The organism is Ruegeria sp. BHSC276, from assembly GCF_059612945.1.
The window spans coordinates 1-56660 of record NZ_JBXWRP010000009.1 but is presented as its reverse complement, the minus strand read 5'-3'; the positions used below and the strand labels follow the sequence as shown (position 1 = coordinate 56660).

The 56660-nt window shown below is 56.5% G+C and carries 52 protein-coding genes and 1 pseudogene (1 of these 53 running past the window's edge); 27 read left to right on the top strand and 26 right to left on the bottom strand.

Translation table 11 applies throughout. The features are described 5' to 3' along the window. Together AC2FMD_RS15135 and AC2FMD_RS15130 are read right to left on the bottom strand one after the other, a co-directional pair. Positions 1-284, bottom strand: the beginning of a protein-coding gene (locus AC2FMD_RS15135; protein ID WP_496795209.1) for an efflux RND transporter permease subunit. 2896 nt of this gene lie to the left of the window's left edge; the window shows 284 of its 3180 coding nt (coding positions 1-284); it begins with the start codon at positions 282-284; its stop codon lies beyond the left edge, outside the window. Further along, positions 281-2713, bottom strand: coding sequence for an efflux RND transporter periplasmic adaptor subunit (locus tag AC2FMD_RS15130; protein WP_496795208.1), 2433 nt, complete (start codon positions 2711-2713; stop codon positions 281-283). The genes AC2FMD_RS15135 and AC2FMD_RS15130 overlap by 4 nt, the downstream gene beginning before the upstream one ends. Before the next feature lie 547 nt (positions 2714-3260). Here AC2FMD_RS15130 and AC2FMD_RS15125 point away from each other — a divergent pair. From AC2FMD_RS15125 to AC2FMD_RS15115, 3 genes are all read left to right on the top strand, one after another. After that, complete coding sequence (locus AC2FMD_RS15125; RefSeq protein ID WP_496743024.1) at positions 3261-3470, top strand: hypothetical protein; 210 nt, start codon at positions 3261-3263, stop codon at positions 3468-3470. Positions 3471-3783: 313 nt separating this feature from the next. Further along, a protein-coding gene (locus AC2FMD_RS15120) for an IS5 family transposase (protein ID WP_496795207.1) occupies positions 3784-4541 on the top strand; the annotation gives its coding sequence in 2 pieces (ribosomal slippage) (positions 3784-4120 and positions 4120-4541; 759 coding nt in all). Between the two features lie 33 nt (positions 4542-4574). Further along, complete coding sequence (locus tag AC2FMD_RS15115; protein WP_496743021.1) at positions 4575-4880, top strand: ATP-binding cassette domain-containing protein; 306 nt, start codon at positions 4575-4577, stop codon at positions 4878-4880. Between the two features lie 44 nt (positions 4881-4924). Here AC2FMD_RS15115 and AC2FMD_RS15110 read toward each other — a convergent pair whose 3' ends face one another. Genes AC2FMD_RS15110 through AC2FMD_RS15090 form a run of 5 tightly spaced genes read right to left on the bottom strand, consistent with a single transcriptional unit; the run spans position 4925 to position 10693 of the window. Beyond that, a complete protein-coding gene (locus AC2FMD_RS15110; protein ID WP_496795206.1) occupies positions 4925-5935 on the bottom strand; it encodes an Ldh family oxidoreductase in 1011 nt (336 codons plus the stop codon). Between the two features lie 15 nt (positions 5936-5950). Then, positions 5951-6583, bottom strand: coding sequence for a DUF3726 domain-containing protein (locus AC2FMD_RS15105; RefSeq protein WP_496743019.1), 633 nt, complete (start codon positions 6581-6583; stop codon positions 5951-5953). Further along, the gene (locus tag AC2FMD_RS15100) at positions 6580-8217 is read right to left on the bottom strand and encodes a hypothetical protein (protein WP_496743037.1); all 1638 of its coding nucleotides are present in this window, start codon (positions 8215-8217) and stop codon (positions 6580-6582) included. Before AC2FMD_RS15100 ends, AC2FMD_RS15105 begins: the two co-directional genes overlap by 4 nt. A 44-nt stretch (positions 8218-8261) precedes the next feature. Next, positions 8262-9242 carry a membrane dipeptidase gene (locus tag AC2FMD_RS15095; protein ID WP_496687286.1) on the bottom strand — a complete coding sequence of 327 codons (981 nt, stop codon included), beginning with the start codon at positions 9240-9242 and terminating at the stop codon, positions 8262-8264. After that, positions 9242-10693: an aldehyde dehydrogenase family protein gene (locus tag AC2FMD_RS15090; protein WP_496743018.1), complete on the bottom strand. Its 1452-nt coding sequence runs from the start codon at positions 10691-10693 to the stop codon at positions 9242-9244. Before AC2FMD_RS15090 ends, AC2FMD_RS15095 begins: the two co-directional genes overlap by 1 nt. A 19-nt stretch (positions 10694-10712) precedes the next feature. On the opposite strand from AC2FMD_RS15090, the gene AC2FMD_RS15085 reads away from it, so the two are divergent. Then, positions 10713-11000 (top strand): helix-turn-helix domain-containing protein, encoded by a 288-nt coding sequence (locus AC2FMD_RS15085; protein ID WP_496743017.1) that lies wholly within the window; start codon positions 10713-10715, stop codon positions 10998-11000. A gap of 165 nt (positions 11001-11165) precedes the next feature. Here the strand turns inward: AC2FMD_RS15085 and AC2FMD_RS15080 are convergent, their stop codons facing one another. Beyond that, positions 11166-11366, bottom strand: coding sequence for a hypothetical protein (locus tag AC2FMD_RS15080; protein WP_496743016.1), 201 nt, complete (start codon positions 11364-11366; stop codon positions 11166-11168). A 65-nt stretch (positions 11367-11431) separates the two neighbouring features. Between AC2FMD_RS15080 and AC2FMD_RS15075 the strand changes: the two genes are divergently transcribed. The 3 genes from AC2FMD_RS15075 to AC2FMD_RS15065 all read left to right on the top strand — a co-directional run bounded on the left by AC2FMD_RS15075 (position 11432) and on the right by AC2FMD_RS15065 (position 13820). Further along, positions 11432-11656 (top strand): hypothetical protein, encoded by a 225-nt coding sequence (locus AC2FMD_RS15075; protein ID WP_496687290.1) that lies wholly within the window; start codon positions 11432-11434, stop codon positions 11654-11656. Positions 11657-12184: 528 nt separating this feature from the next. Continuing rightward, complete coding sequence (locus AC2FMD_RS15070) at positions 12185-12877, top strand: methyltransferase family protein (RefSeq protein WP_496795205.1); 693 nt, start codon at positions 12185-12187, stop codon at positions 12875-12877. A 103-nt stretch (positions 12878-12980) separates the two neighbouring features. Continuing rightward, the gene (locus AC2FMD_RS15065; RefSeq protein ID WP_496795204.1) at positions 12981-13820 is read left to right on the top strand and encodes a cation efflux transmembrane domain-containing protein; all 840 of its coding nucleotides are present in this window, start codon (positions 12981-12983) and stop codon (positions 13818-13820) included. 125 nt (positions 13821-13945) lie between these two features. Here the strand turns inward: AC2FMD_RS15065 and AC2FMD_RS15060 are convergent, their stop codons facing one another. Both AC2FMD_RS15060 and AC2FMD_RS15055 read right to left on the bottom strand, forming a co-directional pair. Then, entirely contained in the window at positions 13946-14803 is an 858-nt protein-coding gene (locus AC2FMD_RS15060) for a glutathione S-transferase family protein (RefSeq protein ID WP_496795203.1), read from the bottom strand. Positions 14804-14808: 5 nt separating this feature from the next. Then, the gene (locus AC2FMD_RS15055) at positions 14809-15252 is read right to left on the bottom strand and encodes a cupin domain-containing protein (protein WP_496795202.1); all 444 of its coding nucleotides are present in this window, start codon (positions 15250-15252) and stop codon (positions 14809-14811) included. A gap of 111 nt (positions 15253-15363) precedes the next feature. Here AC2FMD_RS15055 and AC2FMD_RS15050 point away from each other — a divergent pair, with 111 nt between their 5' ends. Further along, positions 15364-16293: a LysR family transcriptional regulator gene (locus tag AC2FMD_RS15050; RefSeq protein ID WP_171619941.1), complete on the top strand. Its 930-nt coding sequence runs from the start codon at positions 15364-15366 to the stop codon at positions 16291-16293. Positions 16294-16671: 378 nt separating this feature from the next. On the opposite strand, the gene AC2FMD_RS15045 is transcribed toward AC2FMD_RS15050, so the two are convergent. Next, positions 16672-17739: an IS110 family RNA-guided transposase gene (locus tag AC2FMD_RS15045; RefSeq protein WP_496795201.1), complete on the bottom strand. Its 1068-nt coding sequence runs from the start codon at positions 17737-17739 to the stop codon at positions 16672-16674. A gap of 251 nt (positions 17740-17990) precedes the next feature. Here AC2FMD_RS15045 and AC2FMD_RS15040 point away from each other — a divergent pair, with 251 nt between their 5' ends. The 3 genes from AC2FMD_RS15040 (at position 17991) to AC2FMD_RS15030 (ending at position 20939) form a co-directional block, all read left to right on the top strand. Then, positions 17991-18902 carry an N-acyl homoserine lactonase family protein gene (locus AC2FMD_RS15040; protein ID WP_496795200.1) on the top strand — a complete coding sequence of 304 codons (912 nt, stop codon included), beginning with the start codon at positions 17991-17993 and terminating at the stop codon, positions 18900-18902. Then, positions 18899-20446, top strand: a complete 1548-nt coding sequence (locus AC2FMD_RS15035) for a phytoene desaturase family protein (RefSeq protein WP_496795199.1) — start codon at positions 18899-18901, stop codon at positions 20444-20446. Before AC2FMD_RS15040 ends, AC2FMD_RS15035 begins: the two co-directional genes overlap by 4 nt. A 193-nt stretch (positions 20447-20639) precedes the next feature. Then, on the top strand, positions 20640-20939 hold the full coding sequence (locus tag AC2FMD_RS15030; RefSeq protein WP_496795198.1) for a hypothetical protein: 300 nt from the start codon (positions 20640-20642) through the stop codon (positions 20937-20939). 675 nt (positions 20940-21614) lie between these two features. Here the strand turns inward: AC2FMD_RS15030 and AC2FMD_RS15025 are convergent. The 3 genes from AC2FMD_RS15025 to AC2FMD_RS15015 form a co-directional block, all read right to left on the bottom strand. Then, positions 21615-23477 (bottom strand): adenylate/guanylate cyclase domain-containing protein, encoded by a 1863-nt coding sequence (locus tag AC2FMD_RS15025; protein ID WP_496795197.1) that lies wholly within the window; start codon positions 23475-23477, stop codon positions 21615-21617. Between the two features lie 135 nt (positions 23478-23612). Further along, the gene (locus tag AC2FMD_RS15020) at positions 23613-24989 is read right to left on the bottom strand and encodes an adenylate/guanylate cyclase domain-containing protein (protein WP_496795196.1); all 1377 of its coding nucleotides are present in this window, start codon (positions 24987-24989) and stop codon (positions 23613-23615) included. A gap of 149 nt (positions 24990-25138) precedes the next feature. Then, the gene (locus tag AC2FMD_RS15015; RefSeq protein ID WP_496795195.1) at positions 25139-26176 is read right to left on the bottom strand and encodes a GlxA family transcriptional regulator; all 1038 of its coding nucleotides are present in this window, start codon (positions 26174-26176) and stop codon (positions 25139-25141) included. Between the two features lie 122 nt (positions 26177-26298). Between AC2FMD_RS15015 and AC2FMD_RS15010 the strand changes: the two genes are divergently transcribed. From AC2FMD_RS15010 to AC2FMD_RS15000, 3 genes are all read left to right on the top strand, one after another. Beyond that, positions 26299-27108, top strand: coding sequence for a class I SAM-dependent methyltransferase (locus AC2FMD_RS15010; protein ID WP_496795194.1), 810 nt, complete (start codon positions 26299-26301; stop codon positions 27106-27108). Between the two features lie 880 nt (positions 27109-27988). After that, a complete protein-coding gene (locus tag AC2FMD_RS15005) occupies positions 27989-28180 on the top strand; it encodes a hypothetical protein (RefSeq protein WP_496795193.1) in 192 nt (63 codons plus the stop codon). Positions 28181-28217: 37 nt separating this feature from the next. Beyond that, a complete protein-coding gene (locus tag AC2FMD_RS15000) occupies positions 28218-28982 on the top strand; it encodes a DUF6538 domain-containing protein (protein ID WP_496795192.1) in 765 nt (254 codons plus the stop codon). Between the two features lie 3 nt (positions 28983-28985). Here the strand turns inward: AC2FMD_RS15000 and AC2FMD_RS14995 are convergent, their stop codons facing one another. Genes AC2FMD_RS14995 through AC2FMD_RS14970 form a run of 6 tightly spaced genes read right to left on the bottom strand, consistent with a single transcriptional unit; the run spans position 28986 to position 36773 of the window. Beyond that, on the bottom strand, positions 28986-29915 hold the full coding sequence (locus tag AC2FMD_RS14995) for a DUF6339 family protein (RefSeq protein ID WP_496795191.1): 930 nt from the start codon (positions 29913-29915) through the stop codon (positions 28986-28988). Then, positions 29915-30829 carry a hypothetical protein gene (locus AC2FMD_RS14990; protein ID WP_496795190.1) on the bottom strand — a complete coding sequence of 305 codons (915 nt, stop codon included), beginning with the start codon at positions 30827-30829 and terminating at the stop codon, positions 29915-29917. Before AC2FMD_RS14990 ends, AC2FMD_RS14995 begins: the two co-directional genes overlap by 1 nt. Then, positions 30826-32688 (bottom strand): hypothetical protein, encoded by a 1863-nt coding sequence (locus tag AC2FMD_RS14985; protein ID WP_496795189.1) that lies wholly within the window; start codon positions 32686-32688, stop codon positions 30826-30828. Before AC2FMD_RS14985 ends, AC2FMD_RS14990 begins: the two co-directional genes overlap by 4 nt. Then, positions 32688-33695: a PD-(D/E)XK motif protein gene (locus tag AC2FMD_RS14980; protein WP_496795188.1), complete on the bottom strand. Its 1008-nt coding sequence runs from the start codon at positions 33693-33695 to the stop codon at positions 32688-32690. Before AC2FMD_RS14980 ends, AC2FMD_RS14985 begins: the two co-directional genes overlap by 1 nt. Then, complete coding sequence (locus tag AC2FMD_RS14975) at positions 33685-36330, bottom strand: Z1 domain-containing protein (protein WP_496795187.1); 2646 nt, start codon at positions 36328-36330, stop codon at positions 33685-33687. The genes AC2FMD_RS14980 and AC2FMD_RS14975 overlap by 11 nt, the downstream gene beginning before the upstream one ends. Next, positions 36327-36773: a hypothetical protein gene (locus AC2FMD_RS14970; protein WP_496795186.1), complete on the bottom strand. Its 447-nt coding sequence runs from the start codon at positions 36771-36773 to the stop codon at positions 36327-36329. The genes AC2FMD_RS14975 and AC2FMD_RS14970 overlap by 4 nt, the downstream gene beginning before the upstream one ends. Before the next feature lie 19 nt (positions 36774-36792). Between AC2FMD_RS14970 and AC2FMD_RS14965 the strand changes: the two genes are divergently transcribed. From AC2FMD_RS14965 to AC2FMD_RS14935, 7 genes are all read left to right on the top strand, one after another. Beyond that, positions 36793-38097, top strand: coding sequence for a site-specific DNA-methyltransferase (locus AC2FMD_RS14965; protein WP_496795185.1), 1305 nt, complete (start codon positions 36793-36795; stop codon positions 38095-38097). Then, on the top strand, positions 38094-38504 hold the full coding sequence (locus AC2FMD_RS14960) for a DUF5681 domain-containing protein (RefSeq protein ID WP_496795184.1): 411 nt from the start codon (positions 38094-38096) through the stop codon (positions 38502-38504). Before AC2FMD_RS14965 ends, AC2FMD_RS14960 begins: the two co-directional genes overlap by 4 nt. Next, positions 38494-39912, top strand: a complete 1419-nt coding sequence (gene terL / locus AC2FMD_RS14955; RefSeq protein WP_496795183.1) for a phage terminase large subunit — start codon at positions 38494-38496, stop codon at positions 39910-39912. The genes AC2FMD_RS14960 and terL overlap by 11 nt, the downstream gene beginning before the upstream one ends. Positions 39913-40164: 252 nt before the next feature. Then, positions 40165-41391 (top strand): DNA (cytosine-5-)-methyltransferase, encoded by a 1227-nt coding sequence (gene dcm, locus AC2FMD_RS14950; RefSeq protein WP_496795182.1) that lies wholly within the window; start codon positions 40165-40167, stop codon positions 41389-41391. Positions 41392-41422: 31 nt separating this feature from the next. Continuing rightward, positions 41423-41866 (top strand): very short patch repair endonuclease, encoded by a 444-nt coding sequence (locus AC2FMD_RS14945; RefSeq protein WP_496795181.1) that lies wholly within the window; start codon positions 41423-41425, stop codon positions 41864-41866. Further along, the gene (locus AC2FMD_RS14940) at positions 41863-43113 is read left to right on the top strand and encodes a type II restriction endonuclease (protein ID WP_496795180.1); all 1251 of its coding nucleotides are present in this window, start codon (positions 41863-41865) and stop codon (positions 43111-43113) included. Before AC2FMD_RS14945 ends, AC2FMD_RS14940 begins: the two co-directional genes overlap by 4 nt. Before the next feature lie 71 nt (positions 43114-43184). After that, positions 43185-43724: a hypothetical protein gene (locus tag AC2FMD_RS14935; RefSeq protein ID WP_496795179.1), complete on the top strand. Its 540-nt coding sequence runs from the start codon at positions 43185-43187 to the stop codon at positions 43722-43724. Between the two features lie 201 nt (positions 43725-43925). Here AC2FMD_RS14935 and AC2FMD_RS14930 read toward each other — a convergent pair whose 3' ends face one another. Further along, positions 43926-45503, bottom strand: a complete 1578-nt coding sequence (locus tag AC2FMD_RS14930; protein ID WP_496795178.1) for a reverse transcriptase domain-containing protein — start codon at positions 45501-45503, stop codon at positions 43926-43928. A gap of 482 nt (positions 45504-45985) precedes the next feature. Between AC2FMD_RS14930 and AC2FMD_RS14925 the strand changes: the two genes are divergently transcribed. From AC2FMD_RS14925 to AC2FMD_RS14905, 5 genes are all read left to right on the top strand, one after another. Beyond that, complete coding sequence (locus AC2FMD_RS14925) at positions 45986-46249, top strand: DUF3489 domain-containing protein (protein ID WP_496795177.1); 264 nt, start codon at positions 45986-45988, stop codon at positions 46247-46249. After that, a complete protein-coding gene (locus AC2FMD_RS14920) occupies positions 46246-46659 on the top strand; it encodes a DUF2924 domain-containing protein (protein ID WP_496795176.1) in 414 nt (137 codons plus the stop codon). The genes AC2FMD_RS14925 and AC2FMD_RS14920 overlap by 4 nt, the downstream gene beginning before the upstream one ends. Then, complete coding sequence (locus AC2FMD_RS14915) at positions 46659-48287, top strand: recombinase family protein (protein ID WP_496795175.1); 1629 nt, start codon at positions 46659-46661, stop codon at positions 48285-48287. Before AC2FMD_RS14920 ends, AC2FMD_RS14915 begins: the two co-directional genes overlap by 1 nt. A gap of 765 nt (positions 48288-49052) precedes the next feature. Continuing rightward, positions 49053-49556, top strand: a complete 504-nt coding sequence (locus tag AC2FMD_RS14910) for a ParB/Srx family N-terminal domain-containing protein (RefSeq protein ID WP_496795174.1) — start codon at positions 49053-49055, stop codon at positions 49554-49556. After that, positions 49504-49698 carry a hypothetical protein gene (locus AC2FMD_RS14905; RefSeq protein WP_496795173.1) on the top strand — a complete coding sequence of 65 codons (195 nt, stop codon included), beginning with the start codon at positions 49504-49506 and terminating at the stop codon, positions 49696-49698. The genes AC2FMD_RS14910 and AC2FMD_RS14905 overlap by 53 nt, the downstream gene beginning before the upstream one ends. Positions 49699-49970: 272 nt before the next feature. Here AC2FMD_RS14905 and AC2FMD_RS14900 read toward each other — a convergent pair whose 3' ends face one another. Together AC2FMD_RS14900 and AC2FMD_RS14895 are read right to left on the bottom strand one after the other, a co-directional pair. Continuing rightward, positions 49971-51593, bottom strand: coding sequence for a M28 family peptidase (locus AC2FMD_RS14900; RefSeq protein WP_496795172.1), 1623 nt, complete (start codon positions 51591-51593; stop codon positions 49971-49973). Positions 51594-51760: 167 nt separating this feature from the next. Then, the gene (locus tag AC2FMD_RS14895; RefSeq protein WP_496795231.1) at positions 51761-53251 is read right to left on the bottom strand and encodes an amidase; all 1491 of its coding nucleotides are present in this window, start codon (positions 53249-53251) and stop codon (positions 51761-51763) included. Between the two features lie 308 nt (positions 53252-53559). Between AC2FMD_RS14895 and AC2FMD_RS14890 the strand changes: the two genes are divergently transcribed. Next, positions 53560-54882, top strand: coding sequence for a DUF1214 domain-containing protein (locus tag AC2FMD_RS14890; protein ID WP_496795171.1), 1323 nt, complete (start codon positions 53560-53562; stop codon positions 54880-54882). Positions 54883-55227: 345 nt separating this feature from the next. Here the strand turns inward: AC2FMD_RS14890 and AC2FMD_RS14885 are convergent, their stop codons facing one another. The 3 genes and pseudogenes from AC2FMD_RS14885 to AC2FMD_RS14875 all read right to left on the bottom strand — a co-directional run. Next, positions 55228-55536: a hypothetical protein gene (locus AC2FMD_RS14885; RefSeq protein WP_496795170.1), complete on the bottom strand. Its 309-nt coding sequence runs from the start codon at positions 55534-55536 to the stop codon at positions 55228-55230. A gap of 37 nt (positions 55537-55573) precedes the next feature. Further along, positions 55574-55876, bottom strand: a pseudogene (locus tag AC2FMD_RS14880) (DUF5765 domain-containing protein). Between the two features lie 241 nt (positions 55877-56117). After that, the coding region (locus tag AC2FMD_RS14875; protein WP_496795169.1) for a Crp/Fnr family transcriptional regulator at positions 56118-56660 on the bottom strand (543 nt) is incomplete at its 5' end.

The window sequence follows — 56660 nt, the reverse complement described above, 5'->3', positions numbered from 1 at the left end:
ACATAGACGAAGCTGTCCCCAAAGAACGAAAAGCCGCGCACGTCCTGCGCGCCTGGCACAGCCAGCATCGCCGTGGCCAGTGGATAAGTGATCTGGTTCTCGACCACCTGCGGCGCCTGACCCGGATAAGGCGTGCGCACGATCACCTGCACGTCGGACAGGTCGGGGATCGCGTCCACCGGTGTCTCGCGGATGGCCCAGACTCCGGCCGCCGCCATCATGAGCGCGAGCGCCACGATGATGAAGCGGTTCGCAATCGAGGCGCGGATGATGGCCGGAATCATTGAGAGACACTCCGAGCGGCGGAGGTGCCCACGAGGGTCATCGAGAAGTCGGGGTTGCGATGCAAAAGCAGGATGAGTTCTTCACCTGTGGGCAAGGCAGTCGGATCAATGTCATCAGCGATGGCGAAATCCATGGTCATGCCCGGCATGCCGATCTCGACCATGGGTCCATGGGTGATGTTGGCCATCCGAGCGTCCGGGTCGACTGCGTTGATGGTGCCCGAGACCTCCATCGGCGGTTGCACGGGCTCAGCCCCCGCCAAAACCATCGTCATGCCGTCTGGGCGCGCAAAGGTAAGCGACACTTCCATCCCGGTCGGCAAAGAGGTCGGGTCGAGATCGGCATCGACGGAAAACTCCATTGTCATCCCTGGCATCCCGATCTCCATGATCGGCCCGTGGGTTATGGTCGCCCGCCCGGCCTCGGCATCGACGGCGTCGATGGTACCGGTGACGGTGATTGGCGGCGCACTCGGGACGACAGGCTCGGCGGCCGCCAGCACCATGGTCATTCCATCCGGCCTTGCGAAGGTGAGGGTCATCTCCTGATCTGTTTCGGTTCCAGAGAGGTCCAGTTCCGGGGCCACTGCGAATGCCATCGTCATGCCTGGCATGCCGATTTCAGTGATCGGTCCGTGGGTGATCGTTGCCTGTCCCGTTGCCGGGTTGATGGCGTCAATCGTTCCTGAAACGACGATTGGAGGAGCCGCCGCGGTCGGCGTCTCGTCAACTTCCTCCACCGCCGGTGCATCTTCGCCCTCGGCGCGCACCGCGATAATGGAGAACATGCCGTTCTCATCCTTGGCGAGATCGAACTCGATTGGCGTATCGAGTGGCACGCTCGCGGGATCGATGCCGGCCAGATCAAGATCCATCTGCATGGCAGGCCAGCCCAGGTCTGGAATAGGGCCATGATCGAGCGTTAGCTTGCCTTCGGGCGTCACGGCCAGCGCCATGCCTGTTCCCGTCGCAGCGACACCATCATCGGGACCCAGTTCGATCAGGCCAAGCAGACCGTCGGCGCCGCGTGCGGCGCGGAACGACACCTCCTCTCCCTCCCGCAGCCGGTCCAGCGACACGTCCGCGCGCACCGGGAACTCGGACGTCATTGCCGGCCAGTCGAGGCTTTCCAGGGCACCATGGCGAAGCGTCGCGACCCGCCGGTCACGGTCCAGCGCGACAAGCGTGCCTGTCCCACGAGCCGGCTCTTCATCGGTCGGCGCCATCCGTATGAAGCCCGCACTCAGGGCGCTTTCGCTGTCGATCAGAAATTGCGCCGAGGCGACGACCTCCTCACCCGGAGACAAGCCTTGTAGGATTTCCGTGCGGCCACCTTCTCCGAAACTGTCGCGAAGGCCCGTCGTGACGAGCCGCGGCCGGAATGTTCCCTCGCCCGTCTTCAGGATGACCCGCTCCGCCGATCCGGTGCGGATCACAGCCTCGGACGGAACTGTAAGTGCCTGACGGCTTGTATTGGGAAGGAGGCTCACGTTGCCGAACATGCCGGGCCGAAGCAGGCCTTCCGCATTGTCGAACCGCAGGCGGACGGGAAGAGTGCGCGTGCGCGGGTCGAGCTCGGGATAGATGTAGTCGATCCGGCCCTCGAAGATCCTGCCGGGAAGATGCTCGAAGCGGGCGACAGCAGTCATGTCTTCGGACAGGCGCGAGATGTCACGCTCGAACACATCCACGATCAGCCAGACTTGGCTCAGATCGGTGATCGAGACCGCCTGGGTGCCGGGTTGCAGGAACATGCCATCCGCAGCCTCAAGGGCCACCACGATGCCATCTCTTGGAGCTTCTACGGTGATGCGGCGCGCAATTTCGCCGGATGCCTCGATCTCTGCAATCTGTCTGTCGGTAGCCCCATGGCTGCGCAATTTGTTAGGCGCAGCCTCAAGGGACAGGCCGGTGCCTCGCTCAAGCGAGCGCAGGAAATCGAAGCTCGCGACGCCGAATTCCGGAGAAAAGAGCTCGAACAGCACGTCGCCTTTTCGTACGACGTCGCCAACCGCCCTGACGTTCAGAACCTCGATCCATCCATCGACGCGCGTGTGGACATGGCTGGTCAGATGCTCGTCGTAGCTGACAAATCCGACGGTTTCGATCCTTGGCGCCACATCCGTCATCCGAGCTAGCGCGGTCCGTACCCCGATGGCGTTGATCTCGGCCGCGCTGAGCGAGACCTCTGACGGGTCGTCGGAAGGTTCCTGCCCGGCATAAACCGGGATCAGATCCATTCCCATGGGCGACTTGCCCGGGCCGGGTTGCCGGAAATTCGGGTCCATCGGAGCGACCCAATAGAGTATCTCCGGACCGTCCGATCCCCCGGTATTCTCCGGATTAAGGTAGAACCTCTCAAGTGTGATACCGCCTGCGGTGCCGCCCGCCAAAGCAAGGATCGCGAGAGCCGTGTAGCGTCCACGCATTGCAACCTCCTGCCAGCCGATCCGCTGTGGATCGGCCAAGAAATCAAGATGAACCCGAACCGCTAAAAGGCTCGGGTCCGCAAGAACCTGTCAGGAAAGTCGGGGAGGGCGTTCAGGGAAAGGGGTGTCGATCGAATTGTCATCCGCTGAGCGCAGGCGCTTCGGCTGTGATCAGTGGCCAGTAGAATGTCAGAATGTTGAAATTCAGAAAGGCAGCAAGCCGATACATGGCAGTTTGACGCGGCCTCGCTCTCGGGTTCACAGCATTCTGCGTTGGGGTTCCCGGATGTAATATGGTGCGATGCGTGGTCTATCGATCCGGTGTCGGATGATATCCAGGCGACGTTTCCATGAATGTCATGCCCCGCGTGGTCCATCGCAACGGCCGCAGCCAGTCCTGTGATCATGAGCGACATGCACATGATCAGCGCCGTTAGACGCTTCGCTACAAATCTGTACGCGACCGTTGCCATGATTCTGAAATAGTTTCGGCTACGTATCGAGACAACTAGATTTTGCGTGAACGCGTCTGAAGGGGCGCTGTTTCATGACTGATAAGCCCGCCAAGCAGTCATTCGGCCAAGTGGGCCTCGGTCCGAACCTGACCGAAACCGTCAGATGTCTCCTAAGAGCGGTATCCGGAAGTGCCTCTGCTCGCACGCTGGCAGACGCAGAAACCATTCCGGCTGAGTCGCCAGCTGCGCTGCAGAAAGAAAAGCTGCCGTTCGAGCCGACTGCAGCGTGTTTTTTGCCCTGAGGTCCGAGTTGCGGACAAAACTGCCGGTCGCTTGTATTCAGCAATCAACGGCTTAGGCGTAGCCTTCAACGGAAGAAGTTATGATTGACTTAATTCAAGGCTACCGGCGCGTGTAGATGGCAACCTGAGTAACGCCAAACACTATCCGCCGAGGGCTGTTGGGGTTTAATTTCCTGCGCTTCGCTACATTTTTTTTGAAAGTCAACACATTGGCGCTGCTGGCCATAGCTATGCAGCCGCGAACCGCTAGGGTCAGGATGCATTGATTTTCAGTGCGCTGCGTGATTCACGGCCCGAAAAACGGAGCGGTGACATGAGCGACCTTTTCTGGCTGACCGACGAGCAGATGGCCAAACTTGCCCCTTTCTTCCCGAAGTCGCACGGCAAGCCGCGCGCCGATGACAGACGCGTGCTGAGCGGAATTATCTTCATAAATCGCAATGGGTTGCGCTGGCGCGACGCCCCCAAAGAGTATGGGCCTCATAAGACGCTTTACAGCCGGTGGAAGCCTTGGAGCGAGAAAGGCATCTTCGCCAGGATGATGATTGGGTTGGCCGCCGAACACGGCGAGGAAAAGACCGTAATGATCGACGCGACCTATCTGAAGGCACCTCGCACCGCGTCCAGCCTGGGCGCGAAAAAAGGGGGCGTGGTCGCCTGATTGGTCGCACTAAGGGCGGCATGAACACGAAACTGCATGCCATCTGCGACAGTCAGGGGCGCCCGATCAACTTCTTCGTCTCTGCGGGACAGGTCAGCGATTACATCGGGGCGAGGGCGCTGCTCAGCAGCCTGCCGGATGTTGACTGGCTGCTCGGGAACCGGGGATACGACGCCGATTGGTTCCGAGAAGCGTTGCAAGACAAAGGGATACGCGCATGCATCCCCGGACGAAAACAACGCAAGATCCACGTCAAATATGACAAGCGCCGCTACAAGCGGCGCAATCGGATCGAGATCATGTTCGGCAGGCTCAAGGACTGGAGGCGCGTGGCAACCCGATACGACAGATGCCCAAAAGTCTTCCTCTCGGCCGTCGCACTCGCGGCAATCGTCATCTTTTGGTTATGAATCCTGACCCTATGGTGTCGTGGAATACCAAAAATGGTATCCATTACACTGCAGAGTCTCCATTTTTTGGAAACTCGAAAAGGCACTCCCTTCCGTGTCAAGCGGAAACGCTTTCAAATGTACCGTAAACCTGCAATGCGCTACATTACAGACGTGGAAAAGAATGCATATACAATAAGAAACCTAAAGCGAGTCTACGGCGAAGGGCCTGCGGCCGTGCACGCATTGCGCGGAGTAAATCTGGACATTCCGGAACGAGAAATCGTTGTGCTACTTGGCGCTTCAGGCAGCGGAAAATCGACCTTGCTGAACATTGTCGCGTTGATCAGCCCCGCCTGAGTGGTCCAGTTTGATTGTTAGTGCATAAGCGACCAATTTTCCGTCTAGTCGCCGATAATATTCCTGATCCTTTCGATGGTCGCGTTATCCACTTCGACCCCTTGCAAACGCGCCTTCACTCGATGCTTACGGCGTCCTTCTCCAGGCAGTCGTGCACCGTCCTGCGCCTCAAATGCGTCGGTTAAGCGAGAAAGAAGCGCTGCATATCTGTCGCCGGCCGTTTTCTCGGGATCAATAGCAATGAAGAATTGACCAGTCTTTGGCGGACCGCCGACGGTTCCGGAAAACGGCGAGGCGTCTATCCCGAGCGTAGCGCCTGTCATCAAAACCGCCATCGTCTCGACGAGTAGAGCCGCGCCGACCCCTTTGTAACCTCCTGATGGGGCCATCGATCCCTTCAGCCCGACCTCTGGATCAGTGGTCGGGTTGCCATCGGGGTCCAGCGCCCAACCTACCGGGATCGGCTTACCTTCGCGGGCGTGCTTCATAACTTCGCTCTTGGCGATTGTGCTGGCACTCTGATCGATCAGGATTGCCGGTTCGCGGTCGAGGCCCGGAACGGCGATCGAAAAGGGATTCGTGCCGACCACGGGTTTGGACCCACCGGATGGAGCTATCGATGCTGGCGCATTGGTGAATCCGAGTCCGACTAGCCCGGATCGCGCCAATTGCGCCGTGTGATAGCCCAGAACGCCACAATTGTAACTGTTTCGAATGGCCAGCGCCGCGATACCTTGTTCGCGCGCCAGTGGCACCAGGCGCTCGAAGCCAAGATCGATCGCAGAATGGGCGAACCCAGTCATTGCATCGACGCGGACCACTGATGGACTGGATACCTCGAGCTTTGGCTGCGCCTGACCGTCGACTTTACCGCAACCTACGTGCTCGCAGTAAATCGGGATGTAGGCCAGGCCGTGACTCGCGATCCCGTCGGCCTCGGTCGCGCTTGTGGCAACGGCAAGTGGCCGTGCATTAGCCTCCGATGTACCAGCCGCAACAAGCGCGCGAAAGCTGAGGTTCTCGATATCAGCGAGGCTGAGTGTAGTTGTCGGCATTAGTGAAACCTCGGCTTAATCATTGTCGGACAGTCCGGCACCCGCGCCCTTGAGGCGCGACTCCTCGGTGGCCGGCGCATAAGTACGATGGGCAAAGGCCAACAGTGCCGCCCAATCATTCGCGTCGGGATCTGCGCGCAGACGGTGGCTGTATGGCTGATCAATCGTTCCTCCGATACAGATACTGGCCCCAACAGACAAACTCGGAGGCGCACCGCTCGACGACAAAAGCTCGCCGTCTGTACACAAGACCAAATCGCCAAGGACAACCTCTACGGGCTTTTCGAACTCACGGGCCAGAAGAGCGGCAAAGGGTGCCAAAAACACCGGTACAGCCACAGCCCCAAGCCGGATGTCTTTGCCGCCAAGTTCGTGGGCGCGATCTGAAATTGCCGCTCCTGTCGCCAGAGGGCACAAAATGCCGTCCCTCGCGGTCCAGGGCTCGCTACCGGTTTGAGGCAACCAGCCAGCGATGTTTTGCCCGTCGATCCGCTCAAGTAGTTCAGTGAGTGCTCTGCAACCGTCAAAATCGTGCGAGCAAAGCCAGCGAGTTGCCTTCCCGGCTTCCTCCGCCAGCCCCCAGGGATAGCCTGCGCCGCGTGCCGCCCTCTTTGCGGTAGCCTCGATCTCATTCAATGACAGGTTCATACCGAGAACTCCGGAAAGACCCAGTCATCAGCATTGGTCGGCGCCAGTTCCTCGGGATACGGCGCGCCCGCGTACATGCAAATGCGTACCCAGCGGTCCGAACGCGGGTCGAAATGCGTTGCTCCGAAAAACGAAAGCTTCGCCCGCAGCATGTCGATCGGCATGACATCTGCTGCGATCGTGTTGTCGTGGATCTCGCCATAGGGCGCGATGCGGCTGATCTGGGCGCGGCGGACGGTGTGGCGATGCTCGGGGTGGTTCAGCAGGAACTCGGCAATCGGCGCATCATCACACCAGTCTTGCAGCGCGGCGAAGGCCTTGGCGGCATCTCGGGCCGGGGCCAGGGGCTGTTCGTAATCCGATACTGGTTCTTCAAAGCGCTCGCCCAGGCGCGGTTCCAGTTTTTCCTCGGACACATACCAGGCTCGGGCGCAATTCTGCGAGTTCTGCCAATCCAGTTTCAGCGCCCAGCCGAATGAAGTCTCCAAAAGCCGCCTGACCTCGCCAATCGGCATTGCGCCATCGATGCGGAACGCGGCCGCGTTGCTGTCCGCCATGCAATGCGCCAGGCCATCAACCAACTGGCCGTACGGTTCTAGAATGAGAGAGGCGACAAGCTCCTGCCCCTCCTCGCTCAACGCGCTTTCGGACCAAAGGACTAGACGGTTCCACGGCTCGGGACCGTCGAGGTTGCTGCCGTCCACGAAATCGCGCAGGCGGTCGAGGTCGCTCCGCAGATCAGAGAGTTTCGCAATCTGAAACGGATGCTCAGACCTCCACTGCGCTACAGAGATCTCTGTTCGCGCTAGTCTGTCCAGAAAGACGGCAATTTCTTCGGATGTAGCTGTGTCAATTGACCGTACGCGAGAGATCGCCTCTTCGCGGGCCATGATCCAGTTGTTGAACAGGATTGGGTGATTGACGATGAAGGGCGCCATTCCCAGTCCAGTTGAATTCCCGATTCCGAGCCGCCGGGCGATTGCTGGATCAAGATCGGCTGCCCGGTCCCCGCCTTTTGCCCGTGCCATATGCTGGACGAGGTCCCGCACGAAGATTCTGGTCAGATAGACCGACAACATCTCGGCCTGGAACGGCACCTGCATCTCGGGGCGGTCGGCGATCGCCTCGCGGTCGGCCGCGCCGAATTTGCCGGATCCGTACACGGCTGTCGTCCGCATCAGGTAGCCGACATCGTCGATCATCCCCGCGTCGGGCTGCCGTCCGGCCGCCAGGGCGTCGACGACATGCCGCCAGAGCCGGACGGAGCGGTTGGCGCGCGACAGCGACAGCTCCCTCTCGGACACGCGGCCGGCCTCTTGCAGGGGAACATTCCGCGCGAGCCGGTCGATATCCTGCGGTGTGGGAACGCCGTCGAACAAGGCGAAGGTGGCGTCCCAGGCCTCGGCGATGACCCGGTCGGACCGCAACTCGTCCGGAAGGTCATGGGCGAAGGACACCAGCGAATAGCTGCGCGTCGGGCCCGTCGCGGTATACACCGCCCGCCCGACGCCTTTTGGGTCGATATCGAAAACGGGGCGGGTGAACGTCCAGCCCTCGCCGGCCAGCCGGCGGGTGAGGATGCGCATGAAGCTCAGACGGCATTGATGAAGAGACCCCAGCCGCCTGAGCGTCATGACCCGGGCCGGGTCCCGCCGCGCGATATGGGGCGCCGTACGGGTCACGACGCCGGGCCGGGGCCGAAACTCTCGGCGAAGAAGCGGTACCAGTTCCACCCCATGATCCCTGCGACCTCGGCGTCGCTCATGCCGACCTCGCGCAGCCCGGCCTCGATAGTCCCGAAATCGCGGTTGTCCCGAAACCAGTCGGGCATCTCCGGGAAACCCGGATTGGACGCGGACCCTTCGCCGTAGTCGATCTGCTTCGTCCAGCGCCCCGTCCGCATCCACTCGACCACGCTGTCGGGCTGATCCTGGCAAAGGTCGGAACCGATCCCGAGGTGATCGGTGCCGAACCTGTCAGCCGTGCGCGCGATCATCTCGCAGAAACTTCGCAGCGTGCAGCCGGATTTGTCGCGCAGGTGATGGGGATAGAGCGAAAAGCCCAGCATGCCCCCGTTCTGCGTCACCGCACTGATGACATCGTCTTTTTTGTTTCTGAGTGCGGGCGACCAAGCATGGGGGTTGGCGTGGGTGATGGCGATCGGGCGGTCCGATATCTCGGCGGCCTCGATCGTGGAGCGGTCGGCCGAATGGCTCATGTCCACGACTAGGCCGACGCGGTTCATCTCGCGGATCACCTGCCGTCCCATGCGGGTGATGCCGGTATCCTCGGCCTCGTAGCATCCGGTCGCCAGCAAGGACTGGTTGTTGTAGGTCAGCTGCATGAAGCGCGCGCCCAGCGTGTGAACGATCTCGACCAGCCCGATGTCGTCCTCGATCGGGCTGGGGTTTTGAAACCCGAAGAAGATCGCCGTCCGCCCGGTCTCGCGCGCGGTGTCTATGTCGCCGGCCCACCGCCCCTTCATGATCAAGTCGGGATGGGTTTCGAACCACCGGTTCCAGGTCTCGAAGTTCAGAACGGTTTCGCGGAAAGTCTCGTGATAGGCGATGGTGACGTGCACCGCATCGACGCCGCCTTCCCGCATCTGCCGGAAGATCTTCTCGGACCAGTTGGCGTATTGAAGACCGTCGATCCGCATCAGCTCGGACTACCTGCGCTGATGTAGGCGGTTTTGACCGTCGTGTAGAACTCTGCCGCAGCCCGTCCCTGTTCCCTTGGACCATAGGAACTGTCGCCGCGTCCCCCGAATGGCACATGATAGTCAGTTCCCGCCGTCGGAAGATTGACCGTAACGACGCCGGTCCGGGCATTTCGCCGGAAATGGGTAGCACGGGCGAGATCGCGAGTGACAATCCCGGATGTCAGCCCAAAATTCGTGTCGTTAACTGTCGCCAATGCCTCTTCATAGCTGTCGACCCGGATCACCGCGGTCAGCGGCGCAAACATCTCTTCCCGATTGATGCGCATAGTATTGTTTGTATTTAGAAAAACACCAGGTGACATATAGTAACCGTCGTGGGGCAAATCGAGCCGTTCTCCTCCGCAGGCGAGTTCAGCCCCCTCGGATTTCCCGAGCTCGACATAAGCAAGGTTCTCCCCTAGTTGCTGGGCGCTAACGACTGGGCCCATCTGGGTGCCGTCCTCGAGTGCGTGGCCAACCTTCATGGCCTTTGCACCGGCCACGAGCTTTTCGACGAAAACGTCGTGAACAGAAGAATGCACAATCAGCCGGGAGGATGCCGTGCACTTCTGACCCGTCCCGCCGAACGCGCCGCCCAACGCGACCGATACAGCGAGATCAAGGTCTCCGTCGTCCATGACGGCGAGCGCGTTTTTCGAGCCCATCTCCATCTGGACCTTGGTGAGGTTTTGAATAGCCGCTGCGGCAATCCCCCTGCCGACCGGCACGGACCCGGTAAACGAAATCGCATTCACTATCGGGCTTTCGACGAGTCGTTGCCCTACTGCGCGTCCCGATCCCATCAACAGTGAAAAAAGACCTTTAGGTATGTCCTGTTTTGCGATGATTTCGCTTAGAGCGACCGCTGAAGCCGGCGTGGCATTGGCGGGTTTCCAGATAACCGCGTTTCCATAGCAAAGCGCCGGCGCGATCTTCCAGGAAGCGGTCGCGGTCGGGAAGTTCCAGGGTGAGATAACGGCGACAACGCCGACCGGTTCTCGACGCACGTCGATTTCAACTCCCGCTCGAACGCTATCTGCGTTCTCGCCGATCTGGCGCAGGCACTCGGCGGCATAGTAAGTGAAGAACTGACCGGCGCGGTACACCTCGCCTTTGCCCTCCGCCAGTGGCTTGCCTTCTTCACGACTTAAAAGCGTGCCGAGTTCATCAGACCGGGCCATGAGTTCGTTGCCAATGTCCATCAGAACAGCTTGTCTGCGCTCAATCCCGACAGCGGCCCACTCCCTTTGTGCGTTCCGGGCCTGATCGAGAGCAGCGTCTATCTGATCGGGACTCGCTTGCGCGAATAAGCCGACCAGATCGCTTAGATCGGATGGGTTGCGGTTTTCGACTTCGCTCTCACCCGCAACCCACTTCCCTGCAATGAAATTTTTCTTTGCGTATGACATGCCCCGGCCCAGATGATTGATGGGCAAACATGGACCTTGCACGCCATATCAGTCAAACTTAATCTTCAGGAAGTTTGAAGCTGTGATCAAGATCGAAATGCTCCGTTGCATTGGAGCGGTGGCTCAGGCCGGTAACCTTGCCGACGCGGCCATTCGACTGGGGCGAAAGCAATCCGCCTTTTCGAAGACCCTGAAGCACTTGGAAGAACACCTTGGCCAGCCGCTTTTTGAAAGCGAGAGGAAAAACCGTCTGTCTCCGCTTGGGCACGAAGTCTTTCGCTCGCTCAGCAGCAGTTGCGTCAATTAGACGATACCATTGACGCCATTGAATCTGCCGCACAGGCACCTCCCCGCGGAAGAGGTTCAAAGGCTGATCGCCGATCTCATCAGAGCGAGATTGGAGAGACACGATGTTGCGACGCGTCTTATCCGGTATCTATCTGCATCAGAGGTTGGCGCCACATCTGCCAAACTACATGAGGTGCAAAAGACACAAGACTGTCTGGCGTTGGTCGAGCGGGCAGATATCGCGCCAGGCGATATCGTCGTTCGTATGCACGTCGAAGACATCTCGAAGCTGGTTTAGTGCGATCCGGAAAAGATCGACCCGGATCAGCTCATCCTCCAAGGCCCATTCCGGATGCGCAGAAGGGGCGTTGAGCTGAAACTGCATCTTGGAGATGCGCCGACTGAGATTGATAGAATGCTCGTGCGAACATCGGAAATGCACAGCGATGGATGGCGATGATCCTCGACGGCAAATCCTTTGCAGAGATTGCGGATGCGGAAGGGACTTCAAAGCGGCGGATCCAAGACGTGGTTGATCTGGCACTGCTCGCACCAGTTGTCTTGGAGGCGATTGCTGCGTGTGAGCAGCCAGATGGTCTGACCTCTGATTACCTGATCAAGTCCGGCGTTCCCGCGATATGGTCGGAACAGCGCGAAACCTTCGCGAAGCTGTAAGTCAAAACCTCGCAAAAACTACCAAACTCGTACCGCCGGAATGGCGAACAGAGACTGCGGCGATAAATTGACCGGATGTGTGCTCTGCTTGGGGTCTCGTTTTGAAATTGGCCAAACTAACAGGCTGAAGCTCAGGCACTTAATTGAGTGCAGGTTGCAGACGGCCATTTTTAGAGAAATGTGGCTGTGCACGCAGTCTCAGGCCATCCAGTCTCGGCCCAGAATTCCCTGTTAACAGGGAAAATACAGGGAAAGTTCCGATATTCTCCCGCCTCAAGGTGCATTCGAGGCCCAGACTGTGAAAGAAAACAATATCTTACCCGTGATTTCCCTGAGAATCATAACAGGGAAATTTTCGCTGCCTATCAGCGAAAAGACGGAAGCGAACAGGGAGGAGGATGCCTCGGAGCGCAGGGACGAACACATCTAATCATATCGGTCTGAGCGGTATCACGTCATTATCGACACAACGCTCGCATCCATATTTCTTTGGGAAGCGGCACGTCAAAAATGAGGTCCAGAGATCAGGTGGCACATAAAGTATCCTCTCGCCAGTGGATCAAACTGGTAGCGGTGTATGCCCTTATTCCGCTCGTCCTGTTTGTTTGCGGCGGCGATTTCGGATGGTGGCAGGCGTGGCTCTACTCCCTGCTGATTGTTGTCATCGGAATAGGTGGGCGTGTCTGGGCAGAACTTCGGCATCCCGGGTTAACGGCTGACAGACAGAACAGCGAAAACATTCAGAGTGCGAAGTCGTGGGACAAGATACTTGCCCCATTGATGGCGCTCAGCATCAGCTACCCTTTGGTCATCGTGGCGGGGCTGGACCATCGCTATGATTGGTCTCCGGACTTTTCGCTTTGGCTCAATATTGTCGGCCTTTTCTTGATTGCACTTGGATATGCCTTCGCTGCCTGGGCAGTGGCAGAGAACCGCTTTTTCTACAGTGTCGTGGTTATCCGGACTGACCGAGGGCATGTCGTGTGTGACAGCGGCCCGTACCGCTACGTTCGTCATCCAGGCTACGCTGGAAACATCTTTGCGCTTTTCGGCATCGTTCTCGCACTGGGGTCGTTATGGACGCTGCTTCCCGTGACCGCTGCCTTGGCGATCTCTGTCCTGAGAACCGTACTTGAAGACCGGGCTCTGCAGGAAGAGTTGCCTGGCTATCAAGACTATTCAGGTCGCGTACGTTACCGGCTGATGCCTGGTGTCTTTTGACAGCGGCGCTGGGCGGCGTGGACGGGCCCGGAATGCTGGCCGGTAAAATTGCGCTCGTTCCCCAGCCGTTTATCATCGATTTGCACTATCTGGAGCCAACGCTTTGTCCCAACCCGTTGAGTATCGAGTAACAGGCATGGATTGCGCATCCTGTGCGGCGAAGATCGAAAAAGCCGTGCGTTCGGCGGGTGTGACTAGCTCAAGGATTTCTACGGCCTCGCAAATCCTGAGCCTCGACGTGTTGCCTGGCGATGAGCGCCTTGCCGCTGTGGAGCTTGCCGTCTCGGATGCCGGCTACCACCTTGATCGGCTGTGGTCGGAGTCATCGGGCGAACCTGACGAGGCCAAGCCCCATTTGACCCACGGGTATCGGAGGGCACTCTGGATCGTCATCGCACTTAACGTGGGTTACGGCGCGGTCGAAATGATCGGGGGTTTTCTGGCTGGTTCGCAGGCATTGAAAGCGGATGCTCTGGATTTCCTCGGCGATGGGTTGATTACGCTGCTGGGCGTCCTTGCAATTGGTTGGAGCCTTCTCTGGCGGGCGCGATCCGCACTCATTCAGGGACTATTTCTCGGTGCTCTTGGATTAGGTGTCCTCGCAAACACCACCTGGCGCGTATTCGCACAGCAGCCTGTCCAAGCCGAACTCATGGGCGCGCTTGCTCTGGTTGCCCTCGCGGTGAACGTCGGAGCCGCGCTGGTTCTTGTTCCGCATCGTGCCGGGGACGCGAATGTCCGGGCAGTCTGGCTATTCTCGAGGAATGACGCGATCGGAAATGCTGCTGTGGTGGTTGCGGCGGTCCTGGTTGGGTGGACCGGCACATCCTGGCCCGATCTGATAGTCGCCTTTGCAATCGCAGGGCTGTTTCTCCAGTCCTCTTGGGTGATCGTACGTGATGCGCGCCGGGACATCTCGGAAAGCCGGACAGACGGCCCATAAATCGACTGGTTGGAATTGGCCTATAAAGCGGACATTCAGACAAATTGCAGCGAATGACGGCTCAGAGCCCAAACCGGACACCTATCCGGCTGGAACAGCTAGACAGATGTCCGAATTGGCATTCTTTAGTCGGATGTCGGGTGGGCGTAAGTTTGTTGGGAATTGGCATCAGTAAGGATTGCGCCAATCTCGACAAGACCCAAATCGACGTCCGTGGCCGACGTCTCATATTTGTCGCGTGGTGGCATTGGGCGCGATTGCCATTCAGGTTGGAAGGCAAAGCTGGACACAGATCGTCCTTCAACCAGCGCACCATTTCCAGCGCCCAATGCATAGTCATAGTACAGTTTGACGATCTCTTCTTCGCTGACCTGGTCGGTGGCCTCGTGGGCCATGCAAGCGGCGCGCCATTTTTTGACACGTTCATATTCCGGCCCTACAGGTAGCTCAAAACCCTCGTAGTAATCCAAGAACCAGAAGCGTTTGAAGACAGGCGCAAACACGGCTTCGGCCAGACTGAACTCCTCAAACAAGAAGGTGCCATCCGGGTTATGTTCCATCAAAAAATCATTCAGGTCCCGGTACAGTGAGAGCAAATTGTGATTGTGGGCCTCTTTCTGTGCCCGGTCCTGGTTCATGACATAGATGTATCCCGCCATGGTGAAGGGGCCTTCTTTGGCAATCAGCATGCTTTCGATCGCATGTTCGCGAGGGTCGGCGCGGCGAAGCCGTGGCCCCTCCAGAACTTCATCAAGATAACGCAGGATCACCAGGCTTTCCTTGATGATGTGACCTTCTGCCGTTTCCAGTACTGGCAGGGCGGTTGTCCCACGGGTTTTTCGCAAGAGCTCGGGGTCACGTGGTTTGGTGATGTCGACAACTCTGAACTCGACCGCGTCCTGCATACCACGAAGTTCCAGAAGGATTTCGAGCCGTTGGGAGAATGGGCAGACTGGGATGTGATATACTATGTGCTTGTTCATGGAGCTCAATCCAATGGCGGACCGGTGAAGGTCATGTTGTGTTTGGTGGCAGAGGCTTCGATGGCCGGCATATCCTCGGGGATTTTGCACTGTCCGTCTGCCATGTCCTGAAAGAACCCCTCAAAGCCGCCCGGGGTCAGAATAACGAGATGACGAGACGGTTCGTCGCCGATCACCTTGAATGTGTGTTCCTTTCCACGCGGGATGAAGACGCTTTCGCCCGGGCCCGCAATCGTCTCGATCCCTTCGATCCAGATTTTGCAGGTTCCCGTGATCATCACGAATGTTTCGTCTTCATTTTGATGAACGTGGCGGGGCGGTCCGCTGCCGACGGGCGACAGGCTGTCGACGATCGACATGGCCCCACCGGTTTCTTCCGCCGTCAGGATGGTTTTGTAGCGGACGCCAAGCCATTCGATTGTGGCGTCATCAGTCATCAAATCTTTCATCGTTTCAGTCCCAGTTCTTGAGATGAAACGAAAGCGCTTTCGTTGGTTTCCTTTTACCGGGATTATTCGGTATCACTCCAACGAAACTTCAAAATACAGGGTATCACCAACGTGAATTTCGCCACTCTTGACCTTAATTTGCTCAGAATTCTGGACGCAATTCTGCGCGAAGGATCGACGACCAAGGCCGGCGAAAGGCTGGGGTTGTCGCAATCTGCGGTTTCCAATGCCCTGAACCGGCTGCGACATTCCTTGGATGACGCCCTGTTTGTTCGACACGGGAACCAGTTGGTCCCAACCGATTTCGCCGCTTCGATCAAAGATGGCTTGCGCGAAGAACTCAATCGGCTGGAGGGATTGCTAACTCCACCCAAAGATTTCGATCCGCTGCAGGCACAGGGCAACTTCAAAATCTCGGCAAGCGATTTCTTTGCAGAACTCCTCATGCCAGCGCTTGGCGACCACCTCAGTCACAATGCACCGGGAATAACCGCCCAGTTGGTCGATTTGGTTCCCTACAATTACGTCGAAAGCCTTGACCGATATCAGGCCGACGTCGCCCTTATTCCGGATACGGACCTACCAGAGTGGATAAATCGCGAACCTCTGTTCCATTCGTCTTTTTCCGTCATTGGCAGAGCCACCAATCCCGCGCTTTCAAGCTTTGTTAGCGGCGGTGAAATGTCTTTGGAAACTTTTTGCGACTTGTCCCATGTCCTGTTTTCTCCTGAGGGCAAAATGTCGGCCATGGGGGATGCAGCCTTGGCAAAGGTCGGACGAAAACGTCAAGTCGCCATGACTCTGCCAGTGTTTTCGGGCGTGTGCAGAACCGTCAGCGAAAGCGATCTTATCGCGCTGGTGCCGACGCAACTGGCCCAAAAGGTCTCGATAGGATTTGACCTTAAGCATTTCACGCCACCGTTCGAAATCGCTCCTGCCTTGATCATCGCGATTTGGCACAAAAGATCTGATGAGAACCCGATGGCAAAATGGATGCGCCAGCAGATCTTTCAACTTATGAAGCCATTGGATGAGAGTTAGCTACAGGTGCGGACCCTCTCGAAAGAACGGGAAGCGTCCGCTTTGTCCGCTCAGCCGCCGTTCGGGCCATGATCAGCCTTCGCCTACTTTCGCCGAAAGCAGCCATTCATGGAAGTCGCAGCGAACGGCTGCATCGAGCCCTATGTATGAACCGGCTGCTGTTCGCAAGTGAGGATTTGCACGTTCTCGGAAGTCGCTGATATGTATCCGGCCTTTGGATCGACGCGTGGGCCGTGGCCTTATTGGGGTTACGCTCGCACCGTGGTCTCATTAGCGGACAGGCCGTGGCGGCCATTTGGGCTCTCAGACTCTGGGGACGTATGTTTTCCGTTCCATGCTTTATCTCGTTCGCGAACTTCTTTGGGTCATGGCTTGGGTTCAGACACCAACCGTGACCTCGTCTCTTGGGGCGTCGAATGGCGTCCCGTGCCTCAGCACGCTCCAGGCGATGCGGGCAAGCTTGTTAGCGAGCGCAATAGCCAGCTTGTTGCGATGCATGCGTGTCGCTGCTCGTGAGAGCCAGTCGCCCAAGCTGAAGTCCGACCAGTGATGGGGCCGCATCAAGACAACATTTGCGGCTTGAACAAACAACATGCGCAAGTATCGGCTGCCCCGCTTTGAGATGCGTCCCAGAACCGTTCGACCGCCGGTGCTGTATTGCCGGGGAATAAGACCGAGCCAAGCGGCGAAGTCGCGTCCTCGGCCAAATGCCTCGCCCTGGCCGATGGCCGCAACCATCGCGGTCGAGATCAGTGGGCCGATGCCCGGGATCGTCATGGCATTGGCACAGTTCTCTTCCGTGCGACTGATGTCCTCGATCTCCTTGGAGACGGTCTCTATCCGTTTGTCCAGCCACAGCCAGTCGCCGTAGAGCCCGGTCAGAATGGTGCGCATTCGCGGCGATATCTCGTCCTGACGCTCATCGCGGATCGTCAGGAACGAGCTCTTCAAAGCTCGCAGCCCTTTGCGCACGGTGATGCCCTGTTCGATCAGAAAGGCCCGGATCTGGTTGATTGTCGCCGTGCGACGGGACACCAGCCTCGACCGCACCCGGTGTAGCGCCTGAAGGTCCAGCTGATCCTGGCTCTTCTCCGTCACCGTCTTCAGGTTCGGTCGAAGCGCGGCCTCGGCAATCGCTTCGGCGTCATTGTAGTCATTCTTCTGCCCCTTGATAAACGGTCTCACGTAGATCGCCGGGATGATCCGCGGATCAAATCCCAAACCTCGCAACGTTCGGCTGACAAAATGCGCGCTGAGACACGCCTCCATCCCCACCACGCATCTCGGCAAGGCTTCAAACGTGGCGTGCAGCGCCAAACGCTTGATCCTTCGTCGCAGGATCAGAGTGCCCTCCGCGTCGAAACCGACCAAGTGAAAGACGTCCTTGCCAATGTCGACGCCAATCACCGACAGGTCAGAAAGGTCTTCGGCTTTACGTGTACTCATGACTGCTTCTCCTTCTGCTTCGGGTAACCTTCTCAGGTTAGCCCATCGGGAAAAGCAGCCGGTTCATCCCATTAGCTGACGATACTAAGTGCTGCGCACACGTGGTTTTCTGGTGAAGCAGCCGCGCCACTCTTCCGGACGCTTGATGCACGTCAATGCAACCGGCCCGATCGCGTGCAATCCAGACAATGATGCAGCGCTTCAGTTTTCGCGCCATTAGATTTTGACACTATGTTTCAAAGGAGTTGCTTGTGCCACACTCACAAGCAGAAGCCAGGGATTTGGTTGATCGGCCAATTGCCTCTGTGCGGGTTATGCAATGCGGAAAAGCAGAACAGCACTGGGAACACCGATACGGCAGTAAACGTCCGCAGCTCTGGTGGGTGTTCTTGGGCAAGCGCTGGGTGCCCTTGCCGCTCCAATCATTCATGATCGCGCACCGTGATGGCTTGGTGCTTTTTGATACGGGCATTGATCCGGCGGTCCAGTTTGACAAATCATATATCCGCCAAGCCATCGGGCGCTTTCTGCTTGCGCGTATCTTTCGTCTGCATCTCAAAGAAACAGACCGGATTGACCACGTGCTTTCTGACGTCGGCGTTAGTCCGAAAGATGTTCGCAAGGCCGTGATTTCGCATCTGCATTTCGACCATGTCGGCGGGATTTCACAAATACCCCAGGCCGAGCTTTTGGTCAGCGCGCGGGAATGGGCGATTTTGTCGGAACCCCATCCTGAGAAAGAGTGGATGCTGCGCGAGCACATCGAAATTCCTGGCGCAGATTGGCGACAGATTTCCTTTGTCCCGTCAGATGATCCGCTTTTTGCCGATTTCGAAGGGGTCCATGATGTCACGGGCGACGGCTCCATGATCTTGCTGCTGACACCGGGGCACACGCCGGGATCTCTGTCGATGTTGATCCGCCAGGATGGTTGGAACCCGATCCTCTTGGTGGCCGATCTTACTTACGAAGTGGCGATGCTCGAAACAGATCGAGTACCTGGGACTGGTGATCCGGACATGTTGCGCGCTTCCTTTGCGAAGGTGCGGCGTCTCAGGGATCGCTTGCCGGGGCTGGAGATCGTCGCGTCCCATGATTTTGGGGCAAAAGAGGCCATCGCGCGCGCCACGGGGGCAGCGGACCTTATGGAGGATTTAATTTGACAGACCGTGATATTTGGGACGCTATTGTCATTGGGTCGGGCATGGGCGGCATGGCTGCTGCTGCCGCCTTGAGCCGGCTGGGTCACAAGGTGCTCCTGTTAGAACAGCACAAAACGATTGGCGGGCTCACGCACAGTTTCACAGTGGACGGGTTCACATGGGATGTGGGCGTCCATTACCTGAGCGAAATGGCGCCGGGAGACCGGGCGCGCGCATTGCTCGATTGGCTGTGCGACACCCCAATGGAGTTTGCATCCATGGGGGCCGTTTATGACATTTTGCATATCGGCACCTCAGAGCCGTTGCCGTTGTCCCGGCCCTACGAGGCGCAGGAGCGGGATCTGAAGGACCGCTTCCCCGATGAGGCCGAGGCAATCGAAGCTTGGACACATGCGCTGCGAGAAGGGCGCGAGGCGGCTCTGAAGATCTTTCCGACCCGCGCCATGCCCGAATTTGCCGGCGACCTGCTGGATTTCTGGAACCGACGTGCGCTGTCTAAATGGTGCGAGCGGACAACCCAGGAGGTGATCGACGATCTAACCGACAATCCAGAACTCTCCGCCGCGCTTGCAGCGCAATGGGGTGATCATGGCGGGCGCCCAAGCAAGGCAAGCTTTGCCATGCACGCCCTTATCGCCGGTGCTTTCCTGCCAAGTGGGGCGTGGTTTCCTGTCGGGGGCTCTGAGGAATACGCCAAGCATATGATCCCAACGATCACCAAGGCGGGCGGTGAGGTGCGCGCCGAGACCCGCGTTACGGAGTTGCTCTTTGATGGCGAAACGGTGGTCGGTGTGCGGACCGAAGCCGGTGCAGAGTTGCATGCGGATGCGGTTATTTCCGACATCGGGGCGCGCGAGACCATCGACGCGCTCTTACCGGATACGACCGGGCCAGCAGACTGGAAAGCTGACATTCGCGGACTGCCTGCCAGCATTGCCCATTTCAATATTTTTCTTGGCTTCGAAGGCGATATCGAAGCCGCTGGGGCCACAAAAGCCAACCACTGGTTTTTCCCGACGGGTCAATCGGACGTGCTTTGGACAGATGCCCCAAACGGCCCGCCGCCACACATGACGGTGTCATTCGGGTCTCTGAAAAACGCAGCCCATGATCCTGGCCCCCGCAAGAAACACACAGCGCAACTCTTGTGCTGGGCGGATTGGTCGACCGTGGCCCAATGGGCTGATCATCCTGACGGTGCTCGCGGTGCCGACTATTCCGAATTCAAACGCCGCATCGAGGCGACCATGATGGCCATGTTCGCTGACCGCTTTCCCGACCTTGCCAAGCTAGTGGTTTACCAAAACCTCGCAACGCCGCTCTCGACTGTGTCCTTCACCGGACACCATCATGGGGCATTTTACGGCCTTGATGTTACGCCAGAGCGTGTCATGTGCGATGCTCTGCGGGCAAAAACGCCGATCTCTGGCCTCTATCTCGCGGGCCAGGACGTGGCGAGCCCAGGTATACCTGGGGCGCTCTGGGGCGGCGTACTGTCGGCAGCCAGTGTCGACCCGGGCGTCTTTCGCGTAATTCGCGGATAGCGCGGCACGTAACGTACTTCACTCATGTCGCTTGCGTCAGCTTCGTCCGCTCAGCGGCTGTTCAACTGAACTTGTCGAATTACCAAACCGAGCCCAAATCAACCATTTTGTAGCCCCGGCCACCCAACTGAGGCGCCACGGCCGCCACACAATCTTTCGCAGATTTTCGCAACCCCATTATGCTGAAGGCGTCATGAACGAGGAAGCACATGTACGGCTAGAAAACCGGAACGCCGCCGCTTTCGCTGAAGAAGAGCGGCAGGGCATTATGCTCGCCGCCAAGGTCAGGCTTTTTGCGTTGACCCTCATTCTGGCCTGGGTGGCCTATGACAGTCCCGAGACGGGATTAGTCTATTACTACTACCTCCTTGAGATTTTCGCCTTTGTTGTGCTCGGTGGACTGCAATATGCGGCCGTATTGAGGGGGGCGCTTTGGTCTGCCCTAAATCCACTCACGCGCAAACCTTTGCGACTACGCCACTATCCGCCGTGAACCTCAAACCGTCTCATTTAAGGGAAGTGAATGGCTGGGGTGGTAGGAATCCTTGCCGTCCGATGAAACCTATCAACTTTTCCATCTAGCCCGTGAAACTGGGGCGGTTTCGGGGGCATTCTGCTGAGCGAAGCGACGGGCGGAACGAGGGTGAGCACGGGCATTTGGGCCGCTAGAACGACCGTTCACTGCCGTTGGCGGGACAGAGCTTACTAGACCGCTAGAGAACCGCTAACTGGTGCTGACGAGACCGCTGACGAGTGGTTCCGGGGGCTGACGGGTGTTGGCTGGTGCTGGTGGGGGGCGGGGCGGAAACTTGTACTGGCGCTCTGTGTCCCAGTTCACAGTACCTCTCATTCATCCAGGTTAACGTAAGGTCATCAATGGGAGGTCGCAATGCTTCGTAAGGCTTCAAATACCTGGCACACTCGCACCGAACACGCAGTAACCATGATACACCCAGTTGTGCGTATCTTGCGTCATTGCACCCAGATGCAACGCCAAGTGAACCGCTACTATTGAATTCGAGCGCGGGTAGGCCGACCGGCTGACGACCGTTTGTTGACATTGATGAAGTGGCTGACCGTTGGCGCAGAAGCGGACGTTCGAGCGGGCAACGGCGAATGACCGTATCGAGCCCGAAGCTGACGCTCGCGGTGACAGATCTTACTACAGTCAGTCGGGCAATCCCGCTGCTGACAATTGCTCCGACAATATCGCGTTGGCGCTAGGGGCACCGGCGTAGCCCATACCCCCAACGGCAACCCCGACGGTCATGTTGGGGTACAAATCCAAAAGGTCTTTCGCCGAGCGTACGGCGCTGTCCTTTTCTTGCAAGCCTATGTTGCTGGCAACCTGGAATACCTGGCAAGCCGAATAGCCTGGTGTTTTTGCCAGACAGTCATTCGCCGCCTTAAGCGATGCATCGTAACTTCCCTGCCCCCAAAGTGCGCGACTTAGTGCGGCGTCGTAGTAACTTGGCCTGATTGGGTTGAGTGCGAAGGCTTTAAGGGCCGTTTCGACTGCCACGTCGAACGCTCCGATATTCGCAAAGGCGCGGCCAAGAAACAGAATGTTGTCTGCATCTCCTGGACCAAGCTCAACAGACCTCTTTGCGGCCTGCAGCGCGCCTTCGGTGTCGCCGACCCATGAACGAAGAATGCCAAGGGCTTGGTACGCCGTCGCCAGCGTGGGATCTATCTCAATCGCTTTTTCGATTTTGGAAATTGCCCCTGGCAGGTCCGACGGACCAAGATCCGATGCCCAACCGAATGCGATGGCTATTCCTTCCACCCATCCGAGGTACAACCAGGCCGGTGCATAGTCAGGGTCCAGTTCGATGGCGCGGGCCAGATCTTCGCGAGCCAGAACGGAGTCCGATGGGTTCAGGCGGTGCTTTCTGGCGACGCCTCGCAGGGCTAGTTCGTAAACATCCAAGCTCTCAGGCGGATTGCGTAGGATTGCGTTTTTTTCGATTTCGCGGACCTCCGAGAAAAGCGAGCCGACAATTCTTTCGACAATTTCGTCCTGCGTGTCGAACACTTTGGCCGCGGTGCTGTCATATGCCTCGGCCCAGACGTTGTTTCCGCTTTTTCCGTCCACCAACTGCGTAGTGATGCGCAAGCGATCTTCGCTCCGCCGGACGCTCCCAGTCAGCAGATAATACACACCAAGTTCGCGCGCGATTTCAATTGCATCGTCGGTCTTGTTCGCCACGGCGAATGACGCTGATCGCGCCATCACCGTAAGTTCCGCATTTCGCGCGAGCTGTGTGATGATGTCTTCCGAAACACCATCGGCTAGATAGCGATAATCCTCGTCGCTGCTGAAGGTTTCGAACGGTAGAACCGCGATCGAAGGTCGGTCGGGCAGCTGGAAATTGCGGCGATCCGCTTCCACAGCAGAGTTCAGTTGCCACCAGAAAACCACGCCAGCAATCAACAAGAAAACCGCAGCGGCGCTCGCGACGACTTTGCCATCCGCATGAAATTTCCACCGCAGTGAGGGTGCTCCGACATTCCCTTCAGTGGTTTGGAATCGGAAGACACGAATGGGATCGGCTACGTTCTTCAGTGTCTTGCGGCCAAGATCATCAAAGTCGCCATCGACCTTACCTTTGACTTGTTCGTAGGCACTCTGGGCCAGCAATATGCCTCCAGGGTCAGACAATGCTTCCAACCTAGCGGCTATGTTAACGCCATCGCCGTAGATGTCGTTGCCCTCTACAATCACGTCTCCAATGTTGATACCCATACGGAATCTTATGCGCCGCCGCTGTTCGATCTCCTCATTTCGACACTGCATGCCTTGCTGAATTTTCTGGGCGCACTGCAAGGCGCCGACGGCACTGTGGAACTCGGCCAAAATACCATCGCCCATGAGCTTCACGATACGTCCGCCGTGTTCAGAGACGAGGGGCGAAATGAAATCCTCAACATGGGAGCGCAAAGACACCAAAATGCCGGCTTCGTCCTCGCCCATCAGGCGCGTGTATCCGACTACATCCGCCGCAAGAATTGCAGACAGCCTACGTTCCATTCTCTTTCCCCCACTCACAGAGGCTAACCGAGGTGGCATTTCTACGCCAGAATGAAACCCTGAGATCTCATCCGATCTGCTTTGCGTCGAGGAAAGTCTGAAACAAAGCTTGGGGTGTGTTTTAAGGCTAGATTTCTAAACAGCCTTGTAGACCTGCCAACTTTCAGACAGCCCCTTCAAGTCCCGTGTTCCAAGGCTTTCGAAGTCGAGCCCGGATCCTGCCACCAGATCCTTGACCGTTCTGGAGACAACAATGTCGCCGCCTTCGCCCAGCTCGGCAATGCGCGCCGCAATATTCACGGCAATTCCGCGTACGTCGTCCGCTGATACCTCTACCTCGCCGGTGTGAACCCCAATGCGGACCTTTAAACCCAGCTTGGACACAGCATCGCCTATCGCTTTTGCGCAATGGATGGCCCGCCCGGGGCCGTCAAATGTGGCCAGAAATCCATCACCTAAAGACTTAACTTCTTGCCCACGAAACTCCTTTAGCTGTTCCCGTACTGCCGCGTCATGCTGTGCCAACGTCGCGTGCCACGCCTCATCGCCTAGTTGCTCAGCGCGTGAAGTGGACTCTACGATGTCTGTGAAGACGACTGCGGCCAACACCCGATCGAACACCGGTTTGGGCTTGGAGCCCGTAACAAAAGCTTCGATCTCGCCTAGTATCTGTTCTTTTTCGTCGCCGACGAATGCAAAGTGGTCCCTGCCCGAGAACTCAATGATTTTGGCGCCGGGGATCAAATTCGCCAGCGTTCGGCCTCCTTCGATGTCGATCAGGGCATCTTCTGTTTTGTGCAGTACAAGCGTCGGCGCCTTTATGGTCGGAAGAATCTCCGTGATGTCGATTTGGCTGTTCACCTTCATGATTTCGATGAGATCACGCGGCGATGCGCCCGTTCTTTCATACTTCCCCCACCATTCCATGAATGATGGATCACTGCCTGTATCCGGACAGAACAGCGGGAGCGCAGCGCCGCTGCCCCAATGCTCTTCCGCATATTCGAACAATTGGTTCAAAGCCTCTTCGGTTGGAAACCAGGACTCAAACTGTGCAAATGCTCCGTAGAGGACCAGACCGTCGCAGCGTTGTGGTTGATATGCAGCGAACACTGAAGCGAGAGAACCACCTTCGGAAATTCCCATAACGTAGGCCGTTTCCATTCCGGCGGCATCCATAACGGCACGAATGTCATCCATTCGTTTATCCATGTCTGGCACCGCAACACCCCGGTCAGACAAGCCTGTCCCACGCTTGTCAAACATGGCTACCTTTGAAAATTGCCCTACGCGCTCAAGCCATTTTGCAAAACCAGGATGTTCCCAATAGGTTTCGATCTGAGATACGAAGCCAGGCACAAGAACGAGATTTTTCGCACCCTCGCCGTAAACTTGGTACGCGACGTGCACGTTGTCGCTCTTGGCATATTGAGTTCTTGGCATCATTTTGCCACCCCCCGGAAAACACGTCGGTGCGGACAGGCTATGAGGCCTGCGGATTTCAATCAACATTCCTTAGCTACGGGTGCGGAGCCCAAGGTGAAATTTGGGGGGGGGATACTTTTGGGAATTTTCCCACTAGCTTTAGCGAACCGGTCTTTCGTGGCAGGACGCAAAATGGCCGCGCGCAGCCCAAAGACGTAACCGCCCCTCTCGTCGCTTCAACGAGCAGAAAGAAACCCCTTGCTGGAAAAGCGCCGTCGGTACTCTGCAGGGCTTAGACCGGTCATCTTTTTGAATAGTCGGCGGAAGGCGCGCGGGTCCGAATATCCAACCGCCTCAGAAATCGCATCAACACTCTGGCCATCCATTTCAAGGAATTGCTTTGCTTCCTCGACCCTCAGGGATTGTACGTAGTCCTTGGGGCTGTATCCGGTCGCAGCGCGAAAACGACGATCGAAGGTGCGTCGCGGGAGGCCCGAGCGAGAGATCATGCTTCCGACGGCGTCACTCTGTGTGTAACCGTCTGCAAGCCACGTCTGGCAATCTTGGATGATGGCGTCCTCGCTTTGCAGGCGTCTCATGGGCGCCGCATAATGCCGCTGACCATCTGGCTTTGGGTCCACGCAATAGAACCGGGCCGACTTGGCTGCGTGCTCAGGGCCGATATATCGCGCAATCAAATACAATGCGAGATCCTGCCAAGAGGCCATGCCGCCCGACATAACGATCGAGTCTCCTTCACCTGCGAAGGTAAGTGTACGATCTGGACAGAAGTCCACCCTTGGGTAGCGCTGTTGAAATACTTCGCTCATGGACCAGTGCGCTGTGGCCTCTTCACCATCTAGAAGTCCAGCGTCCGCCAATAGTGCAGAACCTGAACACGCGGTTGCCAGCCGCGCTCCGGAGGCGTGTTGTTCCACCACCCAGTCAATCTCTGGACCGAGGACGTCCCTTGGCGGGGTCAGCATGCCGATCCTGAAATTGGGCAGGCAAATGATCTCTGCATCATCTGCTTCATCTAGTGTCGCGTCCGGCATAACGGGCACACCGCTTATGCAGCGAAATGGTTCCTTGGTTCTTGCGACGACCCTGACCCGCGTCATAGGCGGCGTAGGTGTCCCTTCAGTGAGATAAGACCATGCTGATCCAACAGAGGTCAGCAAGTCGTACAGGCCGTAGAGAATGGCGCCTCGGCAACTCTCTGCTGCAAGTACGTCAATCCGAAGCGGATCGGCCGTAAAATCCCTTGCGTTCATTTTCCGTCACCTCCCTGTCGAACCAATGGCCGAATTGGCCCTGTTGTGGCCAGACTGACCCTAACCCGGCGCTAGTTTTCACAGCATTTTGGAGAAACTTACGAAACATTGTGAGAAAATTCATGACTTTTGAAGCATTCAAATTTGCAGAAAAGGAAGGCTGGGACGCACGGGCGGCAGCTTACGACGATTTTACAGGTCGGGTGACGACCGGAGCCATCCCCACGCTTTTGGCCATGGCTGAAACAGCCCCCGGCAAGCACGTTCTCGATCTGTGTTGCGGTACCGGGCGTGCCGCGGGCGCTGCAAGCGCGTTGGGCGCGATTGCCGAAGGCCTAGATGTCTCCCGTGAGATGGTGGGCGCAGCGAAGGCAGCCTTTCCTACGGTGCCGTTCGGTGTTGGCGACGCGGAAGCCATCCCGAAGGACAATGATCTCTATGATGCGGTGATTTGCTCGTTCGGGGTCATGCATGTCGGTAGCACTGAGGCGATGTTCAAAGAGATTGCACGGGTTTTGAAACCCGGTGGTCGCGTGGCCCTTAGCCATTGGATTGGGCCTCCGGAATCTCCGCTTTTTCGGATCGTCTTTGGGACAATGCAGCGTCTTGCAAACATGACAGTTGTACCACCGTCACCGCCGCCGTTTGCATTGTCCTCAGAGGACGCCATGCGAAACGCGCTAAAAACAACCGGCTTTGATGAGGTATCCATTGTTCGGCTCCCCCTTGTGTTCAAGGCGCCAGAGGGACAATTCGCCGAACACTTCAGGAGGTTCGCTGCGAGAGCGGCTGTGATCCTCGATAAGCAGGCTGAAGACATTCTGGAGGAAATATACGCTGCTTGGGACTCGCAATTGGAAGAGTTTCGGATTGGGAACGAGTATCAGGTCCCTATGCCCGCACTGGCCGTATCGGCAGTTTGGAAAGCGTAAGTCCTACGAGATCCTTAGCTCGCCAAGATCGGCTATTCGTCTTCCGGTTCCGGGTGGCAGCTTTGTCCGCAAAGCGGTCATTGCCATGTTTTCCGCCCACGTCTGCCCTAGTCAAAGCAGCCGTTGACGCTGGAACCTCTTCAAACGCCCAGAGCCCTCGCATTTCAGACGAAGCTAACTGGCTTCAGATAAGGGCCGATGCAAGGTTTGCTGCAGAAGCACTATAAAGGGCGTAGGCAATCAAAACTAAAAGAACGAAAACTGGTCCAGCTATTTCAAAGAAAGCTCGTACAGGTGTTTGAGAGCTTTTCCCAACTGAGACATATTGGGAGAGATTACTTTCTGTTTGGAATAGCTTCCATTTACTCAGGTTTACCATATTCAACTCGCACAAAAACAACGGTTAAAAATTAGCACTCGTAGCCCTGATCGCATAAGGATATCGTGTTTTTCAGAGATTGTACGGCCCAGATGGCAAGATGAGTGCACATTCACGATCCAACAACACGCATTGTTAACCTTTGCGGGAATGTTTGGTGTTTTTAGACCATTTGGGACACCACTCCTCAAACTTCCAAACTCAGGAAAGACTTGTCGCGATCTGGACAATTGGAGCGTACTTTCACCCGCCATCCGCGCAGAAAACCTGAACGTCCGCTCCCCCAGAAACCGAGCAACTTCCTGCATCTAAATAAAGAAGCAACTGCAGGAGTTTGATCCATGAAGTACCTGTCTGCCCTCGGCGTTCTCGTCGGGGGTTTTCTTTTGCGCCCACCACCCAAGGCCGTCCTGACGACGATGCTCTGGGTAGTTGCGCGGTCACATCCCGCTGTCGCGGCGCTGGTTCTGCTAGCGGTCCTCTGGACGTGGAGGTCCCACGATGACTGAGCTGGAGCTGAACCCCGGTGACGTCGTGATCATCCGCGCCTTCGATGACGTCCCTGAACATCTGTTCCGCGTGGAAGAGGTGTTCGAAGACTGCGTAACGGGCTTTGCTGTCACCGGCCCTCTGGCTGGGTCATTCGGCGAACCGGCACTCGAGATGATCGTTCGACTCGTCTCAACCAACTGATCCCATCCCACATTTCAAATCTGAAAGGAGGAGACAAATGTCTGCTCACATTCGCTATGCCTATCTGAAGGGCCACACGTGGCTCTACAGACGCAACTATCCCGTTGACGTGGCTCTCGCGCTGGGCGCTCAGGCGCTGAAGCAGAGCCTCAAGACCGGGGATCGTAACACCGCCCGCGTCCGAGCCGCTGAAGTCAATGTCCGGTTCGAGACACTGGTGGAGCAGGTTCGATCGCAGGCAGAAGAAGCTCTGTCTGCCCCAGAGAGCACCGCTGACGTTCCTGATTGGGTGGATCAACCGGAGTCGTCTCTCGTTCGTCTCCGGGCCACTCTGGAGGACTCTGGATGCAATCTGGAGCGGTCTGCCTTCACCCGACCCGTCGTGCCGGTAAAGGTGGCGGTCCGTGACCTGAGCCGCGCCTATCTTGCCCAGCGCAGTAGTCAACTGCGACCCAGCGGGTTCAAGTCGGTCCGATACTCCGTCGGGCTGTTCACGAGCCGATATGGTGACCGATCGGTTTGCAGCCTGACGCGGGTAGAGGGGCGAGAGTTCCTGTCAGCGATAGCTCAACTGTCTCCAATGATTGGCAAGTCGGAACGGACTCGGGGGTTAACCCTGGACCAACTCGTTACCTACTCGTCTCGGGGGTCGTTGACGATAACCGCCAGAACCCAGCGGCGCATCTGGTCGCAGGTCAATCACTTCCTCGACTGGGTGGTCTATGAGGGGCATCTGGAGGCCAACCCGTTCCGGACGGTGCCCTTCGATCGCAAGGTGCGTCCTCAACCCTATTCGCGGTAAAGCTCATTCGTTTTTTTGTGTGCGTCGCCTTAAAAACGATGAGACTCGTGAGAAAGCGTTCGACCCGGCGTTCGGTTCATAGCCTCTGCCAGCAGAGGGGATGTCGGAAGCGACCGTTTCGTGACGTTTCGGCTCACTATCTGGTTGCTCTTCTTTCGCAACAGGCCCTGAAGGGTCGATGTTCAGACTTTTCCTTGCTCGCTCGAATGCCGCATCGATAGCGGCATGGAGCGAAGCATCGTCCAGGGCAGAAAGCATCCGGATTTGATTGTTCAGTCGGACAGCAATCACAGCACGCCTCATTATAGCTTCCATCGCACCGCGACCTACTCGTCGCGACATTCGCACCCAGCCCTCGGCAAGTGCCAGCGCGATACGACGATCGCCGCCAATAGATGGGCGTTCAACTATTTGAACAAAAGCATCTTCTGTCAGCTCGCTGATTAATCCCCAGCGATCATCGGCATTCTCTCCTCGGTCCAAAGACCACGCGCGCAACCACAGTCGCTGAAAGGCATTTCTGACACCTCCGTGAAACCGCTCGCGCGCCGAAGCACTGAATCTCCAAGAAACGATGTCCGGAGCGACCACGGTGGCAATGAAAGCCCAAACATCGTCTCGAAGCGCATCCGGCGTAGAGAAGAGAGAATTTTCTCCGAGATACTTGGTCACTTCGAGGTCAAAAAGCGCTCTCTCCTTAGCGGCAGCCCGATTGGGAAATCCAAATTTCTCAGCTGAAGCTAGAAGTGACAGGCGTATCTCAGGTATTTTCCCCTTCTCTACAGGGCTGCCGCCGCTAGCCGCATAACTCATGGTGTCCGGGAGCTGGCTTACGAAATCAAGGGAAGTTTTGAGATCAAGCTCGTCCCCCTTTTCATCGAGTACTGCATCAACGGCGATCTGGTTCAGGCGCGGGAGGAGGATGACAGTCATCAATCTAGCTCTCCTGTCTCTGCGGCCGCAAGAACAGCGGCATGGAATTCCCCTGGTCTGCGATCAAGCTTGCTGCGGACGCTTTCGATACTCTCTCCGGGGAAAGCAAGCTTTATCCAGCTACCCACATAGCCTGCAATTGTTCCATCTTCGGCTTGGCCAATCGTCTCTTCGGCTTCGTCCATACGAACAATTCGAGAAATTAGCTGCGTCATGACGTCCGCCATTATGGTTTGAAGTACAACGGGGTCATTTGCTGTAAGCCGGTCCAGAAAATCCTCCCGGTCGGCATTTATGTAGAGACGAACGGCTCCACCAAAATCTCTGTGAAAGCTGCCTGGCGACCAGTGAAGGTACCAGAGCGAAGAGGCATGTGGTCGGCCAGGGAACAGCCTTTCAAAACTGACAGTCTCCATTGGGAATCGTGGTTCGGTTCCTTCCAGCAATAAGTTGAATTCACTATTCCAGACTTTCGCGCCACTGATAGTTGGTGCGAGCTTTTCCGCAGCGTCCGTAACACTGAACGAAAGTATCGAGATTTCAAGCATGAGCCGGCCGGACAGTTCAGACCCAGGCAGTAACTCGTCGATCTCGAATTCCTCGTAGGTTTCTTCAGCGTTTTTAGGCTCGATTTTCCTTGTACGTATCCATGCGCGAGGAAGGCTTCCTGGACCAGTGCCTACGCGGAGTATAGCGCTCAATCTGAGATCCGCTTCCGGAATGCCAAGATGCACAGCGGCAATTTCGCGATTGACCTTCAGAACTCGCCTTAAGCGTAGAGATCGAAGGTAGTCCCAGTCTTCGATGTATTTCTGGAGCGGGACTGATTTTCCATTATCGGAAACCAATTCCCAGACTGTACTCTCTATCGCGTCGGGCCCCAGTGTTAAGAACGGAAAAGCAATGCGGCTCATGCTGCTTCTCCTTCAGGTTTTTCCAGAGACGCCTTCAAAGTCACTGCACTATCTTCTGGAATGGATACTCGTATCTCCAGATCACCTGAATATCCACGCAGCAGCAGACTATCCGTCTCACTCACAACCGTGCCATCGGGTCGGGTCCATGAAATCACTTCCGGTGCGGTTGTGGCCCACGCGCCATCTGCTGATGCACCGCCGTCCATAACGAGCATTGGTTTCGCTACAGCTTTTAACTCTTCGTGTTTTCCATCGTGATGCACAGTGGTTTCGAACACTGCAATACGCTGGTTTCCGTGACCTTCAAGCTTCAGGAAAACCGGTGTAGAAATTCGGTTGTTTTTCCGAGTGGCTTTTGCTGAAGGCTTTCGGCGCTCAGGACCGGCACCACCCCCAATCGCTGAATCGAGTAATCGACCGAACTGCCCTGATACGCGAGCGAGTGAAGGACCAGCGTCGCCTTTACTCTGTGTGCCAAGGGAGGGCGCGGCAACTTCCTTCGCGGCTTCTTTGATTTTAGTAACCGCAACATTAACAAATGTGCGTCGCGCACCTTTTGGCAAAATATTTGGCTGCCAATCATCATGTGCTGGAGGTTCCGCGGAGGCGAAAGCAGCTTCTACTTCCGGGTCGCCATCGCTGATGAACACACCTGCCCATTCAACGCGGGGATCAGGCAAAGGCTCGTCTTTGTAGTAACGGACAACAAGCTCGACAGGTCGCATCACGGCGATATGAGCCGCTGTCTCTGGTATTATCGATAATTCCTCAGGGGTAAGGCGCGTCCGCGGCGCACGTACGCCTTTGCGTATTGCCAGCTTTCCGAGAAGCTTTTTGGGCCGGCTGCTGCTGATTTCCTGTACAGATGAACTTTCGTTCCGCAGTTCACGGATCGCCGCGGCGAAGTTGTCGAGTGGCGGAAAATCCTCGGGCTTGGGAAGCGTGTAGTGCTGATGGTCCAGTTCCAGGTGTAGGCGGATTTTTTTCTTTGGATTGGTGTCCGCCAGCATTCTCGGCCAGAAGTACCACAACAGCGCCTCGCCGATCATTCCCATAAGTGTCTCGGGAGCTACACCTTCTTCACCGAGAAAAACCGGATCGATTATCATAACCGTGGTTCCGGTGCGTTCAGGCGAGCGGGGCAAGAAACCCAATGCGTCAGCGAGGGTCCTCGCATCTTCACCTTCGATGGGATCAGCAATTGTGCCGTCCTCAGAAGGTATGCCCCACCAGTGCCGGCCGGTGCGGCGTTCAGAGCTGCCATCTGCGGCTTTAACTTCATGCGCTGACCCAAGGTGACAACCCAACATCCGGCGTACATCCCGGTCAAGGAAACTGGTCTGGGTGTCTACGAGGATCGTTGAACAGCGGCTACTCAAATAAAGCGATGTTTTGCCGTAACCGTATGTTCCACCACCTTGATCGGTATCTCGTGGGGATCCGACGTTTCTGAGAAAATCGATGAAGTCTGTCTCTACATTGCCTGCCGGAACCCGGTCGGCGCGTGTCGGTCCGGCAAGTCCAATTGTGTTGAAATCACAGATTTCGAGAACCCAGGGGTTTTCTTTTTCAAGAAATTCGCGAAGCGGCTCACCGGAGCTATTTGGCTCAGGGAGGCCTTTGAAGACATGCTGACGGAGGGTTGAAAGCTGGGCTTCTGTCAGCCGTCTCAGCCTGAAATGAATCTCCGGGCCGTGTCCGAGTTTTGCTGCGTCGCAACAGTTTTGGGTGGCCTCTCTGACAACCGTCTGAAGAAGATCGAGGCCCGGTGTGCCGAGTAGTTTTTTGAACCCTTCAGCTGCGAGTCCACCAGTGGCTGAATAGTTCTCAGAATGGAGTACGAGATCAGGTAGCATTATCCGGCAATAGTCTTTTCGATTTTCATGATTTCGTCGCTGCTGATGCAGAAGTCGGCCGCCAGTGACAGATCGATAGTATATTCCAGAGCTGTAATACCGTTGGGCAAAGCTCCGGAAGTGAAAGACGACGAAGAGATTTTGGGAAAACCCTCGCGAACCTCAAAATAGGCTGTTGCTTCCTCTGAGAAGGCAAGCCGGTTCCAGCTTTCGGCTTCCGCCTCAGAGCATCCGAGCAGCGCGAGGCGCTCTCTTATCTTTTCCGGGTCGGCGGCCAGAGACTTTGCAATTTCAACGAGCTTAGCGACACTTACCGAGCCGCTTGGGTCCCGTTCCAGAATGATATGGACCAGATGCAGTCGTCCTCCGCCTGGTGGATCCAGCTGATCGATCGCAGATATCTTTACTGAGTGATCTGCAATCCGGCTGGTTGTCTTTACTTCAAGAGAATGATTGTTCCGCCGAAAATCATGTCGTTCGCCTTCCGGACCTCTCCATGCTTCGGTGGCCTCCGAATTAAGCCGCAGTAGTCGGCAAAGAACCAAGAGCTCACCCACAAGGCCAGTAATTTCACTGTCACTTATCTCCCTGGAAGGAGGGTGCAGTAGCAGTGAGCGAAAATCATGCAGGGTTGACCGGACTGCACTCTGGGCAGGAGCGCCATTCCGAATTCTTTTCAACAGCTCTTCGCCGACTTCCGAAAACACGCTGTCCAGTTCGGGTGCCATGCAGGTCATGTCAATGAACCGGATCGGCTGACCATTTTGCTGGTACGTCGCCTCAGACACACGCAATGAAGGACTGTCGCTGAATGATTTCAATTTTTCATGCATGCCAATCGGAACCAGAAGGCGTGCTTCGCCTTCCGTGCCGAGTGCATGCCGCACCGCTCCGTTATTTGTTTCGACATCAGAAGCTACAGTTGGGATAGATATTCCATAGGCTTCATGCTGACCTTTGCGCAGGCGTGACCACGCCTCTTCGGGGGTGCCGGACTCAGAGGACATCTCCAGCCTCCTGCCGTTCGTTCACCTCTTCATCAAGCGACTCGAGTTCATCTCCGGAGGGGGCCTCCAGCCGGACACTCACATATCCACCTGCTCCATCCTCGGAGCCCGGGAAGACTATTCCAAAGCCGAGCAGATCACCTGACGCGTCAAGCTTAGTGCGGTACTTCGATGGCCGTTGGGGCTCCGAGTTGCGATCAATGGCATACAGAAGAAGTAAGGGAACTGGTCCAAGGCATTCCTGACGCCACTGTTTGAGACCTGACCAGTCATCTGCTCTGTCATTTGGCAGATCACGGTCGCAGTCGAACAATATGTCACGCTTTGACATAAGGGCTTTGATGTCCGCCATGTCCTGTTTTTTATCATCGATCATCGCACGGTTCGTCAGACGAGCATGGCCGGCAACGCCAAAGGCCTTCTCGCTTTCGCGCCCGCCTCTTGGTTCATAAACTCCCACATTCCAGGAGTTAATAGTTTCCTCCAGTTCGTCGAGGTACTTAAGAAGCAGGGAAGAAGACAATTCCCTGTGGCTTTCGTGAACACTGTAGTTCTTCAGAAAACGGCTGATAAGACTGGCCGGCACGCCGCGGTAGAGACGTTTTTCCGAATTCGTATCCCGAGTTCCAAGCCTTTCAGCACTTGAGAGAAGTTCGGCCCCGGCAGACCAGTTACCGTCGATCACAGTGCAAGTTTTATGATCAAACCGAATAGTCTGGATATGCTGGCCGGCATAGCTGATGTCGCATACCTGGGCATGCCGCATCTTGCTTGCTGCCGTGATCGCCATTCCGGGTATGGAGCGAATGCGGACAGCAAAAGCCATCGGTGTCACTTTGCGATTTACGTATTCCTGAATGTCGGCCCTGATCTCCGCTTCAACACCAGCGAGCATACGGAAAGAGCGGCGTAGCTCTGTTGTCATCCAGATACGAGGCAGATCTTCATAGCCATGGCGGTAACCAAACCAGCGACCCATCTGAAGCAGAGTGTCGTATTGCGACGTTGTTCGCAGAAAATAGCTTACCATCAGGCCTTCAAGCGTAAGACCGCGCGCGAGAACCGTACCACCAACGACGATGTAGATTCTTGGGCCGTTCTCATAGTCTATGCGATTTTCGCTGAAACCGTTTTCGACCGCTGCTTCGATCCTTTCAAGGACAGTCCCTATGTGTTGGCACAGATCTTCGAAGCAGACTGATGTTTCATTGGTTATTGAGGCGGGAAGTCGGTTTGCCTCTCGTTCCCAAATCTCTTTCATGCGTGCGCCGATCGGTCCGCTGGCGTCACGTAGATCATCATTGTGCTTTTCTATCCAGCCCTTGATCAGCGCCGAAACCCGATCGTGCAGAATGGTGTAGACGGATGTGTGGATGAGCATAGTCATATGCTTGTCGCCATGCCCTCGTTCCAGACGCGCCGCACATGATGCAATGAAGTACAAGACGGCCTCTTCAAGGCTTGGCGTCATACTAGGGTGAAAGTCATCCTTTTCGGCCCGCGACGGTGGCTGGAGGAACGGCAGCTCTTCTTCCGCGACTTCGCGTATCATATCCAAGCCCTCTTCATCAGGCTGGATTTCATCAGCATCTATCGGATCTCGCCCAAAAAGCTGTTCTGCGCCAAAGTAGCCTTCAGGGCGTTCCAGAGCAGTAATAAAATTTCGCGGATAAAGGTCGTCGAGTTCGTCGCGGTTTTCCGGATAAGGGTTGATAAGTACATTGGCAAAGGGCGTTGCCGTGTATCCCACATAGGTCACAGCAGGCAGCTTCTTAATGATCGTGCGTATCCGTTCATTAATTGCGGTCATGTCCAGTTCTTTGGATGCCGCGTTCACGCTGGCTGAATCACATTCATCATCAATCAGCAGGACCCTTAGCTGCCGCAATGTTGAGGCCGGGGTGCGTTCCAGTGTCTCGATGAAGTGCTTCAGAGGCGACACATTCTTCTTGAGAACGCACAGTTGGACGAGGCCGGGAGTCGGTGTTGCGAATGATTTATTGGGGGGAATCCGAAAGTCCCCGTTATCGTCGCTGCTCGTCCATCTCAACCAATCATCCGGATAGCGAGCGACCAGATCGCTTTCCATCCTTCTTTGTGTCTGCTGGCGGAGTTTGTTTGTCAGACCGGCGAGCACAACAACCATGTTGTAGCCCTCATCGATGGCCTTTGCGATTACGGCAGTCATGTTTGCGGTTTTTCCGGACTGCACATACCCGACAACAAGCCCACGATACTGGAATTTCGTTTTTCGAGGGTCGGCAAATAGTGACACAACTTCGTCAGAGGACCCGTGGATCTTTTCAGCGGTTTCCTCGCCCCAGCCCTTTGTTTCGGCAATGAATGTGCGAAGTGCAGGCCAGTGCTTAGAGTGTACGCCTGTACCTGTGTACCACCGATCATGTGGCGTCAGTATGGAATGCTGCTGCAGCACTTCGATTGGCTTCAAACCTTCCTCGACCAGTTTCCTCGCTGCGTTCAGCGCATCAATCTGATCCTGAGAAAGAGATGCCCCCATAATGTCTTCAATGTCCTGTCGGACGCGCTGAGCAGCATCCGCAACACTATTGGATGTCGCAAGCAAGCTTCGGATTTGTTTCTGAAAAGCGGTTATCTGTGGAGATGTTTTGGTCATATGCCCTTCAAAGTTCGTCTTTCAGTTATCGGACGTTTTTTGTTGCCTGTTTTTTCGAAGTCGCGGTTCAGCACGCGGCGTTTCTGAGAGGTTTTTTGGGCCAGAGTACGATTTTTCGATTCAGCTTCAAGTTGCTTCGATTCAGGCCAGGGCTGCAAGTGGATTTCCATCCATGCGTTCTGCCGGAAAAGTATTGACGCAGATTGATCATTTCGATTCACTGTCTTTGTGAGTGTCCCCGGATTCGCAAGTGGGTTCATGGGACTGGCTGGATGGCCGTAGCGCACGCTTGCAAAAGTCCACAGCCTGGATGGGCCCGTGGCGGCACGCTCTGGAAAGAGCACTGTGCAGTCAGCTTTGGATGAAGCGACTGCGATCAACTTCATAAACCGCGCCTCACGGGCGCTTGTCATGAATGCCGCTTCGCGCAGTTCTCTGCGCACGCATCCAGGAGTAGACGCAATGTCTCTGTCTGTTGAATACGTCGCTCTGAGCGACCTCGTTCCCTCAAAGCGCAACGCGCGCACCCACGACGCTGGCCAGATCCGGCAGCTCGTTGAGAGTATAAAGTCCTTTGGTTTCACGAACCCGCTGCTGGTTGATGATCACAACGAACTCATCGCGGGCCATGCGCGTCTGGAAGCCGCAAGACGATTGAAGATGAAGCATGTGCCGGTCATCCGCCTTGTCGGTCTGTCAGGCGCGAAAAAGCGGGCGCTGATGCTTGCCGATAACAAGATCGCACTCAATGCCGGTTGGGACCTCGACCTTCTTGCTGCAGAACTCGCTGATCTCTCCTCGATGACCCTCGATTTCGAGATCGAGGCCACCGGGTTTGACGTGGGCGAGATCGACCTGATTATCGAACATCAGGAGGAGCGGTCGGTACCCGAGGAAAGTGATGTTGTTGCAGAACCGGACCGGTCTCTGCAGACGATCTCAAGGCGCGGGGACCTCTGGCGGCTCGGCGAACACCGGGTGCTCTGCGGGGATGCGAGGAACCCGGATGACTACACGCTGCTCATGGATGGTCAGGTTGCGGACATGGCGTTCACCGACCCGCCCTACAATCTCGTCATTGATGGCCATGTCTGCGGCAAAGGAAAGACAAAGCACCGTGAGTTTCACGAAGCATCCGGAGAAATGTCCCCGGCAGAGTTCGAAGCCTTTCTGAAAGAAACCTTTGAGCTCGGCGCAGAGCACAGCAGGAATGGCGCGGTCTGGTTTGTTTGCATGGACTGGCGTCACATTGGGGAGATTCACAGCGCCGGAACCGAAGTTTTTGATGCCCTGCTGAATCTGTGCGTCTGGGCGAAAACAAATGGCGGTATGGGCTCGCTCTACAGGTCGCAGCATGAACTGGTGTTCGTATTCCGCAAGGGACGCCACCAGCACCGCAACAACGTCCGGCTGGGGAAATTTGGTCGCAACCGTACGAATGTCTGGTCCTACCCAGGGGTGAACACGTTCCGCCAGGGCCGGATGAAGGAGCTGGTAGCACATCCGACTGCGAAGCCCGTAACGATGATCCGGGATGCCATACTCGACTTGTCAAAACGCGGTGACATCGTTCTCGATCCCTTCCTCGGCGCCGGCGCCACGGTGATCGCCGCGGAACGCGTCGGTCGCTGCGCCTACGGGTTGGAAATCGACCCGGCGTATGTCGATGTCATCCTCCGCCGTTGGCGCGACGAAACGGGGGATGAGCCCATACGCTGCGCAGATGGGCGTGTCCTGCATGATCTCGAGCAGGAGGCGGTCCAATGAGCGATGATGGCTATGAAGTCGGTTATGGCAAACCGCCAAAGCACACGCGGTTTCAAAAGGGTCAGTCCGGCAATCCGAGGGGTCGTCCGAAGGGACGGCGAAACTTCAGCACGGAAATCAAGAAAGTGCTTGAGGAGCGCCTTATCGTGTCGACGGGCGGGCGCAGGACGAAAGTTACCGCCCGTGAGGCCGCATTCCGGCGGCTTGTTGCAAAGGCGCTGAGCGGCGATATGCGCGCATTTGCTCAGATCGTGCCGCTTGCGGATCGTGTCGAAGACGAGGAGCGTGCGAATGCCACCCGCCGGCTTTTAACGAGAGATCAGGAGATGCTGGATCGCTACATGCAGAAAAAGCGGCTCGCGGAGGCAGCGGATAAGGCTGAGGAGGGTGAGCAAGATGACGATTGAAGATATCGAGCTGGCAGCGTTCGAAGCCATGTTGCGGACGGATCTGTCGGCTTTTATTGAGAAGAGTTTCGGCACGGTCGACCCCGGCGGCTCTTTCCTACATAACTGGCATATTGAGGCCATCGCACATCACCTCGAGCGGATTGAAAATGGTGAGATTAACAGGCTGATCATCACGATGCCGCCGCGGTCGCTGAAGTCAATATCGGCGTCTGTGGCTTTCCCTGCCTGGTATCTCGGCCGCCACCCGAAGAAACGCATCCTCGCCGTGTCTTATGCGGAAAGCCTCGCAGAAAAGCTCGCGCTGGACTGCCAGAAGGTCATGCAGGCACCCTGGTACCGCGCGTGTTTTCCGGGCACGCGCATCTCGAAGAGCCGGCGGGCGCGACATGATTTTGAGACCACGCTGGGTGGCGGGCGATACTCGACCTCTGTCAGCGGGGCCGTGACGGGCCGGGGAGGGGACATCATCCTGATCGATGACCCGCACAAACCTGAAGACGCAAACTCCGATGTAAAGCGCAGCGCGGTTATTGAATGGTTCCGCTCGACTCTGCTGAGCCGCCTGAATGACCCGGCCAGGGACGCTATTGTTCTGATACAACAGCGGGTGCACGAAGACGATCTGGCCGGCATGCTGCTCAGGCGGGGTGGCTGGATCCATCTCAATCTCCCTGCGATTGCCGAAGAAGAGATGGTCGTTGAAATCGGCAGCGGCCTGAAGAAACACCGGGAAGAGGGTGACCTTCTGCATGCTGAAAGATTGCCGGGCGATCTGCTCGAGCGCCGTCGCGAAGAACTGGGTAGCTATGTCTTTGCTGCGCAGTATCAGCAGAGGCCGGCTCCGCTCGGGTGTGGCATTGTCAAATGGGCGTGGTTCAAGCGACACGAAACCCCACCCGAGCGCCGATCCGGCGACCTGATTGTTCAAAGCTGGGATACGGCCTCAACAGCCTATGAAGCGAGCGACTATTCTGTTTGCACAACATGGCTGGTCAAGAACCGCCAAAATGCCTGGCTGCTCGATGTGTATCGCGAGAAACTGGAGTTTCCGGACCTTCGACGGCAGGTCCAGCGAGAGGCCGACAATTGGAAGTGCGACCTGATCCTGATTGAACATGCAGGCTCGGGCATTCAGTTGATCCAGGAGCTGAAGCCAACCATGTACTGCAGCATTCGCGGGATGAAGCCAAAGCTCGACAAGGAGACCCGGATGATGTCTGTAACGCTGGCAATCGAAGGCGGGCAGGTGAGCATCCCGCGGGAAGCGCGGTGGCTGGCAGACTTCCAGCACGAAGTCGTCCGGTTCCCTAAAGCGAGACATGACGATCAGGTCGACAGCCTGTCCCAGTTCCTCATCTGGCTGACGGAGAAGCGCCCCACAGCCATGTACGGCACGTACGGGTGATAAGTATCTACCGGGTGCCGCAGTGCCATCAGTTGGAATGCGCCCGTATCCGTTGCCATGTCACCATTTCTCCCCTTTTAGCCTTCGCAAATAGCCGAAATGTCGCAAAAAAACGTTCTTGTTTTGTCTTCTTTTGCGCCCTGGATAGGGTAGGCGTTTGGAAAAAACACACCATATGTCCGCAGAATATTCTTGATGAGGGGGCGACGTCCCGCCATAGTGTCAGAAAAATTCCCAGGGTGGTGAGCAGAGATGACGGATTTTGAAATCCTTCTCCGGAAGGCAGGCTATTCGGTACCCCAGGCAGCAGAGCATCTCGATTATTCAGAGGGTCATATTTACCGTTGGATCCGGGGCGAAGAGAAGCCTCGGGACGGGATAATCCGGCTGCTCGAGCTGGAAGTTGATCGTCGGCGCAAACCTGATAGCAGTGGTGGTTTTACCTTCATCGATCTGTTTGCCGGTATCGGCGGGCTGCGTAAGGCCATGGAGAGCGTGGGCGGGCGCTGTGTGTTCACCTCAGAATGGGATAAATACGCGCAGCAGACCTATCTGGCGAATTTTCCTGACAACAGGCCGATCGCGGGGGATATCCGTGAGGTCGACGCAGCCGCAATCCCCGATCATGATGTGCTCGTGGCAGGGTTTCCCTGCCAGCCATTCTCGATCGCAGGGGTTTCAAAGAAGAACGCGCTGGGCCGACTGCATGGTTTTGATGATGAAACCCAGGGCACGCTCTTCTTCGACGTGCTGCGTATCCTGATGGCGCACCGCCCGGCGGCTTTCCTTCTTGAGAATGTGAAAAACCTTAAAAGTCATGATCGCGGCCGGACCTTTGAGGTGATCCGCCGCAAGCTTGAGGATGAACTGGGCTATACTCTGCAGACGCGTATCATCGATGCGGCGCATTTTGTTCCGCAGCATCGCGAACGCATCGTGATTGTGGGTTTCCGCGAGGATGTGCCATTTACCTTCGACGACATGCAGCTGCCGCAGCGCGGGCATCGCGTCATGAGCGATATCCTGCACCCCGAGAATGGAGACGAAGTTCCTGAGCGGCATTACACGGTCGGCGATAACGCGGTGGTGAGCGACAAATACACCCTGACCGATAAACTCTGGAAGTACTTGCAGGACTATGCAGCCAAGCACCGGGCGAAGGGCAATGGCTTTGGTTTTGGGTTGGTGCACGGCGATAGTATCGCGAGGACCTTGTCCGCCCGCTACTACAAGGATGGATCCGAGATCCTTGTCAGTCGGGGTGAGGGTCGGAACCCGCGCCGCCTGACGCCGCGGGAATGCGCCCGCCTGATGGGCTATGACGAGGACTTCCGTATCCCGGTTTCTGACACGCAGGCGTATAAGCAATTTGGCAATTCGGTCGCCGTGCCGGTATTTGCAGAGGTTGCACGGATTATGCATCCGCATATTCTGAATATCACAAGCAAGCAGGTGGACCCGGTAATCAGAGTTGGCTGACGTTCATGACACAGCAACCCGCAGCCGAAACATGGCGGCGATACGGGGGGCTGATACGAAACCGGAATTGATGATCCGCCGCGGGCTTCATGCCCGAGGTTTCCGTTTTCGGCTGCACGATAGGAAATTGCCCGGGCGCCCTGACCTCGTCTTCCCGAAGTATCATGCTGTTCTTTTCGTTCATGGATGCTTCTGGCACGGCCACAACTGCCATCTGTTTAAATGGCCGAAGACGCGGGAACACTTCTGGCGCGAAAAAATCGAGGCCAATGTCGGGAGGGATAAGTCCGCAATCGATGCGTTGCATGAGGCTGGCTGGCGGGTCGGGATCATCTGGGAATGCGCCGTTAAAGGTCGCATGCGCAAACCTCTCAACACGGTTCTGGGTGAAGTCGCAGATTGGTTGAGAACGTCTGATGGTGATCTTGAGCTTGAGGGATTTTCCGAAAGTCATGCCATGGAGGTTTCCCCGTGAAATTCGGTGCTCTGGCAGATCTGTTCGAGGGCGCTGGTGCCAAGGTGCTCACAGAGGTCGAGATCAACCGTCAGCGCTCAAACCAGCATGAGTTTCAGGGCGTCAGCGGCTTCCGGGCGTTTCTGGGGACGCCGGCAGAAAAAAAGACCTTTCCGGCCACCTTCTACTGGCTTGAGGACGATGAAGAGGCTGAACCGGTCCGCCTCGAGTCCTTCTGCACCTGGAGTGATGTCCGGCGAGGTAAGGCGGGACGCAGCCCTGAATATCATCTTTATTACGCGGCAGAGTCAGAGCCGGTTGTCCATCGTGCGCGGGCTGGAGACCAGGTTGTGATTGCCCGAAGAAAAGACGGGGATCTGATGGTGCTGGTGACGCCGAAGGGTTCAACCATTGGACAACAGCTCTTGTGGCTGTTTGGGCTTGAGCTGTCTGAAGGAAGGTCTGTTGCACGTCGCCTCGAGCCCGATGATGCCGTCGAGCTTGGCCTCGCGGCGCGGAACGTTCTGGCAGACATGGGTATTGAGGTAGAGGAGCCTGAACCCGACGCCTTTGAGCTTTTGATTGAGCGGTTCGGGAGGCAATTCCCCGGGACAGTGCCATTGTCGCTATTTGCCCGGGAGACGCTTCCCAGTGTTGATCCGCTGGAGGATCCGGATGGGTCACTAATAGCCTGGATGGAGCACGAGGAAGCTCTCTTCCGACATCTGGAACGGGAGATCGTCTCCGACAGGCTGAAGGCAGGCTTCACTCAGGGCGAGAAGGCCGACGTCGACGGTTTTCTTGATTTCTCGTTAAGCGTACAGAACCGTCGGAAATCACGCGCTGGCTACGCTTTTGGCCATCACGTTGAAGCTATCCTGCAGGCACACGCGATCAGCTACACCCGCGAAGCGACAACCGAAAAACGAAACGCCGCGGACTTTCTGTTCCCGGGAGAGGATGACTATGCCGACCAGCAGTATCCCGAAGATCAGCTCAAGATGCTGGCGGTGAAAACAAGCTGCAAAGACCGGTGGCGGCAGGTTCTTGCGGAAGCGGATCGGATCCAGACCAAGCATCTGCTCACCCTCGAACCGGCAATCTCACAAATTCAGACCGCTGAGATGCAGAACGCGGGCCTGCAACTGGTTCTGCCTGCCTCTCTGCACAGCACCTATCGATCTGACCAGCGCGCGTGGCTGATGAGTGTCAGAGGGTTCCTCGAGTTGGTGCATGATTTGCGGGGGCGGCAGCAGTTGCTGATTTGACCGCTGTAACGTTCCGTCAAGTCGCTGCGCTGGATAAAATTCATAGGTGTACAAATACTTTAGGAGAAAGAATGTCAGGTATCCGCTTCACTAGCTTCCCGCGAACCATGCCTCCGCCGGAGTTCACAAGCCAGCTTGTTGGCGTCTTCACTGAAGCTGAACATCGAGTAGGAACTACGGTACTTGAAAAGGGCCTGACCAGTGATGGTGTGCTAGCTGAAATTCGACCCCATCTGCTTGAAATCGGCTTTGAGGTTGAGCAGGGAAAATTAGCGGAAGACAAGGTTAGACGACCGGTTTTCTTCGGCGAAAATGGCACGCCAGATCTTCAATATGAAATAGATGCCTTCCACCCTGCATGGAGGTGCGGTCTTGAAGTTGAAGCAGGACGGGCTTGGATGGGAAATGCCATATACAGAGATTTGATACAGGCATTGGTTATGGTTCAAGTTGACGTTCTGGCTTTGGCTGTACCCCTTCAGTATCGATATAAGTCTGGGGGAAGAGCGACCTCGAGTAAGGACTATTCGAATGCATGCTCAGTCGCTGATGCGCTTTACGGACATAATCGTATGACCATGCCGTACAGGCTATTGTTGATTGGTTATTAGGCTCAGGACTTCGGTAACGGGGCCGTCCCAGTCAAGCCGTTTTGCGCAAAACAATAGATCCGCCATAGCGGTTCCTTTGATAATTTTTGGTGACCGCCCTGGCTTTTGTCGCGGCTATTGGCTGAGGTCCTTCGGGTACATGCTTCGGTTCGTGGTATCGACGCACATATCAGGCGAGTGCCACTCAAAAGCTGTTCGTGATCAGTAGTCGAAAGCGTCGAACAGCGATGAAACGTCGAATGACGAGTCATATCCCGGTGCCTGCACGCCTTCCAATCCGAAGGTAAAGAAATGCTTCCTTGCTGCTCGCCAGCCGCGAACCAAGCTAGGAAAGATCGCCTCAACATCCTCGGCAGTATCATTCTCGTCGCGCCACGCGGATTGATCAAACCAAGTTCCAAGTATCAACTCTTCGTTGGATGGTGTTGGGCAGTTTCTCCCATACTTCGTTCTAAGAATACGCCTGCGCTCTACGCACGCGCGGCGCACAATATTGACAACCCAACCATCTAAGTCCTTCAAAACTCGCGGGTCTTCGATAAGGCAATAAAAGCCCATCAGGCCGCGCATCGTTTTTAGCTTTCCCTGGTGGTATAAAAAATCGCGAATATCCTGCTCTCTTAATCCACCGTAAAAGCCCCGGCGAAGCTCATAAACTAGCCCCAACAAGTCCCAATCGTATTTTCTTCGCCGGTTGGCACGCTTCGTATTGAAGCCGTGAGATAGGGAGTTGATGAGATAGATGTTGATGAGGCGAGAAACCTTTTGTTGAAGTTTTCGCTTGGTCTTGTCCGGCATGGTCAAGCCGGAATCCCTGAAACCGTAACCCAAGTAGGTGAAATCGTTTATCGTTCGAATTTCATGTGGATAGTCGGAGATAACCGCGATCCCCGGCGACTTTCGTCGATTGATGATTAGTCCGCTATCCGAGCAATGCCGATCAAAACAACGCTCTAAGCGTTGCGCTTCCTCGTAGCTGCCACAAATGGCAACTACGTCGTCTGCAAATCTGACAAATTTTCCAGACTCGGCCGAAAGCTTTCTGTCCAAGTCATGATTGGCAAGGTTCGCTAGAAACAGTGATGCAGAGGAGCCTTGAGGTGTGCCTTTCACCTTTCTTTTGAAGGTCGATGTTCGATGGGCTTCCGAATTCCCTAAGCGATGGTGAAGGAACGCTTCAAAAACGTGGCGCTCATGAGGTGTGAGGCTAATTGTGGTGCGATCAGAAATTTTTCTTTTGAGATAGCTAGCGGGAATGTTGTCGAAGTATTTCTCAAAATCAATTTGAACCGCAAACAGCTTGCCATCCTTGTCAAAATCACGAAGTGCAAGAATTGCATCGAAAACGTTCTTGTCTGGATGATATGCGTAAGAATTTGGTGAAAGCCTCTTTTTGTTTCGGTTGACTGTTCGGCGAAGAAGAACATTCGCTACTGCCGCGTCCGGTATCCCAAACGCAGTAACTTCCCGTTTTGATCCGTCTGGCTTCGGAAGTTCGAATATCAGTGCGGGTTCGGGATCGTAGTTCTTATCAAGGATCTTGTGCCAAATTGCAGTGGCGATGGCGTTAGCATTGCGCTTGCAGTGTTTAGGGTCGAAATGGCGATGCAACGGTGTCCGCGCTCTCGTTGCAGGAACACCTGCCACACCCCCAGTCCTCCGCTCAAATTTCTCTCTGTACTTTTCTTCTTTTTCCGCCTGCTTTCGATCTTTGTCGAAGGCTTTTTTACTGAGGCGCTTGATTTCAAATTTTATCTCGTTCCGCATCAATTCATCCATGAAATGTCGGTGAAATGTCGGTGAGGCGCATAGAGTAAGGGGAAACGACGATTGTGATCGCCGATACCGTCCAGTAGTTCTCTCAAACCACTGTCGCCAAATCAGTTTCCCGAAATGGACGTCATCGACCCCATAAAGGCCGGGTAGGACGCGCCTCACCTAGGCTCCACGCCCTTCACACATTTGGATCAAAAGCCTAGAGGGGAGTCAATCATAGATTGCAGATTAAAAAGTCAGGAGGCTCTTCAAGTTCGTTCGGGCCGATGATGGGTGATTGAAGGAGGTCGCACCTGTGGCAAACATCCGCTTCCCGCCCAAATCACCCATCAAATGCGTGCTAAGCGGAAAAGTGTAACACTTCTTACTGGACTTCCACACTCCCTGGAGCGGTACTGGCCGTGCGAATACGCAGCCCGGCACGCCCGGGCTCCACTCAGTACAAGGCGCCGGGTCGGCCGGCGCTGTAAGAGTGGAGAACCACCATGCCCAACAAATCCCACATCACTTCTGCTAACGCAGGTCCGCGGCCCGCGCGGAAGACGCTGACCCGGCAGGAGCAGCTGCGCAAGTTGCTGACCCGGAAGTCGGGCGCGACCATTGCACAAATCCAGAAGGCATTCGGCTGGCAGCCGCATACAGTGCGCGCCGCGATCTCGGCGCAGCGCAAGGCCGGGCACGTGATTGCCCGCAGCGATGGCGATAAAGGCGCCGTCTATCGTCTTGTCAAAGACGGCAGCCCGCAATGAGCGCGGATCAGATGGAAAAGGTGGCGGGCCTGATCATCGAGATCGAAGCCCTCGATCGCGCCGGATGCCTTGACCGCTGGAGAGAGAGCTTCGGGCGTCCGCCGCCCAAATACCTCTCACCGCAATTCATGCAGCGGGTGCTGATCTGGGAGGTGCAGACCCGGGTGCTGGGCGGCGTCTCCGCAAAGACCGCCCGACAACTGCGCCAGATCGCATCGGGAAAGGCGACTCCCGCACGCGCAAAGCCAGGGTCCCACCTGGTCCGGGAATGGAACGGGCGCACCTATCAGGTCGAGGTGGTCGAGGGCGGGTATGTCATGGATGGCAGGACCTGGCGGTCCCTGTCCGCCATCGCCCGGCACATCACCGGCGCCCACTGGTCCGGGCCGCGTTTCTTCGGAGTGCAGTAATGCGCCGAATCCGCTGTGCCATCTATACCCGCAAGAGCTCTGAAGACGGGCTGGAACAGGACTTCAACTCTCTCGATGCCCAGCGTGAGGCCTGCGAAGCCTATATCGCAAGCCAGAAGCACGAGGGCTGGGAGTTGCTGCCGGATCGCTATGATGATGGCGGCATCTCCGGCGGGCACCTCGAGCGCCCGTCGCTGCAGCGGTTGATGCAGGCGGTCGACGAGAAGCGCGTGGACCAGATCGTCGTCTACAAGATCGACCGGCTCACGCGCTCGCTGGCGGACTTTGCCAAGCTCGTCGAACGGCTGGATGCGGCAGGCGCGTCCTTCGTGTCAGTCACCCAGAGCTTCAACACCGGTACCAGTATGGGACGGCTGACGCTCAACGTGCTGCTGAGCTTTGCGCAGTTCGAGCGGGAGGTCACAGCGGAACGCATCCGCGACAAGATCGCGGCGTCCAAACGCAAGGGTCTCTGGATGGGCGGCAACGTGCCGCTTGGCTACCAGGCGGATGGCCGGACACTGAAGATCGACGCGGACGAAGCCGCGACGATCCGGCGCCTCTATGAACTCTATCTTGAGCATGGTGTGATCCGCACCGTCCGGGAGCAGGCGGAAGAGCTTGGTCTCCGCTCGCGCTCTCGGAAGAAGGCCGATGGCACGATCTCTGGCGGCAAAGCGTTCGATCGGGGCCACATCCATCACATCCTGACAAACCCGGTCTATGCCGGGCGCATCCGGCACAAAAAGCAGGTCTACGACGGACAGCATCCCGCGATCATCGCTCCGGTGGTCTGGGACCGGGTTCAGGACATGCTCGCGGGCGAGGCGCAAAAAGTCCGAGGGACGCCGCGCAAGGCGACGCTGTCGCCTCTGGCCGGAAAGCTCTTTGATGAAACGGGTGATCGGCTGACGCCCAGCCACAGCAGAAAGAAGGGCAGGCGGTTGCGCTATTACATCTCCCGCAGGCTTGTAACGGATCGCAGCCACACCCATCCGAACGCCTGGCGCCTGCCGGCAGAGCAACTGGAGACCCTGCTGGCCGACCTGATCCGCAAATATCTGGCCAAACCTGGTATCGCCGCCCAATTACTCGAAGGCATGTCCGCGGCAGAGATGGCCGAAACCGCCAAACGACTTCAGCAGGCGCTCGATACAGGCCAGTGCCTTTCCCTCATCGTCCGGGTCGATCTGTGTCAGGGAGAACTGACCATCACCTTGAGCCGCAATGCGCTTGCCACCGTACTCGCCTGTGATCCGGATCGGATCAACAGAGCGGGACTCACCCTAGAAGCCCCATTCCGGATGCGCCGGCGCGGCGTGGAGTTGAAACTGCATCTGGGCGAGGCGCCACAAGAGATCGACCGCACACTGGTGCAGAACATCGTCAAGGCACAGCGCTGGCTGGCGATGATTCTTGACGGGACAACCTTCAGCGAAATCGCCGATGCGGAAGGCGTCTCCAGACGCCGGGTGCAGGACGTGGTCGATCTCGCGCTGCTCGCGCCGGAGGTCCTCGACGCGATCGCCGATGGGACGCAGCCCGATGGCCTGACATCAGACTACCTCATCAAGTCGGGTGTCCCGGCATCCTGGACCGAGCAGTGCCAGCGCTTTGCTGAACTGTAACCGCGCGCTTTCAAAACCTCTCCAAACTCGTACCGCCGGAAATGCAAACTGAGACTGCGGCCCGAAATCGGCCCGTTCTGCTATGTGATGACGGTCTCTGTGGGTGGCAGCGCGACACAAGTGCCCGGAAGCACGCCGTAATTCTGCGGCAAACTCTCAGCGGCGGAAACTTAGGGAGTGGGTGGCTGTGCTTGCAGTCTTCGGCTATCCGGTCTGGGATTAGAATCCCTGTTTACAGGGAATTTACAGGGAAAATCCTCAGTTTTGGCCACGGAAACGCCAATTCCGGCGATTTCTGCTCTGATTAAATAAATTATTACAGGGGTTTAAGGGGCAATTCCCTGTTCTTTCAAGAACAGGGAATTTTGTAATCGCGAACAGGGAAGCTCCGGGAATGAACAGGGATGATTTCGGCGGGAACAGGGTAGTCGTGGCAACGCCGGGCAATGTGCAGTTAACTCACCTAAGCTCTTTGCGGATCAGATTGTTCATGTTATGTTCTCATTGGGCGATTCTGCGCTATGCACCGTCGCTCGAGAAACGAAGAGAAGATGAGACCAACCCGGACGGACACGATGCCTTCGACAGGATGCGTCACCCGGATGGGAGTCTAAGCTCGCCGCATCTATGCGGCCTCGTTGTCCGCGAACATCATCGCGGCTGCGTCTCCGCCGAGTTAGTGCGAGCATTTCCATACATAGCGCCAGTTGTTTTGCTGCTGGCATAAATAATCATCGCGCACATGAGCTGACAGGAGGCCTGAACATGGCGTCTATCGAGACAGTAGAAATCAAGAAACTCAAACCCTGGGCGCGCAACGCCCGGACACACTCTAAGAAACAGGTGCGGCAGATTGCTGACAGTATTGATCAGTTCGGGTTCACAAACCCGGTGCTGATCGATGAAAATGGCACCATCATTGCCGGGCATGGCCGGGTTGCGGCGGCGAAGTTGCTGGGTATGGATAACGTACCGTGTTTGCGCTTTGATCATATGACCGAGGCGGAGAAACGCGCCTATGTGCTGGCGGACAATAAGCTGGCGTTGAATGCAGGCTGGGACGAGGACCTGCTGGCGGCGGAGCTTGGAGCGCTGATGTCCGACGATCTTGACTTTGATGTAGAGCTCACCGGCTTCTCGATTGTTGAAATCGACACCCTGATGGAAACTGTGGCGCCGGAAGAAGAGGGCGATCCGGCCGATGAAACCGTGCCGGATGACCAAAGAAGAGAAAAAGGAACTGGATTACTGGCGCAAAAAGCTCCCTGACCTCCGTGCCAATATCGACGATCTGCGTGAAGCACTGGTTCACGAGACCGACCCTGACGAGATCGCAGACCTCGAAGGCCATATCCGGACAGGCGAAGATTTGTACGACCGGATCAGCACCGCCTTGGCGGTGGTCGAGTAATCCGCTTCGGAGTGATCGCTAGTTCACACGGGTCGCCAATGCCTTCTTAGAAGCGCAAAGCGGTCATCTGACAACAGGACTCAGATGACCGCGTTGAGCCCATGGCGGACGCTGGAAGCGAGGCACCGTTTGCAGCCGCAGCAAAGCGCGGTCTAGAGTCACATCGGAGAACCTCTCCCATCCCGATGCGAAGCCAAATTCCCCAACCCTTTTTTCAGGGCACAAATGGGTGCCGACGAAAATCGACCGATCTACACGCTGCGGGCAATCCCTCAATGATTTCCAAGAAGAAGCTTCAGCATGTCGGACTGATAGATTGACTTTTCGGCTGAGTAAGGCGTGCCACCGCGCTCCAGATCGCTCTTTTCATACTTCATCAACTCGTCAATCACGTAGGCATAAGCGCGTCCCTGCTTTTCGAGCACTTCAGGTCGCACCAGATTGTTTTCATAATCTGCTGTCGTGTGATAGTACCGGGTTCCCGTGGCCCAGCCCGCCGAAATAATGTCTGCATCGAAGTAAGGCGGATGAAAATTCGTCTCATCACTGGCCGGCTCCGGGTAGACATACTCCATAGTGGCAATGTTGTAGAGTGTCGCCGCACTCTGAAACAGATCGATCAGCAACGGGCTGCGATTTGTCACCATGAGCATCTGTGGCGTCATGACATTGGTGGGAACGCTCGAAATCCAACCTTCGTCCAACTCCTGAACAAGGCCCGGTTTTTCCGGACGCAACACGACAAGAATGTCATTTTCCATGAGTTCCCTGTTTGCATCGACAAACTTGTCCGTAGCCCCGACACCGGGATTCTCGTGGTCTCCGACAAAAAGGAAAATCAATCCATGACGCCGTTGATCTGCCGGCAATGAGGCATAATGCTTGGCCATGGCCATCTGCATCGCCACTCCGCCGCCATTGCAATGTTGGGCGTACAAGAACCCATCGATATGCGTCACATGCAAAATATATTTGCCAGATTGACCCGGAAGAATGCCGTAGACATTGTACGAAAACCGTTGGTCCGGTCCCTGTTCTTCGCCTTGAACGTCAAGCCGCATGCGTACCGGCTGATCTTCAGTTGCGCGGTCCAGCAACTTGCGCAGATAATAGCCATCCTGATTGTTGATCACGGTCCATGGCAACGCGAGGCCCAGGTTTTCGCCACCACCGATGGCCCCGACCCGCGTGGCCACAACCGATGCATTGGGCACATCGGACCAGACGATCACCCCCGCAGGTTGCCCGTATTCGCCGATTGCAATGCGCGAATACGCTGTACGCGCACTGTGGAAGAGACCACCCGGCAACCCGCGCGAACGAAGCAGAACAAGCTTGTCTGTCAGGTCGCGGCCCATCAGTTCGGCGGGCGTGCCTTCACCCACAAAGATGACTTCCGCTTCGACCCCTCCGATGGGAGTCGTGGCTGACTGGTAGCTCGTCAGAGCGTTTTCGAACGTGTAGGTCTCGCCCTCCCCGAATGAGGGAGCGGCAAGGATGGTCAGTTCAAGGTGTTCAAGATACCAAAGCGGGCGACGTGCCGGAACGAGGTCTTTGCGCACATCTTCAAAGCCAAACTCCTTGAGCTTGCTTTCGACGTAGTCAGATGCTTCGCGCTCGTATTTGGTGCCCTGAATGCGCCCCCAGATCAGATTCCCGTCGTTCTTGGACTTTATGGAGATACCGGTCAGATGATCGAGGTATTCACCGATATCGCGGGCCACAATGGTGGCGCGGGGATCCATGCGCGGATCCAGAATTTGGGGCGTCTGCGGAATGTCAAACGGCTGGATGAGCCCGGACAACTCCGCCTGTTTCTTCGCGGCCATTTCCTCAGGGGTCAGGAAGGAGACTTCGCCAAGACTTCTGATCAAAGCTTCCGGGCTGTCTGCCATTCTCTGATCGGACAAATTGCCATCCGCGCTCACAGCGTGTGGGAAACCGAAAGCCAAGATCCCAAGGACAAAAGTTGCGGCAGAAAGTCGAAATGAATGCATATGCTGGTTCCTTTTGCTTGGATGAAATTGATTTTCCCCACGGGCCCGTGGTGAGTACTTTGGTATCAAACCGGGATGTACTTGCATGAATAAGGTGCCCAGCGGTCTTTCCAAGGGCGCGCCTCTTCCAGTTCGAAAGCCAACTCGTAGAGCAAACGGTCGTTGCCCGTGGCCGTCTGGAACATCGATCCGATCGGCAGACCCGTCTCCGGATCCCAGTTCAGCGGCACCGACATGGCCGCATGACCTGAGACGTTTACGGGTGCCGTGTATGACAAACCTGCCTGCAGAAAGTTGACGACGGACTCGTTGACCATCGTGTCGGGTGACAGTGCATTCGCGTCAATGGACAAAAAGGGCATGCAAGGTGACAACAAAAGATCGACGTCACTGAAGACCTGAGTGAAAAGCCCCGGCACCGTCGCGAGATACTCCAGACCTGCCGCCTGTACGTCTGCTGGTATATTGCTGCCGTATTCGATCAGGCTCGCCGTAAAGACATCAAGGAGACCACTGTCCATCGCGTTGGTTCCAGTAATCGCTCTCGCCTGATCGGAGAACACGCCAAACTGGCCGAGGAACGCGCCGTTGAAATTCGTGAAGAATTCGGAGGCATTTATTGGAATGGCCGCCTCGACAACTTCGTGGTCCAGGTCCCGCAGCAACTGCGCCGTATTCTCTTGGGCGGCGGCAACTGCCGGATGAACCGGTTCGCCGCCATTCAGCGTGAGGGCAAATCCTATCCTGAGCCGATTTGTTGACGGTCCCGTGACCAGCCCGATCGTAGGAAACGGCCCGTTCGGGTCTTCCGTGTGCACAAACAACGCAGCACTGTCTCGAACCGTGCGGCTGATTGCCTGATTGGTCTTGAATGGCCCGTGCATGCCGCCAGCTTCGCCGGGCAGCATGCGTGCCCGGCTCGGTTTTATACCGAACAAACCCTGCGCGCCGGTTGGCAAACGATTAGAGCCGCCTCCATCCGTACCGTGGGCCAAAGGCACCATGCCCGAGGCGACCGCAGCTGCGGCCCCCCCGGAGGAGCCAAGAGCGGATACGGACAGATCCCAAGGGTTGCGCGTCGCGCCGAAAGCCGAGTTGTTCGTGATGATACCCAACTGCGCGAACTCCGGCACATTCGTCATTCCGATGATGTTCATGCCGGCGGCTTCAACCCCGTCGATGTAGGGAACGTTTTCAGCAGGGATATTCGACAACATCATTCGCGACCCGTCCGTCCGACGCACGCCGCCGACGTCAATCATGTCCTTGATCAGGATCGGCATGCCCGCAAATGTCGTATCCGCCGAGATCGTTTCTGCCTTCTCGAAGGCTCGTTCATAGGTGCGGGTCGTGATCGCATTGACGATGGGTTCCACCGCCTCAATCCTGCGGATCGTGATTTCGACTGCTTCACGAGTGGAGATTTCACCTTTCTTGATCAACTCGGCCATGCCTAGCGCATCGTAGTCAATGAATTCATCACTTCGTTTTGGAGCGGCCTGTGCAGGTTTGGAAACAGCCGGTGTAAACGCGGCGTACGACACCGTGCCAATCATATTTTTCAAAATCCTGCGCCGTGACGGCATTCCAAGACCTCGATCGTAGCCTGACAACGTAAGCAGATTACTCGGCCACTTTTGGAAGTAAACGCATAGAAATAAGTGAGTAAGCCGCAAGGTTGGATATGGCGGGCGTGTGCGACCGCTTCGTACGCACCGCGGTCATCAATGCGAACCGCGGAGAATGTCTGCGTTGAGCACAAAGTAAACATCACTCGTTTGTCGGAGGTCTGAAGATGTTTCACGCTTGACCAAGTCGAGTTTTATTGAGGAAAACGGTCCAGTCGAACCTAAGAGGCCCATTCATGTTGCACAGTTTAAAGCGCACATTCGTCGTCCTGCTCACAGTAGTTGTTGTAGAACCCGCCCTTGCGCAGCAGACAACGCCTCTCGACGATGCGACGATTGCCGACGCTTATGTATACCTGCTGGGTCGTGCGCTTGTTGACCGACAAGAGAAGACAGACATTGCCGAGGATGGGGTAGACTACAACGTCATCAAGTATAACCCTGTTGGTGCCGCCGACTTCGTGAACCCCAACCTCGATGTAGCCTATCTCGAAGCCTGGATTGCGGTCGATGATCAAAGCGCCGTCTTACTGGCGGTTCCGCAGGTCGAAGGCCGCTACTATACGGTCCAGATCTGCGATGAGTGGGGCAATGTTGTCACCAACATCAACGAGCGCGACTATCCTCTGAACCCTTACGGAACATATGCCTTCGTGACGCCCGACACGGTTGCCGAGATACCGGAGGGCGCCGTACCTGTCGTGCTGCCCTCCCGAAAGGCAAAGATGCTGGCGCGGGTCGAGCTGCAAACGGATGTGGAAGGTGCAGTTTCCCTACAACGCCAATTCACGATGTCCACTCTCGGCGAACCTGCGATTTCGACTCCTTCAAGCTTGCCTATCTTCGATAACCAGTCACTGATCGGTGTGGAGATTTTCGATCATACAGATGAATTACTCTCAGCGGCGCTGGATAGCATTCCGGTTGCGCCACAGATGCAAGCCAAGGTTCGGGCCGTGGCGCGTGTAGCCTCTGATCCAGCGCAGCGGGACGCCCTTGCAGGCGCGATTCTTGAAACCGTCATTCCGCAATTTTTGAAGTTTGCGGTGACCGAAGCAGGTTCCTTTCAGAACAACTGGTTGGGCGTCTTGGTGGGCGGCATCTACGGCGACGACTACTGGATCAGAACAGCGGCCAATCTGGTTGGGATCTGGGCGAACACAACGCATGAAGTAATCTACTTCGTCGCCACTACCGATGGGAACGGCAAGCCGCTGGATGGCAGCAGCACCTATGTTATCGAATTCAACGAAACTAGCAGTCCCGATGCGGTAGTGAACGGATACTGGTCGGTTATCTTAGTGGATCTACCCGATTACCGTGTGGTTCCAAATGCAATCGATAGGTTCAATTTCAACTCCTATTCGCCGCTTAAGAAGGACGCGGATAGTGGTGTGTCCATGTTTATCGCCCCGGCGGAGAACGGTTCTTTTCCTTCCGCGAATTGGCTGCCCTCCGCTGAAGGAAAACCGTTTTCGCTGACGTTCAGGGCCTATGTTCCGAAAGAGATTGTAAAAGCGGGCAACTGGTTTCCGCCGAAAATTCGGAAGCTGAATTGATTGTCGGCTTCGTCCGCGAATCGGTCATTAGCTTGTTTTCATCGGACGTCTGACTTGATCAGAAGCGGCCATTGAGTGTGTTGCACTAATGTTTTAGATGGGCGCGATCGGTTTCTATGATGGCAACGACAGTAAAGTGCGCTGGTTGGCAGGGTGCCGATGCCTGGTGTGGGAGGGCTGGATGGAGACTTCACTATGTCCAGTATTCAGTTTCTAATAATCAGACCGTCTCGGCCGCCGTGGAACAAGAACCGACTAATTGGCCAGAAACGTCCACTCCTGCCAAGACAGGTTTGGGCAATTCGCGCGCGGCTTGAACTCGCCGGGAACCCGCGCAACCTCGTGCTATTCAATCTCGCTATCGACAGCAAACTTCGCGGATGTGATCTTGTTCGTCTGAAAGTTGCGGATCTCGTCGTTACCGGAGCAGTTCGAGACTGCGTATCGATCGTCCAGAGCAAGACAGGCCAGCCTGTTCAGTTCGAAGTATCCGAGAATACGCGAAGATCGGTTCTTGAGTGGGTCAGATCCGGCCTCGCCCGCCGTGGCGCCGACAAGGACATAGATGCCCGCGCCCACCGTGACCCCCAGACCGTAGAGTGCGAGCAGCGGCGTGTTGAGCGCGCGGCGCAGCTTCGGTGGGTCGGTGGACATCTGGTGTTTCTCCTCGGCGGGGATGTCGGGCGGGTTGTTACCCCTGCGCGGCGGGCGCGGCACGCCCCCACCAGGTCTCCGTCTCCACCCGCCGGCGCACCAGCGGGCTGAGGCCGATTAAGAGAATGGCGATGGACAAAAGGCACCAGACCGCGGGCATCTCGTTGGGATTGTCCGTGAGCAGATGCGCGAGCACCGGGCCCGCGAAGGCATGAACCAGCACGAACCGTCAGGCTCCGTAGAGGAGCGGCAACGCGAAGGCCGCGATCATGTAGGTTGGAAACCCGATGCTGGCGTTGAAAGCGGCGTCGATCGGGACCATCAGCGCGTTGTAGGGTATCTCCCATACGGTTGTTTAATTGGGATGGCAGCTTCGCTGCGTCAAGCAGCCTTTCAAGATTGAAAATTCGAAGTTTTGGATCTGAATGACGGCTTTCTTCAGCACCGGACGTTCGCTGCCGAAAGACGCAATGTCTCAGTTGCGGACCAAGCAGCCGCTCGGCAATAGCCGGTTTGTGTGTTTCGGAGGAACTCAGCCAGATCCCCGAGCGCGTTACGGTTCATCGACATGGTGCGGAGGGTTAGTTCCTAGTATCGGGGTGACCGACCGCCAACATCCCTTGCAATGCTGGGAGATGTCGAACCGCGAGTTTTCGATACTGCCGCTCGAGGATGCCTTTGCGTTCGAATTCCGTCAGCAGATCACCGATCGTCGATCGGGAAAGGTTCGTCATCTGGGCCAGTTCGTTTTGGGTCACGTCGAGTTCGGTGGTAACGCCAGCCGGGTCGGATGGGATGCGCGCGCCGCACAACCGCAGAAGGACCGCGGCAAGGCGTACATCCGAGGCACGGATTGTCAGGTCGTCGAGGCCGGCCACGGCCAGCGCAACGTGTTCGGCTGCAAGGTGACCAAGCGCCCGCCAGATCTCCGGTCTTTCCCGAGCAAGGTCTTCAAGAACTCTCATCGGGAGAAAGAGATAGCGCGACGGGCGTAGCGTGGTCAGCGTGGTAAGGCGGGAAATTCCTGAGAACAACTCGACCTCACCCAGCCAAGACCCGGCGTGGAAATGACTCAGCATCGTTGGCCCGTGATCGGATTGGAAGGTGTCCATGCGGATGCAACC

What these genes read in the sequence shown, in the direction of transcription:
- AC2FMD_RS15130 (WP_496795208.1), bottom strand. Translation starts at nt 2,713, where the DNA reads ATGCGTGGACGCTACACGGCTCTCGCGATCCTTGCTTTGGCGGGCGGC.
- AC2FMD_RS15125 (WP_496743024.1), top strand. Translation starts at nt 3,261, where the DNA reads ATGACTGATAAGCCCGCCAAGCAGTCATTCGGCCAAGTGGGCCTCGGT.
- AC2FMD_RS15115 (WP_496743021.1), top strand. Translation starts at nt 4,575, where the DNA reads ATGGTATCCATTACACTGCAGAGTCTCCATTTTTTGGAAACTCGAAAA.
- AC2FMD_RS15110 (WP_496795206.1), bottom strand. Translation starts at nt 5,935, where the DNA reads ATGCCGACAACTACACTCAGCCTCGCTGATATCGAGAACCTCAGCTTT.
- AC2FMD_RS15105 (WP_496743019.1), bottom strand. Translation starts at nt 6,583, where the DNA reads ATGAACCTGTCATTGAATGAGATCGAGGCTACCGCAAAGAGGGCGGCA.
- AC2FMD_RS15100 (WP_496743037.1), bottom strand. Translation starts at nt 8,217, where the DNA reads ATGACGCTCAGGCGGCTGGGGTCTCTTCATCAATGCCGTCTGAGCTTC.
- AC2FMD_RS15095 (WP_496687286.1), bottom strand. Translation starts at nt 9,242, where the DNA reads ATGCGGATCGACGGTCTTCAATACGCCAACTGGTCCGAGAAGATCTTC.
- AC2FMD_RS15090 (WP_496743018.1), bottom strand. Translation starts at nt 10,693, where the DNA reads ATGTCATACGCAAAGAAAAATTTCATTGCAGGGAAGTGGGTTGCGGGT.
- AC2FMD_RS15085 (WP_496743017.1), top strand. Translation starts at nt 10,713, where the DNA reads ATGGGCAAACATGGACCTTGCACGCCATATCAGTCAAACTTAATCTTC.
- AC2FMD_RS15080 (WP_496743016.1), bottom strand. Translation starts at nt 11,366, where the DNA reads ATGCAGTTTCAGCTCAACGCCCCTTCTGCGCATCCGGAATGGGCCTTG.
- AC2FMD_RS15075 (WP_496687290.1), top strand. Translation starts at nt 11,432, where the DNA reads ATGGCGATGATCCTCGACGGCAAATCCTTTGCAGAGATTGCGGATGCG.
- AC2FMD_RS15060 (WP_496795203.1), bottom strand. Translation starts at nt 14,803, where the DNA reads ATGAACAAGCACATAGTATATCACATCCCAGTCTGCCCATTCTCCCAA.
- AC2FMD_RS15055 (WP_496795202.1), bottom strand. Translation starts at nt 15,252, where the DNA reads ATGAAAGATTTGATGACTGATGACGCCACAATCGAATGGCTTGGCGTC.
- AC2FMD_RS15045 (WP_496795201.1), bottom strand. Translation starts at nt 17,739, where the DNA reads ATGAGTACACGTAAAGCCGAAGACCTTTCTGACCTGTCGGTGATTGGC.
- AC2FMD_RS15030 (WP_496795198.1), top strand. Translation starts at nt 20,640, where the DNA reads ATGAACGAGGAAGCACATGTACGGCTAGAAAACCGGAACGCCGCCGCT.
- AC2FMD_RS15025 (WP_496795197.1), bottom strand. Translation starts at nt 23,477, where the DNA reads ATGGAACGTAGGCTGTCTGCAATTCTTGCGGCGGATGTAGTCGGATAC.
- AC2FMD_RS15020 (WP_496795196.1), bottom strand. Translation starts at nt 24,989, where the DNA reads ATGTTGATTGAAATCCGCAGGCCTCATAGCCTGTCCGCACCGACGTGT.
- AC2FMD_RS15015 (WP_496795195.1), bottom strand. Translation starts at nt 26,176, where the DNA reads ATGAACGCAAGGGATTTTACGGCCGATCCGCTTCGGATTGACGTACTT.
- AC2FMD_RS15010 (WP_496795194.1), top strand. Translation starts at nt 26,299, where the DNA reads ATGACTTTTGAAGCATTCAAATTTGCAGAAAAGGAAGGCTGGGACGCA.
- AC2FMD_RS15005 (WP_496795193.1), top strand. Translation starts at nt 27,989, where the DNA reads ATGACTGAGCTGGAGCTGAACCCCGGTGACGTCGTGATCATCCGCGCC.
- AC2FMD_RS15000 (WP_496795192.1), top strand. Translation starts at nt 28,218, where the DNA reads ATGTCTGCTCACATTCGCTATGCCTATCTGAAGGGCCACACGTGGCTC.
- AC2FMD_RS14995 (WP_496795191.1), bottom strand. Translation starts at nt 29,915, where the DNA reads ATGACTGTCATCCTCCTCCCGCGCCTGAACCAGATCGCCGTTGATGCA.
- AC2FMD_RS14990 (WP_496795190.1), bottom strand. Translation starts at nt 30,829, where the DNA reads ATGAGCCGCATTGCTTTTCCGTTCTTAACACTGGGGCCCGACGCGATA.
- AC2FMD_RS14985 (WP_496795189.1), bottom strand. Translation starts at nt 32,688, where the DNA reads ATGCTACCTGATCTCGTACTCCATTCTGAGAACTATTCAGCCACTGGT.
- AC2FMD_RS14980 (WP_496795188.1), bottom strand. Translation starts at nt 33,695, where the DNA reads ATGTCCTCTGAGTCCGGCACCCCCGAAGAGGCGTGGTCACGCCTGCGC.
- AC2FMD_RS14975 (WP_496795187.1), bottom strand. Translation starts at nt 36,330, where the DNA reads ATGACCAAAACATCTCCACAGATAACCGCTTTTCAGAAACAAATCCGA.
- AC2FMD_RS14965 (WP_496795185.1), top strand. Translation starts at nt 36,793, where the DNA reads ATGTCTCTGTCTGTTGAATACGTCGCTCTGAGCGACCTCGTTCCCTCA.
- AC2FMD_RS14960 (WP_496795184.1), top strand. Translation starts at nt 38,094, where the DNA reads ATGAGCGATGATGGCTATGAAGTCGGTTATGGCAAACCGCCAAAGCAC.
- terL (WP_496795183.1), top strand. Translation starts at nt 38,494, where the DNA reads ATGACGATTGAAGATATCGAGCTGGCAGCGTTCGAAGCCATGTTGCGG.
- dcm (WP_496795182.1), top strand. Translation starts at nt 40,165, where the DNA reads ATGACGGATTTTGAAATCCTTCTCCGGAAGGCAGGCTATTCGGTACCC.
- AC2FMD_RS14945 (WP_496795181.1), top strand. Translation starts at nt 41,423, where the DNA reads ATGGCGGCGATACGGGGGGCTGATACGAAACCGGAATTGATGATCCGC.
- AC2FMD_RS14935 (WP_496795179.1), top strand. Translation starts at nt 43,185, where the DNA reads ATGTCAGGTATCCGCTTCACTAGCTTCCCGCGAACCATGCCTCCGCCG.
- AC2FMD_RS14930 (WP_496795178.1), bottom strand. Translation starts at nt 45,503, where the DNA reads ATGGATGAATTGATGCGGAACGAGATAAAATTTGAAATCAAGCGCCTC.
- AC2FMD_RS14925 (WP_496795177.1), top strand. Translation starts at nt 45,986, where the DNA reads ATGCCCAACAAATCCCACATCACTTCTGCTAACGCAGGTCCGCGGCCC.
- AC2FMD_RS14920 (WP_496795176.1), top strand. Translation starts at nt 46,246, where the DNA reads ATGAGCGCGGATCAGATGGAAAAGGTGGCGGGCCTGATCATCGAGATC.
- AC2FMD_RS14915 (WP_496795175.1), top strand. Translation starts at nt 46,659, where the DNA reads ATGCGCCGAATCCGCTGTGCCATCTATACCCGCAAGAGCTCTGAAGAC.
- AC2FMD_RS14910 (WP_496795174.1), top strand. Translation starts at nt 49,053, where the DNA reads ATGGCGTCTATCGAGACAGTAGAAATCAAGAAACTCAAACCCTGGGCG.
- AC2FMD_RS14905 (WP_496795173.1), top strand. Translation starts at nt 49,504, where the DNA reads ATGACCAAAGAAGAGAAAAAGGAACTGGATTACTGGCGCAAAAAGCTC.
- AC2FMD_RS14900 (WP_496795172.1), bottom strand. Translation starts at nt 51,593, where the DNA reads ATGGCAGACAGCCCGGAAGCTTTGATCAGAAGTCTTGGCGAAGTCTCC.
- AC2FMD_RS14895 (WP_496795231.1), bottom strand. Translation starts at nt 53,251, where the DNA reads ATGATTGGCACGGTGTCGTACGCCGCGTTTACACCGGCTGTTTCCAAA.
- AC2FMD_RS14890 (WP_496795171.1), top strand. Translation starts at nt 53,560, where the DNA reads ATGTTGCACAGTTTAAAGCGCACATTCGTCGTCCTGCTCACAGTAGTT.
- AC2FMD_RS14885 (WP_496795170.1), bottom strand. Translation starts at nt 55,536, where the DNA reads ATGTCCACCGACCCACCGAAGCTGCGCCGCGCGCTCAACACGCCGCTG.